The following is a 45,562-nucleotide window of genomic DNA, read 5'->3' as shown; positions in this document are numbered from 1 at the left end:
CCAAAACCGCCTGCTCCCGCGCCCGGGCCAAAACCACGTCCGCCAAAGCCGCCGCCCGCGCCTTGGAAACCGCCGCCCTGGGGTTGCCTGCCGCCAAAACCGCCTGCTCCCGCGCCCGGGCCAAAACCACGTCCGCCAAAGCCGCCGCCCGCGCCTTGGAAACCGCCGCCTTGGGGTTGCCTGCCGCCAAAACCGCCTGCCCCCACGCCCGGACCAAAACCGCGTCCGCCAAAGCCGCCGCCCGCGCCTTGGAAACCGCCGCCCTGGGGTTGCCTGCCGCCAAAACCGCCTGCGCCCGCGCCCGGGCCAAAACCACGTCCGCCAAAGCCGCCGCCCGCACCTTGGAAACCACCACCCTGGGGTTGCCTGCCGCCAAAACCGCCTGCTCCCACGCCCGGGCCGAAACCACGTCCGCCAAAGCCGCCGCCCGCGCCTTGGAAACCACCACTCTGGGGTTGCCTGCCGAAACTACCCGGCGTTGCCCCTGCGAACCGACGCGACCCTCTGGCGTTCCCCTGAGTTCCGATATTGCTGTCGAATCCGACATAGCCTTGTCCTGCCACGCCAGATCGCAGCGCTTCAGGGTCTATAGGCTGGTCTTCATCAATATCATTTTCCGCTGAATCATTGTTCATGTTTACGACCTAAAATGACTTGGAACTTCTGATAGACTAGCAAGCAGGCGGCTATTTGGCTATCCATGATCGCCAGACATGACACGCTCCGGCTTGGATTCGAGCTGCCAGTAGCCAATTATCAAATGATTTGAGGACGATTTAATGAACTCATCATTAGGTTTCTTGACCGTGGTCTCCGGCTTACCGCGCTCTGGCACTTCCATGATGATGCGCATGTTGGAAGCCGGGGGCATTCCTCCGGTCACCGACAAATTGCGCCGGCCGAACGATGACAATCCGTTGGGCTACTACGAATTCGAGCCGGTAAAAGATTTGCAGACGGACTCCAGTTGGGTCCCGGGGATGCGCGGCAAGGCGCTGAAAATCATCTACAAACTCGTCTATGACCTTCCGCACGACGTACCATATCGGATCCTGTTCATGCAGCGCGACCTGGCCGAGGTCGTACGATCTCAGGAAAAGATGCTGGAACGCGAGGGTCTGGATAGCGGTCGAGAACAGCGCCAAACGATCATTCAGCTGTTTCAGTCCGAGGTCATCAATTTCCGAAACTGGGTAGCGACCCAGCAGAACATCGAAATGTACGTGGCGGATTACGGCAACCTCCTTAAAGACCCCTTTAAGGAGGTTGCCAAAATCTCCGAATTTCTGGGGGCTGACCTCGACAAACACGCGATGGCGCAGGTTGTCGATCCCGCGCTTTACCGAAACCGGGAATAACCGGTCTGCACCTACGGGATCCACCCCCAAATCTCTATGAGGAAGAACCGCACGAGCAAACGCGAATAAGCTTCCCAAACCCGCATCTCTTCGCCGTCGATCTTGGCATATCCAGTCATGCCCGGCCGAAACAACCCATTCTCATTAGACATGAATGTTTTTATACGCACGACCTGCCCGAACTCTTCAGTCTCGGCGACAGGTGCGATGGCGGAGACCACGCCCTCACGTTCTTCGTCTGGCATTGCCCAAGCCTTCAGTCGTACCTTTTCACCAACCTCAATCAGGCTCACATCTGCCTCAGGCACCTTGATTTCGGCGCGTGCGACGGTGTGATCTTCGATTTCCATCAGCAAATCGCCGGTTTCCAGGAATTGTCCGGGCACTGGCTCTTCACTCTCAAAGACCACGCGCCCAGCGACCGGTGCAACAATTTTTGTGTAGCCGAGCTTGGTTTCATTGAAGGCCAGCTCCGACTGCAATCGGTTTACATCGGCCTGTACCATGGCTATTTCGGACGCTTCAGCTTCTGCAGCAACCCGGTTCAGATTGGCCTCGGCGGAACGCAATTCGGCCTTTGCGACATTGAAGTTGCTTATCGTGCGTTCCGCTTGAGAGGTGGGAATTGCGCCTCGTTCCAGCAGTTTCTTGGCTCGATCTGCTTCGGCCTCCAAGAACGGTAGCTCGCTTCTGATCCGCTCAATCTGCTCTATTGCAACCTGAATTTCTTCCTCGGTCGCACCCAGTTCGAGACGCTCCAGTTGCGCACGAGCTTTCGCAAGTTCGGCTCTTGTCACTGCTAGAGCATGTTCTTCACGAACACTATCCTGCAGGGCTAAGATATCGCCACTATCTACAATATCGCCTTCTTCAACCATTACGGCGGTCAGCTCGTTTGGCACGCGCGCCACAACCTTAACCCTGTCATCGGCAAGGATCACGAAGTCGCCGCCTGATTGGTAGTTGTAGGGAAGAAAGGCGACGTAAATAGCGCCCAAAACCAGCGATAGAACCACTATTCGACGCAGCCAGATTCCGCGTCGGCTGTTCTTTGCTTTGGTGCCATAAACGTCGGGTAATGGCCGGTAGAGCGTTATCCTCCGGCTCGGCACCTTTGCGGGAAGCTGGTTTTGCACTCTCTCCGGTTGCAATCCAGCGGGTATCGGCACAGGAAGGTTCTGCCCGCGCCTTGCCCTCTTGGACGCGATGGCTTGCGCCTTTTTTTCTTCAACCATTTCGGCCGTGACTTGTTGACGGATACGCTTGCTGCGGCCGCGTGTTACAACGAACCAGGCTAGGATCAATGCAATGAGGCTGAGGAATACGATGACTCCTGTGCCACCGAAACGGGCTTCTAGCATTGTTGAAACATAAGCCGCGACAAGCGTCACCAGGAACGCTGACGTAAGCAGCGAACCAATGCCGTAAAGGAGGAAAGTCCAGCGTTCGCCCGGTGTTTCCGGCCCAAAATTTTTGCGACGGACGCCAAACAGGTAAGCCATTGAACGTTCTCTCAACATCGGCTGATTGAAACATACACACATCAACCGATAACCTTCACCGTTGATGAGTGGAAAACCACTTATCAAAAAAGATAAAAGTCCAAATTGCCCGATTATCGCGGCGACTTGGGAAAGACTGCTTCCCGATTGACGAGTGAATGCCCAAATCAATGTGCAAAGAGCGAAGATCAGAAAACGTGTTCGTAAAGCAGAGGCATAGACTTGTATTTTTCCATGGCGGTCCAACTTGCTGACGCCAATCATATCGATTGCGAACCGGGGGATGAGAAAGAACAGAAAATTGATGCCAAAGCGTTTTACGTCGCTGCCGTTACGTTGCAACACAGCCCCGATCACTAGTCGCGACACAAGACTAACCGTAACCATCGAGAGCGCCAGAATGCCAACGATACCGATAACCCGACGCGACGCGTAAATGGTATCGAGCACCTCGTCCAAGCGATGAAAAATAGCAACAATGGCGAAAATTCCCAGCGGCACGGTGATACCCGCGAGGATAGAGGCCGCGAAGCCAAAAAAACGGTTCAGAAAACGCAAGAGGCCTGTTGGATCAAACAGAACAATGTCCATGTCCTTGATCTTCGGCTGCTCTTTCTTCGCCCGTTCAAAACTCTGTTGGCGCTCGGTAACAGCATCGTTGGCGATCGCGTAGCGTTTTGAACTTGTACCTTCTCTTGATATCTGCGGCTCGGTCGGAATGTCCTCGACACCGACCGAGTCTTCATCGCCGAATATTCGGTCTTCGAAACCATCGTCGTCATCCCAGTCAAAGTCAGTATCATCAGAAAAGATATTTTCGTCTGGAAAGTTATCCGGCTGAACAGTGTCTCCAAGCGCACCGTCCCCTTCATCAAGCGTCCAGTCGCTGGCCGCAAGGTCACTGTCTTCTATTGAATCTTCCGGTGCGACCTTCATTGACTGAGCCAAATGAAATGGAGGCTTCATTCCAGAATCCAATGCCGCGACCAAAATACCGTTTTGAACCATCTGTTCCGCAAACTGCGCAACTGTCGAAGCATTAACCACAATTCGAAAGTGCGAACTGAGCGCTGTCGCCAGGCCTTCGTGGGAGAACCCTTTTGCAAGCCCATTCAGCAAAAAGAACTCTTCTTCTCCCATCCGATATAGCGCGCCGGTCTCGGTGTTCTTAACGAATGCGACCACGCCGTCACTTCCGGCATCCGAAATCAAACTTACAAGCGCATTTTTTCCTAATTGATATCGCCGGGAGCCGTTGGGATGTTTGTTGACAGTAGTATCAATCGTTGTCATCTATACGCTCATACTACGTTAAAACTCGTGTTAAAGACGCCTACTTAAACGAACCAACATGCCCCACGAAGACTTGGGATATTGAATAATTTACTGGTGCATTTTGTATCAGAACACCGGTAAACTCCGAGCCTCCTGCACTTATTCATTGCAGAGTCTATCTGACTCCCCCATCAAGGCAAGCTTTTCCCCGAACCTCACCCAGTACGCTTGTTTTTTGGCCTCGAAATCCGTCATAAATACAAAGGCTTCTTTCGGTAAACCGCCGTTTTTTACGGGAGATCAAAATTTGAGACCGTTTCTTAGTGGCCGCGTCGTATTGGTGACCGGAGCCAGTCAAGGGCTTGGAGCAGCAACTGCACGGGTTATGGCGCGTGCCGGGGCAGTTGTGGTCGCCACTGCACGTGATGCCGCGGCACTTGATCTAGTTGTTCGCGGAATACGCGAAGAAGGTGCCAAAGCTTTGGCAATTGCTACGGATGTGTCCGATGAGTCAGCAACTGAATCGCTCGTCTCGGAAACACTTAATGCGACTGGTAGAATTGACAGCCTTATTAACATCGCTGGTTCGGCAGAAACCATCGGTCAAAAGCTATGGGAAACGTCACCGGAAACCTGGCAGAGGCTCTGCGCGACGAACATTACCGGTGCCTTGAACTTAATCAGACATGTGGTTCCGCCCATGCAGGCACAACATTGCGGACGGATGCTTTTTTTGTCGTCGCCGGCGACGTTTAGTCCACAACCTGGCACCGGTGCATACGCAGCGACCAAGGCGGCTGTTAACCAGATGGTTCAAACGCTAGCACTTGAATTGAATGGCACCGGCATAACAGTGAATGCTTTCAACCCCGGTCCGATCGATACGCCTTTGTTCGGGCAGGTTTCAGAAACGCTGGGGCGCAACGCGCCAAGCGCAATGATGACTTCGGTCGCACGCCCGCCCGAGTTGGCCGCACGGCTGTTAATGTGGCTGAATGCACCCGAAACAGAAGGTTTGACGGGCGAATTCGTCCAGTGGAACAATCCAAACACACTCGACGCGATGGATCATTTCCTGCGAGCCTACCATATTGGTAAAACTAGCTGACCTCAGGAACAGGTTCGGCAAGTGTCATCTCGACAAGGGCCTCGCTGACCCGCCATAAATGTGCGCATGCGGCTGGATCGGTCGTCGCAGAAGCAATCTCAACCTCTTTGTCCTGATCCATGTATATCCCTGTCTTGGCACGCAGATCCTGATCGATGATCAGGTTTGCGACGAAACTTGCCGATTTTTCTGGTGATATCATGCGATTGCGCGCACGGTTGAATACCGCAAGTTCAGGCCGGTCCTTCAAATCATTTCTATTGAGTATCTCGGTGCGAACGGCACCAGGACTAATGGTCAAAACCCTTGGTCCATTCCGTTCCAGACGCTGCGTCAATGCATTGGAAAACATCATCAACGCAAATTTTGCACGCGCATAAGCCTCCAACAGCTGGTAATTGGCCGATGAGAACAGATCGCCAAAGTCCAGCCCGGATCTTCTGTGGGCTTCCGAACAAAGATTGACGATGTGCCCTTCTTTGGAAATGACCTTAAGAATGCGCGTTGTCAGGTGAAAAGCTGCCAGATAATTCACGGCGAAAGTGGCTTCAATCCCTTCCGGTGTCATGACCCGCGAACCAAATAACGCCCCGGCATTGTTGAAAAGCGCGTGGATATCGGTATGGCGTTCAACGAGTACCTCAGCGAGCTGCTTGACTTCGGACGATCGGGACAAGTCAGCGGCGTAGAACTCTCCCGAAGTGCAGGTCGGCCGGTCGTCGAGCTCTTGCAGCAGACTGGCGCCAGCTTCGGTATTGCGGCCAACCGCGACAACATGCGCCCCGAGTCTTGAAAGCATTACGGCCAGTTCCCGCCCGATACCAGAGGTTGCTCCGGTCACGACGCAGACCTTTCCTGCCAGCGGCTTGCTTCGCGTCTCAATTGCAGCGATGACAGCAGGCAACGTTGGCGTGTTGTCTGCGACGCGACCTTCCCGGCGCAAGTCAAAGATAATCTCCTGCGCACATTCCGCTAGTGAAGACCAAGTGCTGCGCTGTGGCTTGAAATCCAGAATTCGGCTCGCCTTGTCAGTGGCGAATTTCGGTTCTTCGAAAGGATAAGACGGACGGACGCGATCTTGCGTCGCGTTCGGATCCGACAAAAGTCGGCCAAGTCGCTGCAATTCGGCGACCAACACCTCCTGAGAGATTGCCGTCGTTTCTGCAATGTTAAAAATCTGCCCGCTGGCGCTTGATACTCGCATGGCCGATACTAAGGCTGAACAAAGATCGGCCGGATGCAGTCTCTGAAAGGCACCGGGCACGCAAGCCTTTTTTCCCTCGATCATAATGGTCCGCAAATCGGAAATTGCATCGGGATCCGCCCGGTCATAAAGCACTGGAACCCGTAGAGTGACCCGTTCCAGATTATCATCTGTCGCCGCGAAAAAGGCTTTCTCAATCCGGACAGCAAAGCGTGCTGCATCGGACGCCGTCTCGTCGTCCTCATGGATCGGTGCAGTTTCCCGGATCGTACCGTCGCCCGACGCCGTATCAGAATAGACGACCGTATTGCTCAACAGAATAACCCGGCGCACACCCGCGCGCGCGGCTGCCGACATGAGTTCGGTCATCCGCGCTTCCACCTTTTCGTGCGGCAGGTTCGCACCGGGATGGAGAATGAAGATTGCATTGGCTCCGGACAGGATCTCGTCGATCCCGTCGATGGCTGGTTGACCAGCCAGCAGTTCATGCCGTTCCACTTTAAAATGCAACGGTTCCAGCGCGGCCTGCAACATAGCGCCGAGCGTCGATCCGCGATCCAATATAACGACCTTCATGCGTCCACTCCGAATTCAACGCTCCGTAATCTCAAAATCTATTCCACCTGCAGATAAGCTGGGAAATTCGCAGCCGTGGAATGATAGAACTCCAGCCTTCCGAGAACCTCCCGGATGCAGTCTTTGGCTGTCATGCGCGCAGACCAACCGGCCGCGCGTAGTCTGGCCGGATAGAACTTTGGTAAACCAACGTTGTTTTGCGAGGCTATTTCGGCATAAGGATTGTCATCACGTCCGACATTCATGATTTCCCACATCAGTGAGAGAACGTCATAGGCCGTGATTGGCTCATCGCTTGCCACAAGCATTCTTTGATTGCGCAGGTCGGGATGCTCTGCAGCCAGCAAGGCCGCGCTGCCGATGTCGACCCCATGCGTCCACTGCATTGTGTCCCACATACGGCGCAAAGATTCAGCCGCTTCGGCATTACGGATCAACTGAGTGATCAGGTTCTCGACAAATGGGCTTTTCCGACCTGAGACAATCGTTGGCCTGAGCATCGCGTAGTCAAACGCGCCAGTCTCGGCGGCCTCAAATACTATATCCTCCGCACGTATCAGACTCTCACCCAGCGCCTGCTGCGCTGGGTTACCATGTGCTTCTCTCGGTGCATCGTCAGTCAAAGGCCAAAGATTCGGCGTTCGATGCGGCACGTAGACGTTGTTGGACGACATCATTACCAGTCGGGAAACCTTGCCACGGCAGGCATTAACCAAACTGCGTGTTCCCTCGACATTCACGTGGTCCAGGATTTCCGCATCAATGGCAGGAGGCGGGCTGATCAATGCGGTATGAAAGACCAGCTCAACATCTTTCAACGCCTCGTTCAGGGCCACCGGGTCGGCGAGCTCGCCCGGCGCCATTTCGATCCTGTCACGATAATTGATGCGGTGCATCGAGTCCGGCATCGCGAAGACACGGATCTGGTGGTCTGTCCGCATCAACGCTTCGAGCACGTATTGACCCACGGCTCCTGAAGGCCCGGTAACAAGTACTTTCATCTCAACTGCCACATCTGGCTTGACGGTTAACGATACCCCAAATCATCTGTTGTCTAAGTTGGGTCGGAACCCTCCGCCGCCACTATTGCGTGCACCTCGCGCACGGGCCATAACCATCCGCTGGCGCATCGTGCGCCGCCGTTGACGCCTCTGAGCACGAGCTTCCAACTGTTCCTGGTTCGGTCCTTTCTCCGCTTGCCGTTCTGCGCGTGCTTTTCTTGCCTCCCGCAGAGCGTCGAATTCGGCGACGTATAGCGCCAGTACTTCTTTGTTATTCTGCGACACCTTTTTCAGGTCAGCCTTGGCAAGATCGACCCTTTCCAACGCAGACTGCCCATCGCGGATGTGCATCATCGCTGCTCGATAGCTGCGCTCAGCGGCATCACCTCTGTCCTCTGCGGCGAAGGCATCTCCATGAAGACGCTGCACGGCTGCCTGTAAGGCCGGGCGGTTAATCTCACTCAGAATTTCGCGCGCGGCCTCAAGTTTCTTCTGGGCAATCAGTGCCCGCGAAAGCGAGAGCCGGGCGTTGGAATTTCGGCGACGGCCCTTTTCCTTCCCCACAACCTCGGTCAGCGCTGCTTCTGCTCCCGCATAGTCCTTTTGCGAGATCTTCAGTTCTCCCAATCGTTGCAGCAGCAGCGGATCTCCCGCGTTTTTTGCAAGCGCGGTTTCCACGAGTTTGATCGCCGAGGAGTAATTGTCTTCACGCTGAAACAACCTTGCGAGTTGCAGCGTCGTTCGCGGATCAGCTGGCTTCATTTCCAGTGCGAATTGCAGATGCCCCTTGGCCTCATCATAGCGGTCCTGGCGCGCGAGCGCTGCAGCGATGCGACGGCGAACGACTGCCGATTGCGGATCAGTTTCCACGGCGCGACCAAGAACTTCGATGGCCGCATCCGGACGCTTTTGCTGCTCGTGCAGGGACGCAAGGCCGCTCAGCGCCTGTATGGAGGTTGGATTGAGGTCCAGCGCCTTGTGGAAATTCTTTTCCGAATATGACGGGTCATTGCCCTGCATGCCGACATAAGCCGCAAGCAACGGAGCCAAACGGTTCTTTGGATCTGTTTGCATCGCCTCTTCAAGGGTATTGGCCGCTTCATCCAACTGGTTTTGCCGCATATAGCTGATCGCAAGCATCACCTTCAGACGTGTATTTTGCGGTTCATGCTGTATCATCCCGATCAATTCGGACTGAGCTTCTGCGACACGGCCATCAGCCAATAGCCCGCGAATGAACCGCACTCGCTGACGATCGTTTTGGGGAACTTGGGCAACTCTTGGCTCCCATTGTCCTTGCTGGTTCATAGTGGGCATCATACTTCCTCCTTGCTTGTGCTGGCGGCTGCTGCCGACCGAGGTCTTAATGAATTCGATTTCATCATCTCTTTTGCCCTTCCCGCACATTGCCGGTATCAGGACCAAACGATGACGATAACGGGTCTCGTGCCATGGCCAGACCACCGATCCCGTATTGGGTCAGGAGCGCTGTGTGCCCCGCTTCGTATCGGGGAGTGGGAAGGTCTCCGTCCGACTGCGCGGCCTCAATTATTTCTCGCAAACCTTCGAAAGTAGGAATATTTGGATAGAACCCAAGGTCACGTTTCGCGTTAGAAATATCGTATTGCTGCACGTATCGACTCCAGGTTCGGGTCTGGTCCGGCACCAGATCTTCGCGCACCGCTGCGCCGATCGATACGCGGGTCAAACGTCCTATCGCACGATAGGTCACGACATCCGGTCCAGCGACGTTGAAGACGTTGTTTTTTGCGTTTTCTTCGAAGCAGGCCCGCAGTATCGCCTCTACAGCGTCTGTCACATGGACGAACTGGCGCTGTTGATCCCCTTGCTGTCCCTTGCCAAAAAAAGGCGCCGGAGCAGATTCACGCACCATTTTATCAAACATCGGATCGCCGACTCCATAAACCAGGGCGAACCGTAAAATAGTCCCGGCATAGCCATCATGTTTGGCGTAATGCCGGACAAGGTTTTCGCCCGCGATCTTGGACATTCCATAGTCGGCGAGGTCGTGACCACCATCTATGCGCAACGCATGAGATTCGTGGATCGGCCAGTCTTTCGGACTGAACTGGTTCTGATAGACAGCCACAGAACTGCAAAAGACAAACCGCTCCAGCACCGGTGAATCAGAGCAGGCGCGCAACAGGTCGTGCGTACCCTGCACGTTCGTCGCGCGAAGTTCCGGTACCGTGCAGGACCCGGCCAAACGCGCCGCCATATGGAGAACGATGCGCGCGCCCTTTACCAACCGTTTCAGCGCATCCACATGGGCCAAATCTCCGACGATCAATTCAATCTGATCGCTCTCCGGCAACTCCGTCTCCGTGCCTGCAAGAACCAGGCAACGCACCCGATAGCCGCGCTCCAACAACTTCGGAACGAGATGCTTGCCAATGTAGCCGGTGCAGCCAGTAATCGCGAAGTCCACCTCGGCGAAAGAAGCGGGCTGATGATCCGAGGCCTCCTCCGTGGTTTTCGCGGCGTCGGGCACAGTGTAGGATTCATGGCTGGTATTTCCGAGGAAAACCTCCGTTCCTCCGTCAGGGTTTTCATGATACTCCCATCGCGATGCAAAGCGGGCCGGGCTCAACCCCCCGAACGGGTTAGCTGTACCCACGCACAGACCCACGGGTGTCGAAACCATCGTCCGCCCCCCATAATTATAGGGGTTGTTCATCCCGTTTATTGTGACCGGGACCCACGTGATCCCATCCTTGGTCCGCCAAAGCTCAAATCCGCCCCCAATCTGAGCGAGCTGCTCGAAACCGATACCATTCACCAGTCGCCGCGATGTCGGCGATGGCCGGTGCGCATACTGCAGAAAGACGCTCCAATCGAAGGTCGAAACATATAACCATCCGTCATGCACGCACATCCGCCAGGTATAACCAGAAAACAGGTTGTCAAAGCCGGGCCCGATCCCAGAGAGCGGGTATTTAATACCGTCCGGTGTCTCACGTGGCATGCCGACCAGCAGATCCCAGCTGTCATCTGGCCAAATCCGGATAATCTCGCCCGCGCCCGGTCCCACCAGATTGGTGCGATCATAACCGCCGTTCTGGATCGAACTGCCGACATACAAGGCCCCATTGAACTCGCACATGCCCATTGCGATTTCCGACAGCGGCCCCCGGTACGCGCCACGGTCTATAACTTTGCGCCATTGCAGTGGCCCGTCACCGCAAGGTGGCGTGGTCCAAATCTGGTAGCCTTGAAAGTGATTGAAAGTGCCTGCGTAGAGTTGACCATTCGCCTGGGTCATCATGAAGACGCCGTTGTTATTGGGATCGCCAAATCCAACGTCCATAGCCACTTCCCAGTTTCCGGGCTTGGGATCTCTCGAACGCTTGATCACGCCGGTTCTGTTTGAATTGAACTGGATGCCCTCACCCGCAGGCGGGGCATAAAGGTAACCGTCAAAAGAAACCAACTCGCGAAATGTCGAAATGCTGTCGTTGCCGATCCCGGGTTCGGATGCTGGCTCAAAATTCAGCCCGTCTTCGGATCGTAAGACATGGGCCGCGCACCCGCGCAGTACTGTCGACATCGTTGAAACGTACAGAACGGGTTTCGGGTCGGAGTCCCCCTGAAAAACGGTCATGCCGCGATACCCCAGATCCCGAGGTGCAGGCTCGCCTTGCTTGCCTGGGATCATCGGTGAACGGTAAGCCATCTCCCATGTGTCTTCACCGGGTGTCCATCGCCAGATTTGTCCCTGCATATCCAAGTCCTGCACCTTTGGTGGCACGTCCACGGGCCAGGGATCCAGTGCAGGCGGATCAATCGGCGGGAAAAGTTTTAGCAATTTAAATGAGTTGCGCGTCATACCGCAGTATAGACGCCCTTCGAAAAAATCCATCCCGTGGACATAGGCATTGTCGGGATCGCCTATGCCGTTCTTGGCCAACTGGCGGAAATTTCCGCTGTTCAGCCCGTCGCCGCTTCCGGCAGTTGTGTCGAATGAGTTATCCTTAGCCACGGTCATATTCCATTGACTGATCGGCCAACTCTCTACGCGACTGAAATTGAACGCTTGACGCGGCTGTTTTCGGCGGGTTCGCGATCAGATCAGTAAGCCCGCGCGGCTGCAGAAGCGGGAAGTAGTGACCACCTGATACTTCGTGATTGGTCGCATTGGGCAGGTGTTTCAGCAATGCGTCCCGGGTTTGGTGGTAGCCAGACTTTTTGCCGTAAATTATATGGACGGGTGTCTCGAGTTTCCGAAGCGCTGCGCTCGTTAGCACGCTTGTTGCAGAGAACTCTTTCCAGGCATGTGTTGTTGCCATCAGTCGCCGCCAGCGCCGTATGGCGTTGGAATTGTGCTTTGTCGGCATCCAGCCACGCCCATACTGCCCGCGTTGCATATTTGCGAGGGTGTCGTCCGGCGCTTCCGCAATTTCTTCAAGGAAAGCCATGGCCACCATCGGCCAGTCGCCCTCTCCTTGTAAGCCCTTCAATTTCAGCTTCTCTTTAAGAGCCGACCATTTTCTGAGATTGGGAGTATAAGTCTGAGCCTGCAAGGCTGGGACCCAGGCATCTGCAAGAGTGATGCGTATGATCTTATCTCTGGCCTGAAGTGCTGCGGCCAGCGCAATGGCACCACCATAGCTATGTCCAACAACATGAATATCACGCAAGCCCAGATGGTCTGCCAAGGCAAGAATGTCTTTTGCCAGGTCATTTGCGCTGTAGCCCCGCTGGGTCATGCCCGACAGCCCATGCCCGCGCAGATCAAGAGCTGTGACGCGATGGTTCTTCGCCAATGTGAACGCCACAGGACCCCACCAGAACCCAATGCTTGAAAACAGACCGTGGACAAGCAGCAAATTGGTCCCGGATCCAATTTGCTGATAGTGGAGTTTTGTTCCGTCTATTTCTATGCGTGGCATGGTATCATCACAAATATCCAAGCGCTTTAAGGCGCGCTCTAATCTGCTCTTCGGCATCGCCGGTAAGAGTTTCGCTGCTGTCTGTTCCCGCTTCTTTGCCGGCGGTATCGGAAACCTCTGGCACGTGGGTTGCGACATATGCAGGATCAAAGAGGTCCGTACCCACCCGGCCCTCGAAGCTGCTCGGAATATCGAGGCCCAAGGAATAAAGCACCGTCGGAGCCACATCAACGATGCGCATCGGTTCGACCCGTCCAGATGATTTGATAGCGGGGCCGCTGGCAATTATGACCCCATCCGGGTGATGCGTTGCATAAGGGATCTTCCGGTCCTTGACCGGCTCATCCGCGCGCAACACAGAAAGAAAGGAATAATCCGCCATCTGCAGGGTCAGATCAGGGGCCCGCGCGCTTTCTGTTCCGGGGAACGCCATCTCGCGCGTGAACACATCGCGAACGACCGGTTTTCCAGAAGCGGTATCAACAAGGCTCTTTAGCTTGGAAATCAAATCATCGCGAAAGGCTTCGTATTGCTCGGGGGGTACTCCATCCGGATCGTTTCCCGACGCCACTCGGATGAAAATCGCATTGCTTGAGGAACTGAGCGCATAGGCTTTGGTTGGGCCCCAATCGATGAGCGTTGTAGCCTCGGTATTTTCATCAAGTGCCACACGCCCCTGATTGTCGAAAGGCACATCGGCTTTCCATTTCAACATACCCAAGCTTTCCAGCCAGCTGTTCGCATAGAAAATCCGCGCACCGGACCGCGTAAACCCATGATCCGAGGCAATGATCACGCTTGCCTGATCACCAGCTTTTGCAACCATCTGGGCAATGTAGTTGTCCACATCACGGAAATACTGCAGCGCCAAGTCGCGCGCCCTGACCGAACTCTGAGATGTATAGTCGCCACGCGTCGCCGGATCGATGAGGTGGTAACAAAGGTGCTGAATACGGTCGACACCATCAAAAAGAACGGATGTCAGTTCACTCGGCACGCGTTCCATCAACTTCAGAGTGATCTCGAACCAGCGTCGCTCGCGCGTGATATGGAACTGAACCCAATCCTGCAGGTCATTCTCTGCGAGCCCCTGCACGGCTTTTCGCTCGTGCTGCCAATCAGTCGACATCTCGCGTGCTTTGAAAACGCCTTCCTCTTTGAGCATTTTGTATGTTTCGCGGGGATAGATTGCACGGCCAAGATAGGACCACGGCACATAACCCGGGATGACCACACCATCGATCGGTTTGACCGGGAACATGGTGGGGTAGTTCAATGTCGTGACCCGCATGCCTGCTTCGGACGCGATCTGCCAGATTGTTGGCACCTTGAGGTCGGCGGATGTGGTAAGAGTGTAGGTCGGCGTGCTGTTTGTCCGGTCCACCCGGATAAAGTCGAATACGCCATGGTTGCCGGGTGATCGCCCAGTCATGAGCGTCGCCCAGGCAGGCGGTGTGAGAGGGTGCATGGTTGAACGCAGAATGCCTCGGCTACCACCTTCCATCAACCGACCGAGATTGGGCATGACGCCTTCGGACACAAGCGGGTCGAGGATATCGTAGGTCGCCCCATCTAGGCCGATGAGCAGCGTTTTGACATATCTTTCAGGCATTTCTCACCTCCTGACCGGCAGATGCCTCGACAACGCCGTTGAGAATGTCGCTGACCTGCATATCCACCAGAAGCCGCTCGGTTTCACGCAGGTGTTGGAACAACCGCTCCTCAAGATTGAAGTGCTGCTGCAGTTCCGAAATGAGATAGATCAGGCTGATCGACTCCACGCCCAGATCCACCAGTTTGGTATCGGCGGTGAATTCAACCGGCTCCTCCTCCAGGTCCTCTGCCAGATCATGGAAAATTTCGCGCATCGCAGTCTTGGCCGTTTCAATGGCAACTGGCATTGGACTCACTCCTTTTCCTTTATTCGATGTGTTTCTGCGAGAAGAGCGATGACGACGCCTGACCTTCCGTCCTCAACGAAACGGACTTTCAGCGGGTCGGTGGTGCCGGGTCTTTGCACAATGGCGTACCCCTTCGCAGTGTTGAGTTGCGTGATACGTGCGCCCTGCCCCATCGCCTGTCGCAAGGCGCGCAGGCAGGAAATCGCAGATGCGCGAAGGTTTGGCTCGGACGGCAGCAGGGCCGCGTCAGCGGCACTCAAATCCGCCATCATTCCATCTGCGGCGAGGCTGGCGCCCCCCATGTACAGATTGGTATATTCTCCGGGATCTGTCGCGACAGCGACAACCGTCTGCCCGACACACGCGCTCACGATCCGCGGAGCTGTCCCCCAATCTGCAGGCCAGCCCGCTGCCACGCGCATTTGATTGTTAGAAATATTTTCAATCTCGATGTCCGCCGGACACAGTCCCGAACTTCGCCAGGCGCGAACGGCATCCTTGGCCGCGACCCGCTGGCGCAACCAGTCGAACCTTTCGGTTTCCGAGCCGCCATGGGCGCGCAAAAGCGCCGCCTCGCTGTCCGACAGGACGAGCCCAGCCAACACGCCTGCCCAAATTCCCCCGTTGTTGGCCAGCAAACCGTCGGTGATGCATTCCGTGATCACGATTTTCAAACCGTCAAGCGGTGCGATCTCAATGACCCGCGACAGCGCATTCCCAGCAGGGTCCAACCGCGCGTGGAAGAACGGATCCGGCAGATTAAAGCGCTTGTCCCACCAACCCTTGATGCGGCATATAAGATGCCCGTCTGCCGTCACCACATCAATGTCCGACCGCATCTCATCGGTGTTCAAAAGCTTTATATCACAACGGCAAGTCGCCTCTTCGTCCGGAGCAAGCATCTGGCGGAAAATCTCAACGTGCTCTACACGGAATGGGAAAATGTGAAAGGCCGTGTCCAATTGGTCCGCTGACCAGACTCCAACCAACTGACCGACGGCATCCAGCGTGATGGCATCAATTTCAAATGCCGGGGCGCGCGTGGCGGCAAAAAGACTGTCTTGCGGCAACCCAACCAACACACCTTCAGCAGCGGTAGGTGCAGCAACATGCATAGATTTCACGGCCTGCAGGCGCGGCCCGTGAAACATGATGCGTTCATAGACATCCTTCAATGACCAGAGCGTTTCTTTCGCGCCCCCGAAGGCAGAGGCCGACGCGGTAGGCGCAGGTGCGTAATATGCGGCCAGCTCGATATCAGCTTCCGCAATCACCGGGCGCAGGACCGGACCTTGAGCATCGCGAATGCGGGTCCGGATGATCGTTTTATCGCCTTCAACGGCCAGATACTCCGCCGTGACCTCAAGTTTCCGCGACAACGGCTTTTCAACAGTGATCCATCGCGAGGCGCGCACTTCGCGAAGACCCACGACCCTCAGATCTGGTCGTAGTGCAGCAGCGGCCTCAGCCAACGCTTCCATCGTAAAGGTAAGCGGCACAATGCTCAGACCATGCCGATCTGGATCATTCACGGAAATTGCACGGCCAAACGCGTGATCGGCAAGATAAGGCGCAATCTGGTGATTAAGATGGATCAGCGCGTGCAGCGACCGGGCGTCGGCGCTCACATCCACTTCGCTCAGCATCGGGAAACGGTCGCCTGCATTGGGCGCGGCGTCCGCGGGCTGTGTGTTCCCTCCTGCGAAGAAGGCCTGCATGACGTTCTGTTCCGTCTGCATCATCTTGTGCATCGTGTCGAAATAACCATCGATCAGGGTCTCGAGCGGCGATGATGCGGCAGGGGGCCCGTCGGGGGTGATCTTTTCAGGCGCTTGCTGGGCTTGCCGTTTACGCGCAGGACGCCGGCCTGCGCCCAACGTCATCGGTTGCAAGCCCATCTTCAGCGGTTTCGCATTACTCTGCACGGTTTCCGCCGTGCCAGAGAGCGCATCCAGATCAAGAGGCATCCCCTCGGCAAATAGCTGGGCGGCCAGATGATGCAACTGGGTGAGCCCCTGCCGCCCGACTGTATCGGCAGCTACGGTCACATGCGGTTGTTTGCGCAGCACGTCCCCGACAAACGACGTCAGATTGTTCCGCGGACCGCATTCGACAAAGATACGCGCGCCGTCGTCATACATGCGCCGTATCGTGTCCTGAAAACGCACCTCGCTGGACCATTGCGTGGCCATCCAAGACTTTATGTCTTTGGAGGTATTCGGGAACGGCTTGGTGGTCAGACAGGAATAGACCGGCAGCTTCGGTGCGCAGATGTCGATTTGACTAAGAAACTCTTCGAGCCGCCCGCTAAACGGTGCGAATGCAGGACAATGATACGCGCGACCAAAGGGCAAGGTATCACAGAAGCCGCCCAGCGACTTTGCCAGTTCAGGCACCCAATCCGCAGCCTTGGCACTTGTTGCCACGACCACCTGCTGTGCTGCGCAATTGTCCATGCCAAGAAAGACGTCATCGCGCGCCTCAAGCGCAGCTCGCAACTTGGTCACATTCACCGGGCCGATCGTGAAGAGCGTGCCTTTGGCAATCGCATCATCCCGTTCGGCAGCGGCAAAAACCGCGTTCAGATCGCGAATATCCCTTTGAAGGTGCGACACATCCTCATGTTTGGTCACGCCAGCCGCCGAAAGCGCCGCATATTCTCCTGTTGAGTGGCCGAGTAACATGTCTGGCTTCAGCCCGATCTGCTGATACAGAGTGGCCATCGCCATATTGGCCGCGTAGATCGCCTCGGGTCCAACATCCATCCGCCAAAGATCAGCGTCCGGCGGCACCTCCAGCGGTGGCGGGAAAAACACATGGCTGACCCGCGTCCGGCCTGATTCATCGGGATAGGCTCCGTCTACGATATCGAACCACTCACGCATGCGCGGAAAATGCAGCATCAGCGGGGCCAACATGCTGCGATACTGGCTGCCCTCGCCCGGAAACAGGAAGGCGACCTTGCCTGTTTCCGCAAGCGGCTCAGCTGACATGTATGCACCGCGCCGGTCGCGCAGGCGTTTCCGGCCTTTCTGCAGTGCCGCCTTGATCTGATCGAGACGAGCAAGAATATCTTCCCGTGTCCCGCCTGTCACGGCCATGCGCACCCGTCCGGCACCGGTCTTCGCATTCAACGCGGCTGCGCAGGCGGTCAGGTCATCGGCTTGGTGAACCTTTCTTGCGACCGCTTCGATCAGAGACAGCGACTGCTCCTGATCTGGCGCAGCCATTGCAATTATCTCGGAGGGACGTGACACCGCTGCCTTTGGTTCCGCTGCCCCGCGATATTCCTCTAGGATTGCGTGCGAATTGATCCCCCCAAACCCAAACGCATTCACGCCTGCGCGTCTCGGAGTTTCGCGACCGTGAATCCATGGGCGCGCTTCGGTGTTGAGGTAGAACCCGGTGTCATCAAGACCCAGGTCGGGGCTGGATGTATCGATCAGAGTTGGTGGCAATACCCGGTGATGCAGCGCCAGCGCGGCTTTGATCAGCCCGGCAGACCCCGAGGCGGGCAGGCAATGCCCTATCATTGATTTGACCGACCCTATGGCACAGCCCTGTTTCATGTTCCCGAATTCAGCCTTCAGCGCGTCAATCTCGGTCGCGTCACCAACGCTGGTTGCCGTACCGTGCGCTTCGACCAGTCCGACCGTATCCGGCGTCACGTTAGCCGACACATAGGCCCGACGGATCGCAAGACGCTCGCCTTCGATGCGGGGTGCAAGGATCGACATGCCCTTGCCGTCGCTCGCCACACCAACGCTGCGCACCAGCGCGTAAATCCGATCACCGGCCAATTCGGCATCGGACAAACGCTTTATGCACAGTATGCCAACGCCCTCTGCCAGCAGCGTCCCGTCTGCTTCGGCCGAAAAAGGCCGGATTTTGCCCTTGCGCGACAATGCTCCCAATTGGCAGAAAATTTGATAGATCGGGGCTGGGGTTGACGCATGAACACCGCCAACAAGCGCCATGTCGCAAGAACCCGCGCGCAGGTCCGCAACACCGCGATCCAGCGCCACGAGGGAAGAGGCACAGGCAGCGTCGATAATGTAGTTGGCGCCTCGAAAGTTCAGCCGATTTGAAATTCGCCCTGTCACGAGGTTTGGGACCAGTGCTGCCGCCATCTCTGAATTGAAGGGGGGGAGTGATGCCTTGAGTTCCGCCTTGAGCGCGTCGGCCTCTTCATCACCGGTATCGGGATGTAAGGTGCGCAGGATGTCGATCACCCTGTCCACCATCACTCCATGCTGGACTACATTTGCAAACCCGCGATTGATATAGGTTCCGCGGCCCAAGATCACCGCCACCCGATCACCGGGTACAGGGCGCATCTCGAACTGCGCATCCTCGACCGCGTCAGCTGCAATCTCCAGTGCCAGAAACTGGTCCGGCTCGCCACCATCGACAGAGTTTGGCATTACGCCATGCCGCAAAGGATCGAACCGCGCCAGATCCCCGAGAAACCCGCCCCGATTGGTGTAGACGCGGTCATTGGCATCGCTGTTCGGGTCCAGGTATTGCGCTCCATCCCAGTCTTCAGGCGCTTCCGTGACGGCATCGACCTTGTCCACAATGTTGCGCCAAAAGGCCGCCTTGTTTCGGGCTTTGGGAAATACACATCCCATGCCCACAATCGCGATGGGTTCGCACGATGTGTCCGCAGCTTGAATATCGGGCCTATCCTCTTTCATTCGGCGGCCTTGATCGTGTCTTTTGACTGGAGGTCGTCAGTCAGATCGCTGGTCCAGGGACCAAGACCCCAGACAACTTCAGGCACACGATCGGTATCGCTAAGGATCTCGGCCTCGAGCGCGCGAATTCCAAGGTCAGGATCAAGCGCCTCAATACCCAATGCCTCAAACTGCGCTTTGACCTCGTCCGAAACCATGCCGTCACTGTCCCAGGGTCCCCAGCTGAGCGCGACAACACGACCCTGCCAAGCTTGATCCAGACGGCGGGCCAGCTTTGAAACAATCTCATTCGCGGCACCGTAATCACCCTGCCCGCGGTTGCCAAAGCGCCCCGCAACTGATGTGAAGAACGCGCAGAACTTGACGGTTTCCGGCTGCAGGGCCTGCACAAGGATAAAGGCGCTCTCGGCCTTGGTGGCCATGACCCTGCGGTAGCTGTCGAGCGTCTTGTCGATGACCAGTTGATCCTCGATCAAACCCGCACCGTGGATAACCCCGTCTATGCGTCCATAGGTTTCGTAAAGCCTTTCAATGAAACTGGTGAACGCTGCACCGTCCCGCACGTCGCACTGATGGTAGTCGACCTGCGCCCCGGCCGCTTCTAGAGCGGCGATATTGGCACGGATTTCACGCGCCTTTAGAAGAGCACGGCTGGTACGCTCGATCTCGGCAATGCTGATTTTTGCGCCTTCTGCCTTAGCCTGCTGTGCCAGATAAGCTCGCAGGGCCATCGGGTCGGTGATAGCCGCCGTTTCAGCCGATTCCTCTGCATCAGGAACCGGAGAGGATCCTGCGACGACAAGGCGGGGCTGATATTTCCTTGCCAGCCAAAGCAGACACCGCGCTGTGATCCCGCGCGCGCCACCTGTCGCCAGTACGACAGAACCTTGGCCCAGAAGTTTCTGGTCCTTCGCACCCTCGATCAATGAAATTGGACGCGGTTCGGCCAAAAGCTCCACACGCTTACCATCAACCCAACCAATCTCGACCGCGTCATCCCGGCGCCCGGCCTCGTCGTAGATGATACCAGCAATGTCTTCAGGCCCGTAAGTCTCCGCTACGTCGACTGCACGGACATGAGCCGCGGCCCATTCCTTGTCGAGGGTCTTGAGAACACCAACTGGTCCACCAGCCGTCGGGTCCAGTGTGGTGTTTTCATCGAACCCAAATGAGCCGCCCATACGCGTTGCCACGACAATGACCGCATCAGACCGGGTCGCCAGAGCCGGACCAACTACCGACAGGATGAGATACAAGCTTTCGGTCGACGAGCGCACCTGCGCTATCAGGCGCTTGGCCTCAAGAGACACTTCGTCAGCAGAGGCCAGAGGCGCGCAATGCAAAAGACCCGCAACGCTATGACCTTCAGCCGCCGACGCCACATCTTCGGGCGTCAGACCTTCAACTGGCAAAACAATCGGCACGCCACCCGCGCCCTCAATACGCGCGGCGAGAGCGGTGGCTACCCCCTGCCCGTCCTCGGTTATGACATAGGCCGCACCGGGTGAAACCCAGGGTTTGGAGTGCACCGCAGATGTGGTTGATGGCACCATGACAAAGCGGCGTGTTTGTCCGTCCGTATAGCTTGGCTCAGATATTGCGTCCTCTACCGCGGAAACACTGGTAGGCTTAGGTACATCGCCGCTTACGGCATCCACCACCTCCATAAACCGCGCCACAATCCCATCCACGCTCCGTTCGCGTGCTACCGGACCCATCAGCTCGTGTGCCGTTTCACCCGCTTCGACGAGGAAGTGCAGGCGCAGGCTGGCCAGAATCTCCACCCGCTTGATGGAGTCGATGCCCAGATCGGCCTCAAGGTTCATCTCGCGGCCCAGCATTTCCGGTGGATAACCTGTACGTTCAGATATCAATTCCAGTAGCTTTCGGGCTACCCCTTCCGGTTCAGGATTCGACGAGACTGGGTCAGCCTTCGCCTGAGCAGCTGTGGCCGCCGCAGGCGCTTCGCTGCTGACGGCATCCACCACCTCCATAAACCGCGCCACAATCCCATCCACGCTCCGTTCGCGTGCTACCGGACCCATCAGCTCGTGTGCCGTTTCACCCGCTTCGACGAGGAAGTGCAGGCGCAGGCTGGCCAGAATCTCCACCCGCTTGATGGAGTCGATGCCCAGATCGGCCTCAAGGTTCATCTCGCGGCCCAGCATTTCCGGTGGATAACCTGTACGTTCAGATATCAACTCCAGCAGCTTGTGGGTCACTTGTTGCGCGTCGCAGGGAGTCGCGTACGGCGAAGGTGCCGGGTCAGCATGCACCGCGATAGTTTCAGCCGCCCGCGGTTCTGACGGTTTCGGCTCAACAGTTGATGGCGTTGGAACTGGCGCGATCGCGATGTCGGGCCCGTTTGTGGAAGGCGCAGCAGCGCCACCCAGCAACATTTGCATGGTCGACTGGTGGTTTTCGAGCATCTGCTCCATGAGCGCAAAGTGCTTGCGCATAACGCCGACCGCAGCTTCAGAACCCTGTCCGGGGATCGAAATCATCGGCCCTGTGGCAGGCTCAGGAACTGGTGCAGGCGAAACGGAAGGAGAAGGTGGTATCATCACAGTATCGTCTTCGATCCGGGCCGCCAGTCCGATGCGCGAAACCTCTTTTCCCGCTGGCCGAACAGCGGCCAGATCAACCATCCAAAGCAATCCGTTTTCTGTTTCTTCTTCTGGCTTCCAGTTCACGACGTCGACGGACGTATTCGCACGATCCTTCCACAAGGCGCCGAGGTCGAGCTTTACCCCCGCAGCGCTCATCGCGCCTAAAGCCGCGAGGAACTGGTGTACGCCGCTCCGCCCCTCAATATCGGTCGCGACCGCCAGATGGCTCTTGTCGCCCAGAATGGGCTTTGTGAGGCGCGACAACACTGCGTTCGGCCCCACTTCAACAAACAACCGAATGCCGCTCTCGTACATTGCTTCAATACTGCCCATGAAACGAACTGGCTGCGTCAGGTGTCGGGTAAGTGTTTCGGCCACAGCCTCGGCATCTCGCGGGTACGTGGCGGCCGTCTCATTGGCAAACACCGGCAGTTTCGGCGCCGTCATGGGCGTATCGGCAATGGCCCGGGCCAACTTGTCCCGCGCAGGGGCTACGAATTCAGAGTGGAATGCGCAGGCGACCGGTAAACGGCGCGCACCAATCTTCGCTGCATGCAGCACGTTTTCAACGCGCGCCAGGTCATCTTCCGCTCCTGCCAACACCGTTTGCGTGGGAGCGTTGTAATTGGCGAATGTGACGCCAGTCAGATCAGATACGGCTTCGCGGATCTCGTTTTCAGAGGCACTCACCGCGGTCATCGTTCCGAGATCGTCGCCACCCTCGCTAATCATGGCGTCACCGCGCGCATGCGCCAAAGACCACAGTTCTCGCTCACCAAAAGCGCCCGCCGCGCTCAGCGCCGACAATTCACCAAAACTGTGACCGGCCACTGCACCCGCATCCGCTCCGAACACCCTTAAAAGTGACAGTATACCGCTTGAGATAGCTCCAATTGCCGGCTGCGCCACATCCGTACGCATCAGGCGTTTTACCTGCTCTGATTTCTCAGCCTCCGACATTGCGGGCCGCGGATAAATCTGATCGGCAAAGCTCAAATCGAGCAAATCGCGCAAATGCTCATGCGCCGCGTCGAGCGATTTGCGCATGGCCGGGAAATACATAGTCAGACCGGCTGCCATGTTGGGATATTGTGACCCCTGCCCCGGAAACAGGAACGCAATCTGATCAGTCTTCAGCGGTTTACCTTGCGCAACATAGGCGCCTAACGGATCGACCTCGCGCATATCCGTCGCACCTGTTTCTATCGCGCTCGCCGCAGCAACGATGCGCGTCGCTGCATCGGCAAGCGAGCTTGCCACCATGGCGAAGCGGGCACCGGCACCCGCGTCAAACCGCGCCGCAAGGCTGGCTGCAACGTCGCGCAAAGTCCACGCCTCTGTCTCGAAAGCGGTGGCCGCCTTTCGCAAGTCCGTCACCAGAGCCGCTGGGTCGTCTGCTGAAAACAACAGTAACTCATGGCTCCAATTTTGTCGGACCGGGGCCTGATGCCGTGGCAGGTATCCACCATCATATTCCTCGAGCACGGCGTGGAAATTCGTGCCACCAAATCCGAAAGCGCTCACGCCCGCCCGCCTTGGGCTGGCTCCGGTTTTCATCCACGGCCGGGCATCGACATTTGGATAAAACGGACTTTCCTGGAAGTTCGCGGTCGGGTTCGGCTCGACCACATGCATGGTCGGCGGCAAGATACGGTGGTGCAGCGCCAACGCCATCTTGGCCATCCCGGCACAGCCAGCCGCCGCCTTCGTATGGCCGATCATCGACTTGACAGACCCGATCGCGCAGAACTGTTTGTCAGCGCGCGTGGGTCCGAACACGCTGGTCAGGCTTTGAACTTCGGTACGGTCACCCACGATCGTCCCCGTACCGTGGGCTTCAACGAGGCCAACGCTCGACGGAGAAATACCTGCCCGCTCATAGGCTCTGCGCAACGTTTCCTGCTGCCCTTCTGGCCGCGGAGCCGTCAGCGACAGATCGCGCCCGTCCGATGCACCTGCCACACCGCGGAGAACGGCATAGATCCGGTCACTGGTTGCCTCGGCGGCTTCTAACGGGCGCAACACCATTGCCACCAGCCCTTCCGAGATTGCAATTCCATCCGCACTGGCATCAAAAGTCCGGCACCGGCCACGGGCGGACAACGCCCGTGTCTTGGAGAAAGCGACGAAATCGAATGGGCTCATGAACGCATCGACGCCCGCAACAATCACCATGTCGGATGTCCCGGTCTCAAGCTCGCGCACACCGGTCATCACTGCCGCGAGGGAAGATCCACATGCTGCGTCGACAGTGAAGTTCACACCGCCCAGATCGAACCGGTTCGCGACGCGACCCGCGATCACGTTCAGTAAAACCCCTGGAAAACTGTCCTCGGTCCATTGCGGTAGCCGCTCGGTAACCGCCTCGGGCACCTGGCCCAAAAGCGCTGGCAAGGTCGCACGCACCGCATATTGTTGACCCATGGGCGCTGCGCCGCCGCCTACGCCAATGATGACGGACGTGCGGCGCCGAAGTGCAGCATCCGGGATTACACCGTCTTCGAACCCGGCGTCCTCAAGCGCCTTGCGCACGAGTTCCAGCGTCAGCAACTGCAGCGGTTCTACACTGGCCATCGAATTCGGTGGAATACCGTAGCGGATCGGATCAAAAGGCATCTCATCCACGAACCCGCCCCAGCGGGAATAGGATTTATCTGGCGCATCCCGGTCTTCGTCAAAATACCGCCGCCAGTCCCACCTTCGGTCGGGTACTTCGGTGATCGCATCCACCTTGTCGAGAATATTTTCCCAGAACTGAAACTGATCCTGCGCTTTCGGCAAAATGGTCGAAATACCGGTAATCGCGACGCGTGACCCCGGGCCTTCGACGAATGCTTCCTGTCGCGGCGCCTCCGGCACGGCCTCTTTCAAATAAGAGACTGCCCCATCGCAGACGTCCGCGTGTAAATCGGCAATAGTCGACGCGCTGTCGCGCAGCGACGCCAATTGTCCGATCATGTACACCCCTTGCCGTTCCTGATCGGCTTCGGGTACTTCGATGTATTTTGCTGCCCCATCGACTTTTCCGAAGTTCGGATTTCGGTCGATGCCTTTGGAGGCGACGCGAGACCTGCCGACATTAAACCGCTCGAGCGCATCCTTTATATCTTCGGCCTCGACACCTTCAGCCAGCAGTCGGGCCTTTTCGCTTTGGAATTCGTCCGCGATCGCGCTTCGGACGACACGAGTCGCATGGCCGACACCGGATTCCAGCAGCACGGTTTCACGCGCACCCAGAACGAGGTCCTGGTACCGCTGCACCACCGCGCCTGCGGCGACGGCCTCCTTTGTCAGGATGTAGGCGCTCCCCATGAGAACACCGACTTCGGCGCCCTGCGCCACCGCGTCGGCCGCAATTGTGGCAACCATCGCCGAGCTGCATGCGTCATGAATGCCTCCAGCGAACAAGATCTGACAGTCCATTGGATCGCTGCCGTAGAATGCGCGCAATGTGTCCATTGCCTGCTGCCACAACACCGCACTCGACCGCGGCCCTACATGACCACCACATTCCCTTCCTTCAAAGATGAAGCGCCGCGATCCCTGCTCCAGAAAGACTTTGAGTAGCCCCGGTGATGGCACATGCAGGAACGTCGGGATTCCGGACTTTTCGAGCCTTAGTGCTTGGTCCGGCCGCCCACCCGCGATCAGGGCAAAGTCCGGCGCGTTCCGCAGAATGATCTCTAACTGCTCTTCGCGCAGAGCGTCATCTACAAAGCCCAGCACGCCTACTCCCCAAGGCTTATTGCCTAGCAATGCCTTGGTTTCAGTGACAAGTTCGTTGGCCTCTTTGCCCCGCATGAGCGCAAGTGCGATGAATGGCAACCCACCGCCATCGGCAACGCAATCAGCAAAGGCCGCGCGGTCGCTTACCCGGGTCATCGGGCCCTGAAGTATCGGAAATTCGGTACCCAGTTTCTGTGCAAAAGCGCTGTTGCGCGCCAAAGCACGCTGCGCATGCGCCGAAGCAATCTGGTCTTTGGAACGCGCCAACAGATCATTCAAAGCAGTGCCCACTCGCCCATATTTTTCAAGCATCGGCTTGGCGAAACATGCATCCTGACCCACCAACCAGACACCACCGCCAGTAGCTGGGTCCAAGAGATCTGCTACCGCTGCAGCGAGTGCGGAGGGGCTGGCATCTGCCACTTCCTTCACTGAACGTGCCGGGGCGTGATCAGGTCTCCAGAACATCCGGTACCCGATATTGTCGACACCCGCGACGTGAAGCGTTTCGCTGCCGTCGAAAACTTTCAGCGCCCGGTGCATCGGTGCAGGTGTCAGGGCCTCATCCAGCAGCGCAAGGGGCCAATCCAATGCAACCCCTGCCGCACCAGCCAAGCGAAGCGCAGCAACCGTATCCGGCCCGACGCCACCGTGTACGATGATCGGCAAATCGGTAACCTGACGCAGCGCCTGAAGAAGGATAAACGCCGTCTCGTCTCCGCTTCGCCCTCCGGCTTCATGTCCCTTGGCCAGCCAGCCGTCTGGGGCAAGATCGCCCTCCAGGGCAATTTGCGACCGCGAAACAACTTCGACCAGCACACGAGTTTCGGGTGCCTCGGACCTCAGCCGAGCGATCGTCCCGCCAGTGGCCTTCGCAAGCTCTCCGACAATTACAATCGTGTGCGGAGCCCCGTCGCAAAACAGATCCGAATCCAGCGCGGCGTCGAGACCCATCGATGTGAGCTTTAGCCCCCATAACGCTGGCGCAGCGGCACGCAGATCGGTGACTGCGGTCAAAACGTCCAATCGCGTCGGATCAGCATATTCAAGGTCAAGGCAGCCAACATGTTTCGCCTTGCACGCTGCATGCGGTACTTTTGATCCGAGGTAGTTTGGGATTGAAAACCCAATGACTTCAAAACTCTTGTCCGTCAAATAATCAAGCATCGGTCTCAACTCCTGGCCCGCGCTTACTCCGAACCACCTACTAATAAATCAGCGCAAAGCTACGCGTAGATCGCGTTTTGTCAGATTACCGCTCCAGAGAATTACTATGAGCGGACCTTGGCTCGCGTTGATGACATCCCTGAACCCCCACGGTCCGGGCCCACTCAGAAGCCCCAAAAAACTCAAACCAGCCACGCTATCGAAATAAAATTGTCGATATCAGTTTCGCAGCAACATTTTACCAATGCTCAGTTACCTTCTAACGCAACTTAATGCGTATTGTCTAGAAAGCAGCAGATGCGAAAAGACATCATGCAGAATTCAGAAACTGGGAAATCCAATCTTTTCAATTCAATACAAAAATGTACTTTGCAAATCGTCGTGGCAGTCGCCTCGATGGTCGTGTTAAAAACCGGCCCGATGATTGCACTCTTGGCGTGAATGCCTAGGTTTTGAGCACCCCGTATTAACCTAAGGTAACCCAATAACCGTTTTTCAACGAATCGATTCGCGTCTGAGACGCGTGAAATCTCAATCGACCGGACCGGTTTCAACGCGCGGAAGATACCGTCCCAGTTTAATGACTGAATTGAGTAAGCATTCTGACCTGCGCCTGTCAGCCACCAATACCACGATGACCAGTAAGGTCCCGAAAACGGTGTTTACGTCCTTTGCAACACGACGGTTAAATCACATTATCAGTGACACCAAGGCCGTCTGAAAGTTGAGTCGTTGCACGGAGTAGGAATGTCGTCGAACCCCCAAGGTCAAAAAGAATTATTTCAAAAGAACGACAAAGGGCGACCTCCGTCGGTGTTCTGGTCGCGCCTTAACCGCGATGAATGACAACAGCAGATCGAAAGCTGTTACTGACAGGCTGGGTCTACTCAGTCGCCTCGTATCCAGCGACGTAACCGTCGTGGAACGCTTCGGCGCGACGGCTTGGACGGATTTGGATCAGCGCTATGCGTCGAACGTTCAGCGGGCAGTGCGCAAGCGTCAGCGTGATCACATGGCTGGCCGGTCTTGCGCGCATGCAGCTTTGGCCCGGATCGGACGTGATGTCCCACATCTCGGGATCTTGCCTTCCGGAGCACCTGACTGGCCAGAAGGCGTACGGGGCACAATCACGCACTGCAGCGAATACGTCGCGTGTGCCGTCAGCGAAAGATCTCAAACCGAGTGGCTAGGTATCGATGCTGAACCTGCCAAACCCATACCGGCAGAGATCGCACAGATAGTTGCGCAAGGGCATGAACACGAGTGGATTTCCCGCGCACCTTTGAACGGACGTATTCTTTTTTGCGCCAAAGAGGCGGTGTTCAAAGCTTGGTACCCCGTACGCCAAACCTCTCTCGATTTTGCAGATGCGTCATTGGAGTTTAACGCTGAAGATCAAACGTTTAATGCACGCATACTCATTGACGGCAGTTTGAACCTGCGCGGGCGCTGGGATGTAAGCGACGGTATCATCGCTACAATTGTCGCTCAGGCAAGACCATCTTGAAGGTTTTATAGGACGAATTCGAACGCGTCTTTGTTTAGCCTGTAAGCCTGCCCTTTAATCCGCGCCGCGACCACGGCACTCGGTGAGAGTTGAGGCATCAGCAGACTTTGGCGCGCTTTGGGCAATAAACAAGACCGCCGACCTCGAACAAATGAAGCAGGGTTTGCCTCCAATCAAGCGGGTCCGGATGGCTCTCTGGAAACTGGTATTACTCTTGATTTCTTTCCTCGGTCCTTTAGGGTTTCTGCAAGAACTGTGCAGTGAAGAGTGAACAGAATCGGTTCCTGCGGTCTCGGGCTCCAATCGAAACGGAGACACCAATGAGCACAAGTTTCTCTCGCACATACTATTTCGGGGACAGTCTGACGGATGTTGGGAATGCGTTCCAACTACTGACCTCGGTTCTCAGCTCGTTCATACTTTCCGACTTGATCGAAAGGTTCGGAGAGGTCGTGCCGCTCGCCCAGTTGCGGGCGCTGAGTGAGAAGATTTCCGAGCAAATTATTTTGACAAACTTTCCCGAGTTCGGCAGCGAGCGCGCGATCACAAATGCCTTCACACATCCCGAATACACCGCCACGCTAGCCGGGTTTGAGGTTGAAAACTACGCTTACGCGGCCGCCAGAACCATTGGCAGGGATGTTCTGGAAAACATAATCGACCTCGAAACTCAGATCGATAACTTCGAACGGAACGCGATCGCAGGCGTTCCAAAAGGCTCTGCCGGTGTTATTCTGATTGGCGGCAATGACCTCAACTCCCTTGTCGACCAGGCCGAGGCGCAAGAAGGGTCCACCGTTGAAGAATTGTTTTCGCTTCTGGGTTCGGAAGTCGATGACATTTTGGCGGAAATCGGCCAGGCATCCGCCAGGCTTACACAGGCCGGTGTCGAGACTGTATATCTGGCCACCCTACCGCCAACGGGATTGTTTCCAGACTTCGACAGTTTATCAATGGTCACCCAGGAATTTGCTGGGTTGCTGGTCGATACCTTCAACGAGGGCCTCGCTGCGCTGGTTCAATCCCAGATCAATAGTGGAAGCGATGTTCGCGTGCTCGATTTCTTTGCAGTGACGTCCGCGCTTCTGGAAGATCCGGAGAGCTTTGGAATTATTGCCGAGAAATTCGACCTCCTGATTGACGGAAGCACATTTGACAGCGATCAGGTTCTTGCCTGGGACATGCTGCACCCGGCAGAAACGGTGCATCAGCTTTGGGGGGCATACTCCGAGTTCGTCTTTCGCGGGGGCGACACGGTACTGCTGGACGATGACGCGTCGGTTTTCAATTCAGGTTCCGGACCGGACGGGGTTTTCGGGCTGGGTGGCGATGACCGGATCAGCGTTGGACCAGGAAACGATGTGGTCTTCGGAGGTACCGGAAACGACATCATCAATGGTGGCATCGGAAACGATATCATCCAGGGCGGGCACGATAACGACACCGTGGTCGGCGGTCCCGGCGACGATATTGTGGGTGGCGGTGCTGGAAATGATGTTTTAGTCGGCGGCGATGGTCGTGATGTCATCACGGACGGTCTTGGCAGCGACATCGTCTTCGGCGGTGCGTCCGACGATATCTTTGTCTTCATCGAACCTTCTCTGATCGGTGGGAATGAAACACCTTCGAGCGATGTTTTTGTTGGAGGCAGCGGTCTGGACACCCTTTATCTCGTTCTTGATGAAGCGGCCTATTCCGAATTCGTTGCCAGTTCCGATGACCCGTCTGAACTGCTGGCGCAGTTGGGCATCACAGTGGCCGGGGTCGAGTCCATTCTTGCCATTGATGGACGTCAGTCCATTGCAACCGAACTTTCCGCATTCGATTGGTTCCTTGAAGCCGACTATTGGGGCGTGATATCTGCGCCTTCCTATGCAGATTTGGTCGCCTAGTTTCCGCCTCCTCACCGTCTGCGTTTCTATTTCTTTTCCATAGTCAGGTCTGACGCATTCGAACCAGTTTACGTTTGGACAATAATACCTCCCCGTCATTCAGCGCTGAGACCGAGCCACTCCGAGAGAGTAGTGGCGTAGTTCAGCTTGAAATTTACTATCGAAGAGAGGCAGCGCTCCGAATTGAACAGATTGTAGATTGAAGTATGGACGGCTGCGAATTTTCGATGCGAACACCGGCCCGAACCGAAGCGCGTGATGGTGCCTCCGGAGACATTACGAGGGAAGCGCGCCAGCTCACGGGATTACGGTCGTCTCTTTGACGGCTGCCATAGCCCAAGCGTCCGGAAAAACAGGGAAGGAACGGGTTTGCTGTCAGAGATGGGGTCAGTGGCGGAGAGACAGGGATTCGAACCCTGGAGACGGTTTCCCGCCTACACACTTTCCAGGCGTGCGCCTTCGACCACTCGGCCACCTCTCCGTGAGCGCGATGTTTGGACCATCGCCAACTGATTTGCAAGGGGCGATTACAGCGATTTTTTAGGCTTTTGTCGTTCCGTTACACACGTGCCTAAATCTCTTCGCCGTCTCCGTCCGACAGATCGGTCTCGCTCATGTCAATTGGCTTTGTCTTCGACTGCTCAGGCGGTGTCTTGTCTGCATCAGGCGTCGAACCTTTCGCTTGCAGCGTCTCTGGGTTGCGCAACCAGACATCACGTTGGGCGAACGGAATCTCGATCCCTTCCTCGACGAACCGTCTGTTGATTTCGTGGTTCATGTCGGACTTTACAGACAGTACCCAATTCACATCACGTAGAATGGCCCGGATTTCAAAATCCAGCGAATCTGCGCCGAACCCCTGAAACACTACGGTTGGGGCTGGGTTGGCCACCACCATGGGATGCGAATTGGCTACGTCGCCCAGAATTTTCTCAACCAGTCTTGTGTCGGTCCCATAGGCCACACCCACAGGCACGATGACCCGACCAATCGTATTGCCACGTGTATAGTTCGTGACCACACCACTGATCAGGTCCGAGTTGGGGACAATCAGATCTGTCCGGTCAAACGTTTCAATCCGTGTGGACCGGACCGAGATATCGCGCACATACCCCATCATGCCATTCACATCGATCCAGTCACCCTTTGAAATTGGGCGTTCAACCAACAGGATAATGCCCGAGACAAAGTTTGAAACAATGGTTTGCAGGCCAAAACCGATACCAACCGACAGCGCACCAGCCACAATCGCCAGAGACGACAGATCGAACCCAGCCACCATGATCGCCACCAGCGCTGCAAGGAAGACCCCTACATATCCAGTACCCGCTGCAATCGCGTTCTGTCCGCCCGGATCAATTTTGGTCTTCGGCAGCAGCGAATTCCGCAGTCCGCTCTGCAACATTCGGGTAAGGCCGTAGCCGATTAGAAAGACGATCAGGAAAGTGAAAAAGTTACTTGGCGAGATCGTGACGCCGCCGACGTCGAAGCCCCTCAAAAGTCTTGTCCAGGCTTCAAGCAAGTCCGTTTCGCGCGCGCCCCAATAAAGCGCAAGAATAGGCAATGCCATTATCGCAAGCGCAAAACCCACAAGAACCGAGAACAGAGAATCCCAAACAGCGTCGCCCTGCCCTGTGACCCAGCCGTAAACTTGGGTGATAAACCGCTGAAAAATTACCAGGGCAGCGATCAAAACAAGCGTTTTTACCGCAGGGAAAACGATGACCTCAGCCGCGTTCGTGTAGCCAAAAACCGCAAGAACGGGTGTTGTGATGCCCAGAATAAACAAAGCGCGACGCAGGAATTCCACCGATTGGCTAAAGCCCGCCGCCCGAGACAGGCTAGTCGCATCAGAGTCCTCGTGCTGGGCGTCAGTCGTTCTGATATGACGCACCCTTAGCAATACCAATGCCGTAACCACCACAACGGGGAAGCTTACGACGGCGCGTGTGGCATCGGACACGTTTTCGATCTGCTGGAACAAGAGTGTCAATTCGTGCAGAATCAACATCAAGGCAAGCAGATCAATGTAAACGCGCAACTCTTTGATTTTAGACGCTGAAAGCTGCTTGAAACCGCGCGCCTCACCCATAAGGTAAATCTGACGTCCAATCCAATCGTAGAACAGGATAATCGCAGCCCAATATGGAATGTTTTCCAGCAGTAACGCGCCGCGAACCCCCAATACCTCGGTCAGGCTGACGGCCACAACTAATGCCACAACGCCAAGCCATGGAAGAGCGATGCGCAGAAGAGAAATCACGAACGTCCAGACCCCAGAACCTGATCCGCCTAAACGTCGAAGGTAATCTCCACCTGTTTCCGACCATCTACGGCCAAACATCAGCAACACAGCGGCAATGGCAACAAGAATGAAGATCACCAGCCCGCGTTCACGAATTTGTTCGTGTACCGAAGCAGTACGCAGGTTTTCGATCGTCTCGTTCACTAAACTACGAAGAGCTTCCTTTACATCTGACCATGCCGGACCCCAAGAAGCCGGATTTATCGGGGATGGCCCACGCTCTAGCATTTCCTTTGTTTGGCGATGCCGAATGATCTGGTCGATCTCGCTGATGAGCCCGTTTGCACGGCTGAACGCCTCTTCCGAGATTATACGAGGGACACGCAGGCTATTGAGTTGCTGCTCAAGATGCGCTCGGATATTGGCAATGTCTTCAGGCTCAGTCGCATCGCCTTCGGGTTTTGGGCCCAAAGCGTCAAGTTGGCTCTGAAGCGTTTGAATTCGCTCTGCATTTTTGCCTCGGGCCTTGTTGAAATCTTCCCGGTAACCGTTGATTTCAGAACGCAGGTTTTCCAAGGCCGCGTTTGAGGCACGGTTTGCTTCTATCACCGCTTCGGCGCGGTTCGCCGTGCTTAACCAACCCTGATAATATTCGCTTTGCCTATCAGTTAACTGCGCGGCCACCGGGCCGCCCAGCATGGCAAAACACACCAGGAAGAGCGCAAAAAACAGGCGAACCCGCCGTAGCATCATACGTCCTCGAACACGCCGGGAATGCTGCGCGGGGCTTCGGTCATCCAATCAGGAACCGGCAGTTCTTTTTCGCGCAGAAACTCGGGATTAAACAGCTTGGACTGATACCGCGTTCCATAGTCACACAGGATCGTCACAATGGTGTGGCCTGGCCCCAGATCTTTAGCCAATCGCACCGCGCCCGCCATGTTGATCGCGGTCGACCCGCCCATAACCAGGCCTTCTTCGCGCAGGAGGGTGAAAACCAACGGCAGCGCCTCGTTATCGGTGGCTTGATATACGTAGTCCGGCTTAAAGCCTTCAAGGTTTTTGGTAATGCGAACCTGTCCGATGCCCTCGGCGATCGAGCTGCCCTCCATCGCGATTTCACCGGTGGTGTAGTACGAGTACAAACCAGCCCCCATCGGATCGACCAGACCGATCTTTACGCCCTTGGGCTGCAAAGCATCGGCCACACCGGCCAATGTACCGCCAGAGCCCACGGCGCAGACAAAGCCGTCAACCTTTCCACCTGTTTGCTCCCAAATCTCAGGGCCCGTGGTTTCCACGTGGGCCTGACGGTTGGCCACGTTGTCGAACTGGTTGGCCCAAATCGCACCATTCGGTTCGGTCTGCGCAAGTTCTTCGGCCAGACGCCGCGAATAATGAACGAAGTTGTTCGGGTTTCGGTAAGGCGCGGCTGGAACCTGCACAAGTTGCGCGCCCGCCAAGCGCAGCATGTCCTTTTTTTCTTCGGACTGCGTTTCCGGGATCACAATCACGGTTTTGAACCCCATTGACGCCCCAACAAGCGCAAGTCCAATACCAGTGTTGCCTGCTGTCCCTTCGACAATTGTGCCACCGGGCTTCAACTCGCCTCGGGCAACTGCATCGCGGATAATGTAAAGCGCCGCGCGATCTTTTACGGATTGGCCCGGATTCATGAACTCGGCTTTGCCAAAAATCTCGCAACCGGTCTCTTCACTGATGCGCTTCAACCGGATCAGGGGTGTTTTCCCGACTGCGTCGGCAAGGTCTCGTGCAATGCGCATGGCGCCCTCATTTTCTTTACGTTTCATTGAAGATTTACAGTTGCCGTTCGGCAACCACAAGCAGCGATCCTTACCTGCGCAAACGGTCGCGGTTCCGGGCCAGCCAATTGGCCAAAGCCAGCAGGGGCAAATCCTTGAATTCGTTAAGATCCACCTTTTTCATGAAGGTGTCATACGGCAGGATTTGCGTTCGGATATCCTCGCCCTCAGACACCAGCCCACCATTGTCGATGGTCTGGTTCAAATTACCCAAGCCGACATAAAGATAGATGTATTCAGTTGATGACCCACTTGAGGAATACGCCCCGCCCGCATATTCCAACGAGCTCAGCGTCACTTGTGCCTCTTCCAGTGCCTCGCGGTGCGCGGCCTCTTCCGGAGTTTCGCCGGGGTCGATCATGCCAGCCACCGGTTCCCACATCCACGGTTCAGGGTCTTCGATCAGAAACACGGGTGTGCGGAATTGTTCCACCAGTAGAACGGCGTCGCGCACCGGGTCATAAGGCAGAACAACCACCGCAGCCCCCTGCATCAATGCGCTCCGATGCAAAAGCGAGCCCATAGCCCCGTCATGCTGGCGGTGGCGAAGCTGCATCTCTTCCATGCCAAAGTAACTCAGGTAAGCGCGCCGATGTTCCTTTACGATGACGTCCTTCATCGTGTCGCGAGGATCACCAGCCCGTCGCTTGCGCGCAGCCAGCTTGGCCCAGGCGCGGGTACGGATCGGTGCAAAGTTGCGGGATACGGTGGTCGCATCAAGTCGGCCGTAGTAAGCGAGTTCCTCTTGCGCGGCCAGCAACGTAACCTCGGCCCATTCATTCAACCAATCCTGTAACGACCACAAGGCACCCGGCTGCCATAGACCAGGTTTAGGAAAAAATACGCTGGCTTCGGCCCGTGAGCCGTCTGCAAGACAAACATCCCGAACGCTGAGATCGAAATCAAACCCGCCTTCGTAATACGCCAAACGGTTCAAGTCTTCCTGACCAAACCCACGCACCAGCAGACCGCTAGCCTTACTGTCTTTTTCCTGAACAATCATCGGAAACGCCTGCTGCTGCACGCCGTATACAGCGTGATCCGGCAAGCTGACCTCGGCGATATTCAATTGCGAGGCAGAACGACCAAGCACAGTTTCCAGCAATGGCAAATACCGGAGCGTACCGTAAAAGAATAAATCGGACACCAGAGTTTAGACTCGATTTTCAGCGTGTGAGTTTACCGCCAACGACGGCCAGCTTCTTCGGTTGCAAGACCCGCGATAAGAGCTCCAATCGCCAAAGTCCACAGGATTTCCGGTGCAACAAGCTGTTTGCTGTATTCGACACCAATCTGAAAGATAGCAATCAGCGCTTCAAATGGTCCGTCGAAGCGGTGGCGCATGGCAAGGCGGAACATCTCATAGCAGCCCTGCACAAACAGGGCCCAGAATACCGTGGACAAAACGCCTGCGATTCCGTTGTTTAGCGCAGCGGTCCAGCCGCGGCCAATACGCTTGCCCATGATTTTCCAGCCGCAAACCACACCGATCAGCATGTTGACGTAAGTGAACCAGCCATAGTCTTTGCCCTCTTCCCCGTTATTGATGATCATTGTGGAAACAATGAAAGCCACCACCAACAGGCACACAGCAGCAACAAGACGCGGAGCACTGGGCATTGGGTTTTTCCCTTTGTTAACTGGGTTTTGCTATAGTGATCTGTGTCACATCGCAGTTGCCAGTGTCAAAGGCCGCGCCACATGCTGTTAAATAATAGTTCCACATGCGGCGAAATCGCTCATCAAAGCCCATGTCGGAAATTTCGTCCCATTTGTCGTTGAACGTCTCATACCAGCGGCGCAGCGTCAGATCATAGCTTTTACCGAATTCGCGGGATTTCACGACGTTCAATCCCGCGTCCGCTACTTGTTGTTTCAGGACTGATGGTGCTGGCAGCATGCCACCGGGAAATATATATTTCTGAATAAAATCAACACCGTTTTTGTAAATATCCCAGCGATGATCTGCAACGGTGATAATCTGCAGCGTTGCCTGCGCGCCTGGTTTCAGACGTTCGCGAACCGTTTCAAAATACACCGGCCAATATTTCTGTCCGACGGCTTCGAACATCTCGATCGACGCGATACCGTCATACTGACCCCGCTCATCCCGATAGTCCTGCAGTTTGAATTGTACCAGATCAGAAAGACCTGCGTTTTCAATACGCTGCTGTGCATACTTAAGCTGTTCCTGACTGATTGTCAGACCTGTGACCCGAAGGCCACGCTCTTTTGCGGCATATTCGGCGAAACCGCCCCAACCGCACCCGATTTCCAGAATGTGATCCCCGGCTTTGGCACCCATTTCATCTACAAGGCTGGCGTATTTCGCGGTTTGGGCCTTTTCCAGACTCTCCTGTCCCGTTTCAAAAATTGCACTGGAGTAAGTCATCGTTTCATCCAGCCATACGCTGTAGAAATCATTCCCCAAGTCATAATGATACGAGATGTTCTTCTTCGCTTGGCGACGACTGTTGCGGTGCAGCCAAAAGCGAAGGCGCTCATACGCTTGCACCAGGAATTTACCGGTGAAATCATCATAGACCGTCTCGGTGCCCAAATGCACCAGATCCATGAACGCACGCAAATCAGGGGTGCTCCAGTCGCCTTCCAGATAGGCGTCCGAAAACCCCAGTTCGCCCTCACGGACCAGTCGGGCGAAAACGTCAGGGTTATGGATGTCGACGCGTGCCACCGGTCCGGGCTTTGCCGCTTCGGATCGGAAAACCCGCCCGTCGGGCAGAGCGATATCCAGCCGCCCCGAGTCCATCCCGTTCAGCATCTTAAAGACTTGTGCAAAGTATCTGGGCAGGTCTTTCTGCCCATCGGTAGTTGTAAGGATCATCCGCGCTCCCCTGTGCGACCGCTTATTCAGGCTAGGCCGAGATTGTGTTTCTGGCAAGTTTTCAGTTTGTTACCCGGTTTTTCTGCCTTCATAGGCCTCCAAGGCCCGCGCACGTCCAGCGGCAAGGTCTACCAGTGGTTTCGGATAGGATGCGATTGGATCCAACTCCCAGGAACGCGGAGCGGCCTTAAAGTAGGCCAACGCAGTTTCCGAGGGCTCGGCCTGACCTTCGGCAATCCATCGACGGACATATGCCCCTTTGGGGTCAAATTTTTCCTGCTGCGTCAATGGGTTGAAAATGCGAAAGAACGGCGACGCATCCGGGCCGGACCCTGCAACCCACTGCCACCCCATCGCGTTCGAGGCAGGGTCCCAGTCAATCAGACAGTCGGCGAACCACTCCATGCCGACTTTCCAGTGGGTCATCAGATGTTTGGTAAGAAAACTCGCGACGATCATCCGCGCGCGATTATGCATGCGGCCGGTCACGTACATTTCCCGAAGCCCAGCATCCACGACCGGGATGCCCGTACGCGCTTGCATCCACGCCACAACCTCGGGGTGGCTTGTGTCCGTATTCCACGGAAACGCGTCCCATTCGGGCTTCCAGTTTTCACTGACCAACTGCGGGGTATGATACATCAGGTGATAAGCAAACTCGCGCCAGATCAATTGACGCAGAAACGCATCTGTTCCTTGCACACCGTTCATCGCAGCTCGTTGGACAATATGCCAAACACTGCGAGGCCCGATTTCACCCAAAGACAGGTATTCCGACAAGTCCGAAGTTCCATCCCTATCTAGCCGGTCCCGGTTGTCGCCGTAGTCTGAAATTCGATCCAGAAACCCGTGCAGTGCATCAAAGGCTGCATCTTCACCGGGGCGCACATAGGGGGCCACTACGCCCGCTCCTCTGTTCATAGCCGCGCCCAGTTGCCACTTTTTCAGATCCTCTGATTTTGGCCATTCCGTGGGCGCAGAAATCTTCGGTGCAGCATCGGGTGAAGCGATGTCCCGCCCCTGGACAGACCGCCACATAGGCGTAAACACGCGATACGGTTCACCGGACTTTGTTTCCACGGTCCAGGGCTCAAACAGCAAGTGTCCGGCAAATGACTTCGCTTCGACACCCTGCTGAGTCAGAGCGGACTTAATGCGCGTGTCTCTGTTGATGCTGTCAGGATCATAGGCGCGCGACCAATAAACGCTTTTAGCGCCCGTTTCCTCAATCAGGTCCTGCAATACGCTCAGGGCATCCCCGCTGCGCAAAACCAGTGCGCTACCGTTTTTTTTCAGCGACTGCGCGAAAACCTCAAGCCCCAGACCCAGCCGCCATTTCGGTGCCGCGCCGAGCGTTTGCACCACGTCATCCAAGATATAGATCGGCAGAATAGGACGGCCGGTTTCAGTCGCCGCAGCCAAAGCAGGATGGTCAGACAGGCGTAAGTCCCGTCTAAACCACATGATGATCGGTGATTGATTGTTTTCCATGTCCGCCCGGTCTTTTTCAACACTACGCAAGGCAAGGGAAAACGGATCACAAAACTGCGTAAAGATCTCTACGTAAATGAATAATTTTTGATTATCGGGCGTACAAAGCGTATGCTACTTTGCCCTAGCATGGTCAGGTGAAGAGGCAACCTTATATGCCCGGCCGCAATGAAAAAAGCCCCGGCAAATGACCGGGGCTTTCTTACCTGGTTGGCGTTATCAGCGGCGACGCTTTTCGTTCGCCAAGCCGATAAAGATAGAAACGCACATCAACATCAGGACGATCGCAAATGGAAAGCCTGTTGCGATGGCCGCAGCCTGCAACGCGCCCAGACCACCTCCAAGCAACAGAACGATGGCAATTGCGCCTTCCAGAATGCACCAGAACACACGCTGGGCCGTTGGGGCGTCGGTTTTGCCTCCGGCCGTGATCGTGTCAATCACCAACGATCCGGAATCCGAGCTGGTGACGAAGAACACGACAACGAGCACAACACCAATAAAGGACAGCAGGCCGGTCATCGGGAAAGCTTCGAACATCTTGAACATCTTCAGTTCAAGCGCGGCATCCGAAAGCTCTTGTCCGGAGCCGGACAACACCTGATCAAGGGCGGCACCACCAAACACGCTCATCCACAATGCGCCAACAACCGTCGGGATCACCAGGACGCAGATTACGAATTCGCGCACGGTGCGGCCGCGTGAAATGCGCGCAATGAACATGCCGACAAACGGTGACCAAGAAATCCACCATGCCCAATAGAAGGTGGTCCAACCCTGCATAAAGTTGGTGTCTTCGCGGCCGACCCAGCTCGAAAGCGCCGGCAACGCAACAACGTACTCAATCAGGTTGTCAAAGAAACCGGTCAGGATTGCAACGGTCGGGCCGACGATCAGCACCAGTAAAAGCAATGCAGCGGCAAGGATCATGTTGGCTTCGGACAGCCGCTTGACACCTTTATCCAATCCAGCAACGACCGAGATCAGGGCAAAAGCCGTGATCAGACCGATCAACAGCACTTTCATCCCGTCCGTGATCGGAACATCGAACAAGTAGTTCAGACCTGCCAACGCTTGCGTTGCGCCCAGTCCGAGGGATGTCGCAAGACCGAAGATCGTCGCAAACACTGCCAGAACGTCGATAACGTGACCCAGCGGCCCCCAGGTCGCCTCACCGAACAACGGATAGAACACCGACCGCATGGTCAGAGGCAGGCCGCGGTTGAAACTAAAGAATGCCAGCGCCAGCGCGACAACCGCGTAAACAGCCCACGGGTGCAAACCCCAGTGGAAAATGGTTGCGGCCATCGCCAGATTTTTCGAAGCCTCTGGATCATCGAGACCCGCGCCAAGTGGTGCCCAATCAGTGCGGACCCCATCTTCGCCGACGGCAACACCGCCCAGGGACGCACCGTAGTGCGAAATGGGCTCGGCGACGCCCCAGAACACCAATCCGATCCCCATACCCGCAGCAAACAGCATCGAGAACCAACCTATATAGCTGTAGTCCGGCTTGGCATCATCACCACCTAAACGGATCGAGCCATATGGGGTTACGATCAGCAGCAGCGAAAACACGACGAAAATGTTCGCTGCAATCATGAAAACCCAGTCGAAATTGCTGGTCAGGGCCGGTCGAAGCCACCCAAAGAATTCGCTCGCCTGCTCGCGGAAAACCAACGAGAAGAAAACAAATGCAATGATGGTCAGTCCTGAAACAGCAAAGACGGGGTTGTGTATGTCCAGACCCATGATCTGAACGTTGTCCTGGCCGACTTCATAATCGGTCTCTGTATTGTCGGACAATTGTCCCTCCTTCCACTACTTAGTTCGCAGGACATCCGACATTCCACGCCACGAAGATGTAATTGGGAAGACCACATATTACTTGAAACCGACACATCCCGCAGATTGCGAGATGTCTGGTCGGTGGAATGTCGTGTCCTGAAAATGGTGTAATTTCACGTCAAAACAGACCGGGTCCAAGACCCGGCCTGCACATCCAGCGTTTCTGAGATGTTTTACCCCTGAACCTTGGTATATGTTCCTTCACCCGCCAGGATGCCGCGGAATCCACCCGGCTCATCAAGTCCAAAAACGATAAGCGGTAGATTATTGTCGCGCGCCAGGGCGATCGCTGATGCGTCCATCACGCGCAACCGTTTGGTCAGAACATCGTCATATGTTACGGCATCATATCGAACCGCATCCTCGTGGATTTTGGGGTCCTTGTCATAAACCCCGTCAACGCCGTTTTTACCCATGAAGATTGCCTCACACGCCATCTCGTTGGCGCGCAGGGTCGCTGCCGTGTCCGTCGTGAAGTAAGGGTTGCCAGTTCCGGCGGCAAAGATACAAACCCGTTTCTTTTCAAGATGTCGCACAGCCCGGCGGCGGATGTAGGGTTCACACACCTCATCCATGCGAATGGCCGAGATGACACGCGTAAAGACCCCTATTTCTTCTAGCGCGGATTGCATGCCCAATGCGTTCATCACAGTGGCCAGCATGCCCATGTAATCGGCGGTCGTCCGTTCCATCCCCTGCGCCGAGCCGCTGAGCCCACGGAAGATGTTGCCGCCGCCGATAACCATGCAGATTTCAACGCCAAGATCGTGAACCGACTTAACCTCTTGCGCGATCCGCTGGACGGTCGGTGGATGCAAGCCAAATCCCTGGTCACCCATCAGCGCCTCTCCCGAGATTTTCAACATCACGCGGTTGTATTTTGTCTTAGGCGTCTCGGCGGTTTCGACGGTTTGGGAAAGGCTCATGTTGCGCTCCGGGCTGGCACGGGTTTATTTTCCGGCGCAAAATGAAGCAAAAGCTTCGCAGGTTCAATGCGATTACTGAGGATAAAGGGCGGCCCGGATGATCAATGACGACAGATCGCGGATTTGGGACCGACTTCCACCTATTCCCGACGAAAAACCTGTGTTGATCGCAGGGCCGACAGCCTCGGGCAAGTCGGCGCTGGCCTTGCAGATTGCCGAGGAGCTTGGTGGGGTAATCGTAAATGCGGATGCGAGCCAGGTTTATAACTGCTGGCGGGTGATCTCAGCCCGGCCATCGGCTGAAGAAGAGGCCCGCGCTCCGCATCTTCTTTATGGTCACGTCGCTTATAACCAGACCTACTCGACCGGCCACTGGCTTCGCGAGGTTCAGACTGTACTGAAAGGAGATCGACGCCCCATCATCGTTGGTGGCACTGGGCTGTATTTCTCGGCACTGACGGAAGGCATGGCTGACATCCCGCCCACCCCGCCCGAAATCCGGGCCGAAGCTGACCAACTTAAACTAAGTGAGTTAATCTCCGGCGTTGATACACACACGCTGAACCGGATCGATACACAGAACCGCGCCCGCGTACAGCGCGCATGGGAGGTGCAGCACGCCACCGGACGAAGTCTGAGCAACTGGCAATCCGAAACGCCGCCCCCGGTTCTTGATCTCGCAGATACGGTGCCAATTCTCTTTGACGTTGACAAACACTGGCTTCTTGATCGCATAGCACGACGATTTGATCAGATGATTGACAATGGTGCCTTGCAAGAGGTCGCGGCGATGCGTGATCTCTATGATCCGTCAATGCCCGTATTCAAAGCCATCGGCGTCCCAGAGTTGATGGCGCATTTAAACGGTGATGTGACACTTGAGGCCGCCCGAGAGCGGGCGACAATCGCCACCCGCCAATTCGCCAAACGGCAACGCACATGGTTCCGGTCACGAATGCGAAATTGGAATCAGTTATATTTATCAAAATGATACGCCATGATGTTAATATTTTTTCTGTACCCTCCTTGCATCGATTCCCAATCGGACCAATACTGTCGGTTTACAACAGTGTACAAAATAGGAATCTGACGAAATAAGCGAAAAGGTGACCTAAACACTCTTGATCATGTCGTTTTTGTGTCTTGAATGACGAATTCGAACGTTGACCTTATCGGAAATCTAGGGCGCAATAGTCGTATGGGGATGTTGAGTATCCAAAAAGAATTCCAGGAACCCGCTAACCGGTGCGCTCCGGTCTGATAGGTTCCGAACTTCTTCAATAAAAATACGTGTCACAGGGAGAGACCTTAATGCAAAAACAAACCTTCACCGGAGCACCGGTTCACTGGGCAGCAGAAATGCATGCTCAGGAATATCGGGATGGCAAACTAAGCCGGCGTGAGTTTCTAACCCGGGCCACCGGTCTGGGTGTTACGGCTGCGGCGGCATATGGAATGATCGGCATGGCTGCGCCAGCGCATGCTGAAGGCGAGGACGCCAAAAAAGAAGGCGGCACACTGCGCGTGCAGATGGAAGTTCGTGCGCTGAAAGACCCGCGCACTTACGACTGGTCGCAGATTGCCAACGTATCACGCGGCACACTGGAGTATCTGGTCGAGTATAACTCGGACGGTACGTTCCGCGGCATGCTGCTGGAAGGCTGGGAAGTCAACGAAGACGCGACCGAATACACTTTGAAAGTGCGTCCGGGCGTCAAGTGGAACAACGGCGATGACTTCACTGCGGACGATGTAGCCCGCAACATCGCCCGCTGGTGCGACAAGAGTTCCGAGACAAACTCGATGGCTGGTCGTTTCGCAACCTTGATCGATGCTGATAGCGGTCAGGCCATTGAAGGCGCAATCGAAGTTGTTGACGCAACTACGGTCAAGCTGAACCTGCCAGCATCGGATATTTCTCTTATCGCAGGCATGGCCGACTATCCCGCCGCGATCGTTCACAGCTCGTTCAGCGAAACAGACCTGTTGAATAACGTTGGCACAGGGCCGTACCTGATGAGCGAACTTGAGGTCGGGGTAAAAGCCGTTCTGGTTCGCAACGGAGACCACACGTGGTGGGGCGAAGAGGTATTTGGCCGTCCCGCGTTGGATTCGATCGAATATACCGACTACGGCACCGACCCGTCTGCATGGCTGGCCGCGCTTGAGTCTGACGAAGTGGACATGCTGTACGAGTCAGTTGGCGAATTCATCGACGTGATGGACGGCTTGGGCTATGTCAAATCCGAAGTTGTCACGATGAACACGATCGTGATCCGCCCGAACCAGTTGGCGGAAATCGACGGTAAGCAGCCTTATGCAGACAAGCGCGTGCGTCAGGCTTTGCAAATGGCAGTCGATAACGCGGTTTGCCTAGAACTCGGTTATGGTGGCCGCGGCGCGCCTGCTGAAAATCACCATGTCGGTCCGATCCACCCGGATTACTTCGAACTGCCCCCGCAGAAAGTAGACCCGGAAGGGGCGCGAAAGCTTATGGAAGAAGCCGGTATGGCCGATTTCGAGCACGAACTGATCTCAATCGACGACGATTGGCGTCGCAACACCACCGATGCCGTCGCCGCACAGCTGCGCGACGCGGGCATTAACGTGAAGCGAACCGTTCTGCCGGGGAACACCTTCTGGAATGATTGGGCGAAGTATCCCTACAGCTCGACCAACTGGAACCATCGACCACTGGGTGTGCAGATCTGGGCCCTGGCCTATCGTTCGGGTGAAGCTTGGAACGAATTCGGCTGGGCAAACGCAGATTTCGACGCATTGCTAACCGAAGCACTGGCTATCGCCGATGCCGACAAGCGTCGCGAGGTTGTTGCCAAGGGCGAAGCGATGATCCAGGAAGAAGGCGTAACGGTACAGCCGTACTGGCGTTCGCTTTATCGTCACATGAAAGACGGTCTTGTGGGCACTGACATGCATGTGTCGTTCGAACACCACCACTACAAGTGGGGTTGGGCAGCCTAAAATCTGCCAATCAATCGACGGGGCGCCTGACTTGGGCGCCCCTTTCCAGCCGCAGACAAGCCGACACGGGATCGGATGTCCGAGGCCATGCAATGGTCCAATGATCTGCGGAGCACCCGAACAACAGGGGCCAACATGGGACTATTTATCCTCCGACGGTTCGGCGTCATGCTGCTGACAGCATTGTGCCTGACTTTCGTGGTCTTCTTTTTGACCAACCTCTATCCGAACCTTGAAAAGCTGGCAAAAACCCAAGGGAACCAGCGGATGTCCGACGAACAGGTCGAAGCCTGGTTGGGAAATCGGGGCTACTTGCAACCAACGCTGGTCAAATACGGTCAGTGGTTGGGCGTGGTTCCGGGGTTCACAAAGACGCTGGACGACGGCACGTTTGTAGGGACCTGTACGCGACCCGGATCGACCGAGGACGACACGCCTAAGTATTGCGGTGTTCTGCAAGGCAACTGGGGGTACTCCAGCGTATTCAAGGATGAAGTCGGAACAATCGTCGGAAAACGACTTGGAAATACCGGATATCTGATGTTCTGGGTCCTTGTCTTGATGGTGCCGTCTGCCCTTATCGTCGGCGTGTTGGCGGGAATGCGCGAAGGCTCGGCTCTGGACCGATCCTTGTCTACATTCTCGATTATAACCACGGCGACGCCGGAATATGTGTCGGGCGTGATCTTCATCGCGATCTTCACATCGTCCACCGTGGGCTTGAAATGGTTCAAAGGCACCGCAACGCAGGCAATGGACAATCCAACCTTTGAGAATTTCTTTCTCCCGGTGCTTACCATAGCCCTTTACGGCATGGGCTACATTGCCCGAATGACCCGCGCGTCGATGACCGAGGTGATGACTGCGCAATACATTCGGACAGCGCGGCTTAAAGGCGTGTCCTTTCCGAACATCGTTATGAAACATGCGCTGCGCAATGCGCTCATCGCGCCATTTACCGTCATCATG

At 55.9% G+C, this 45,562-nt stretch carries 26 protein-coding genes and 1 tRNA gene (1 of these 27 running past the window's edge); 7 read left to right on the top strand and 20 right to left on the bottom strand.

The annotated features are described in order from the left end of the window. The coding region (locus tag AC2FIT_RS09355) for a hypothetical protein (RefSeq protein WP_496828809.1) at positions 1–547 on the bottom strand (547 nt) is incomplete at its 3' end. Between the two features lie 232 nt (positions 548–779). Between AC2FIT_RS09355 and AC2FIT_RS09350 the strand changes: the two genes are divergently transcribed. Then, entirely contained in the window at positions 780–1,358 is a 579-nt protein-coding gene (locus AC2FIT_RS09350) for a sulfotransferase family protein (protein ID WP_496828807.1), read from the top strand. An 11-nt stretch (positions 1,359–1,369) separates the two neighbouring features. Here the strand turns inward: AC2FIT_RS09350 and AC2FIT_RS09345 are convergent, their stop codons facing one another. Further along, the gene (locus tag AC2FIT_RS09345) at positions 1,370–4,153 is read right to left on the bottom strand and encodes a hypothetical protein (protein WP_496828805.1); all 2,784 of its coding nucleotides are present in this window, start codon (positions 4,151–4,153) and stop codon (positions 1,370–1,372) included. Positions 4,154–4,256: 103 nt separating this feature from the next. Here AC2FIT_RS09345 and AC2FIT_RS09340 point away from each other — a divergent pair, with 103 nt between their 5' ends. Next, positions 4,257–5,243: an SDR family NAD(P)-dependent oxidoreductase gene (locus tag AC2FIT_RS09340; RefSeq protein ID WP_496828803.1), complete on the top strand. Its 987-nt coding sequence runs from the start codon at positions 4,257–4,259 to the stop codon at positions 5,241–5,243. Here AC2FIT_RS09340 and AC2FIT_RS09335 read toward each other — a convergent pair. The 9 genes from AC2FIT_RS09335 to AC2FIT_RS09295 all read right to left on the bottom strand — a co-directional run bounded on the left by AC2FIT_RS09335 (position 5,236) and on the right by AC2FIT_RS09295 (position 27,034). Continuing rightward, positions 5,236–7,023, bottom strand: a complete 1,788-nt coding sequence (locus AC2FIT_RS09335; protein ID WP_496828802.1) for an NAD-dependent epimerase/dehydratase family protein — start codon at positions 7,021–7,023, stop codon at positions 5,236–5,238. The genes AC2FIT_RS09340 and AC2FIT_RS09335 overlap by 8 nt on opposite strands. A 38-nt stretch (positions 7,024–7,061) precedes the next feature. After that, positions 7,062–8,024 (bottom strand): NAD-dependent epimerase/dehydratase family protein, encoded by a 963-nt coding sequence (locus AC2FIT_RS09330; protein WP_496828800.1) that lies wholly within the window; start codon positions 8,022–8,024, stop codon positions 7,062–7,064. A gap of 42 nt (positions 8,025–8,066) precedes the next feature. After that, positions 8,067–9,344, bottom strand: a complete 1,278-nt coding sequence (locus AC2FIT_RS09325; protein ID WP_496828798.1) for a tetratricopeptide repeat protein — start codon at positions 9,342–9,344, stop codon at positions 8,067–8,069. Positions 9,345–9,405: 61 nt separating this feature from the next. Further along, a complete protein-coding gene (locus AC2FIT_RS09320; protein WP_496828796.1) occupies positions 9,406–12,024 on the bottom strand; it encodes an NAD-dependent epimerase/dehydratase family protein in 2,619 nt (872 codons plus the stop codon). Next, positions 12,017–12,991 carry an alpha/beta fold hydrolase gene (locus AC2FIT_RS09315; protein ID WP_496828794.1) on the bottom strand — a complete coding sequence of 325 codons (975 nt, stop codon included), beginning with the start codon at positions 12,989–12,991 and terminating at the stop codon, positions 12,017–12,019. Before AC2FIT_RS09315 ends, AC2FIT_RS09320 begins: the two co-directional genes overlap by 8 nt. Further along, positions 12,942–14,546, bottom strand: a complete 1,605-nt coding sequence (locus tag AC2FIT_RS09310; RefSeq protein WP_496828792.1) for an alkaline phosphatase family protein — start codon at positions 14,544–14,546, stop codon at positions 12,942–12,944. Before AC2FIT_RS09310 ends, AC2FIT_RS09315 begins: the two co-directional genes overlap by 50 nt. Next, complete coding sequence (locus AC2FIT_RS09305) at positions 14,539–14,835, bottom strand: acyl carrier protein (RefSeq protein WP_496828790.1); 297 nt, start codon at positions 14,833–14,835, stop codon at positions 14,539–14,541. Before AC2FIT_RS09305 ends, AC2FIT_RS09310 begins: the two co-directional genes overlap by 8 nt. A gap of 5 nt (positions 14,836–14,840) precedes the next feature. Continuing rightward, positions 14,841–19,532: a type I polyketide synthase gene (locus tag AC2FIT_RS09300; protein ID WP_496828788.1), complete on the bottom strand. Its 4,692-nt coding sequence runs from the start codon at positions 19,530–19,532 to the stop codon at positions 14,841–14,843. After that, positions 19,529–27,034, bottom strand: a complete 7,506-nt coding sequence (locus AC2FIT_RS09295) for an SDR family oxidoreductase (protein ID WP_496828786.1) — start codon at positions 27,032–27,034, stop codon at positions 19,529–19,531. The genes AC2FIT_RS09300 and AC2FIT_RS09295 overlap by 4 nt, the downstream gene beginning before the upstream one ends. 838 nt (positions 27,035–27,872) lie before the next feature. Here AC2FIT_RS09295 and AC2FIT_RS09290 point away from each other — a divergent pair. Both AC2FIT_RS09290 and AC2FIT_RS09285 read left to right on the top strand, forming a co-directional pair. Beyond that, entirely contained in the window at positions 27,873–28,541 is a 669-nt protein-coding gene (locus AC2FIT_RS09290; protein ID WP_496828784.1) for a 4'-phosphopantetheinyl transferase family protein, read from the top strand. 320 nt (positions 28,542–28,861) lie between these two features. Next, positions 28,862–30,433 carry an SGNH/GDSL hydrolase family protein gene (locus AC2FIT_RS09285; protein ID WP_496828782.1) on the top strand — a complete coding sequence of 524 codons (1,572 nt, stop codon included), beginning with the start codon at positions 28,862–28,864 and terminating at the stop codon, positions 30,431–30,433. Positions 30,434–30,824: 391 nt separating this feature from the next. Here AC2FIT_RS09285 and AC2FIT_RS09280 read toward each other — a convergent pair. The 9 genes from AC2FIT_RS09280 to pyrH all read right to left on the bottom strand — a co-directional run bounded on the left by AC2FIT_RS09280 (position 30,825) and on the right by pyrH (position 41,611). Next, a tRNA-Ser gene (locus tag AC2FIT_RS09280) sits at positions 30,825–30,914 on the bottom strand. Positions 30,915–31,004: 90 nt separating this feature from the next. Next, the gene (locus tag AC2FIT_RS09275) at positions 31,005–33,428 is read right to left on the bottom strand and encodes a DUF3772 domain-containing protein (RefSeq protein WP_496828780.1); all 2,424 of its coding nucleotides are present in this window, start codon (positions 33,426–33,428) and stop codon (positions 31,005–31,007) included. Continuing rightward, on the bottom strand, positions 33,428–34,462 hold the full coding sequence (locus AC2FIT_RS09270; RefSeq protein ID WP_068335311.1) for a cysteine synthase A: 1,035 nt from the start codon (positions 34,460–34,462) through the stop codon (positions 33,428–33,430). The genes AC2FIT_RS09275 and AC2FIT_RS09270 overlap by 1 nt, the downstream gene beginning before the upstream one ends. Before the next feature lie 70 nt (positions 34,463–34,532). Next, positions 34,533–35,648, bottom strand: coding sequence for an NUDIX domain-containing protein (locus tag AC2FIT_RS09265; RefSeq protein WP_496828778.1), 1,116 nt, complete (start codon positions 35,646–35,648; stop codon positions 34,533–34,535). 32 nt (positions 35,649–35,680) lie between these two features. Then, entirely contained in the window at positions 35,681–36,121 is a 441-nt protein-coding gene (locus AC2FIT_RS09260) for a TrgA family protein (protein WP_496828775.1), read from the bottom strand. Between the two features lie 16 nt (positions 36,122–36,137). Then, positions 36,138–37,346 carry a class I SAM-dependent methyltransferase gene (locus AC2FIT_RS09255; protein ID WP_496828773.1) on the bottom strand — a complete coding sequence of 403 codons (1,209 nt, stop codon included), beginning with the start codon at positions 37,344–37,346 and terminating at the stop codon, positions 36,138–36,140. A gap of 69 nt (positions 37,347–37,415) precedes the next feature. Continuing rightward, a complete protein-coding gene (locus AC2FIT_RS09250; protein WP_496828771.1) occupies positions 37,416–38,837 on the bottom strand; it encodes a cryptochrome/photolyase family protein in 1,422 nt (473 codons plus the stop codon). 219 nt (positions 38,838–39,056) lie between these two features. Further along, complete coding sequence (locus AC2FIT_RS09245; protein ID WP_496828821.1) at positions 39,057–40,589, bottom strand: BCCT family transporter; 1,533 nt, start codon at positions 40,587–40,589, stop codon at positions 39,057–39,059. 269 nt (positions 40,590–40,858) lie between these two features. Then, the gene (pyrH, locus tag AC2FIT_RS09240; RefSeq protein WP_068334929.1) at positions 40,859–41,611 is read right to left on the bottom strand and encodes a UMP kinase; all 753 of its coding nucleotides are present in this window, start codon (positions 41,609–41,611) and stop codon (positions 40,859–40,861) included. Positions 41,612–41,708: 97 nt separating this feature from the next. Between pyrH and miaA the strand changes: the two genes are divergently transcribed. The 3 genes from miaA to AC2FIT_RS09225 all read left to right on the top strand — a co-directional run. Then, positions 41,709–42,602: a tRNA (adenosine(37)-N6)-dimethylallyltransferase MiaA gene (gene miaA, locus AC2FIT_RS09235; RefSeq protein ID WP_496828769.1), complete on the top strand. Its 894-nt coding sequence runs from the start codon at positions 41,709–41,711 to the stop codon at positions 42,600–42,602. A 320-nt stretch (positions 42,603–42,922) separates the two neighbouring features. Beyond that, complete coding sequence (locus tag AC2FIT_RS09230; RefSeq protein ID WP_496828767.1) at positions 42,923–44,593, top strand: ABC transporter substrate-binding protein; 1,671 nt, start codon at positions 42,923–42,925, stop codon at positions 44,591–44,593. 135 nt (positions 44,594–44,728) lie between these two features. After that, a protein-coding gene (locus AC2FIT_RS09225; protein ID WP_496828765.1) for an ABC transporter permease crosses the window boundary here: on the top strand, positions 44,729–45,562 show its 5' portion. Its footprint extends 213 nt past the window's final position; 834 of the gene's 1,047 nt are visible here — the first part of the coding sequence; its start codon is at positions 44,729–44,731; its stop codon lies off the right edge, out of view.

It is taken from the genome of Ruegeria sp. YTSA135 (assembly GCF_059610165.1).
This window is presented reverse-complemented; position numbering and strand designations above follow the sequence as displayed.

Bases quoted from the DNA above. Each gene is read 5' to 3' on its own strand.
- AC2FIT_RS09245 (WP_496828821.1), bottom strand. From the start codon at position 40,589: ATGGGTCTGGACATACACAACCCCGTCTTTGCTGTTTCAGGACTGACC.
- AC2FIT_RS09310 (WP_496828792.1), bottom strand. From the start codon at position 14,546: ATGCCTGAAAGATATGTCAAAACGCTGCTCATCGGCCTAGATGGGGCG.
- AC2FIT_RS09335 (WP_496828802.1), bottom strand. From the start codon at position 7,023: ATGAAGGTCGTTATATTGGATCGCGGATCGACGCTCGGCGCTATGTTG.
- AC2FIT_RS09300 (WP_496828788.1), bottom strand. From the start codon at position 19,532: ATGAAAGAGGATAGGCCCGATATTCAAGCTGCGGACACATCGTGCGAA.
- AC2FIT_RS09285 (WP_496828782.1), top strand. From the start codon at position 28,862: ATGAGCACAAGTTTCTCTCGCACATACTATTTCGGGGACAGTCTGACG.
- AC2FIT_RS09305 (WP_496828790.1), bottom strand. From the start codon at position 14,835: ATGCCAGTTGCCATTGAAACGGCCAAGACTGCGATGCGCGAAATTTTC.
- AC2FIT_RS09270 (WP_068335311.1), bottom strand. From the start codon at position 34,462: ATGCGCATTGCACGAGACCTTGCCGACGCAGTCGGGAAAACACCCCTG.
- AC2FIT_RS09325 (WP_496828798.1), bottom strand. From the start codon at position 9,344: ATGATGCCCACTATGAACCAGCAAGGACAATGGGAGCCAAGAGTTGCC.
- AC2FIT_RS09260 (WP_496828775.1), bottom strand. From the start codon at position 36,121: ATGCCCAGTGCTCCGCGTCTTGTTGCTGCTGTGTGCCTGTTGGTGGTG.
- AC2FIT_RS09315 (WP_496828794.1), bottom strand. From the start codon at position 12,991: ATGCCGAAGAGCAGATTAGAGCGCGCCTTAAAGCGCTTGGATATTTGT.
- AC2FIT_RS09295 (WP_496828786.1), bottom strand. From the start codon at position 27,034: ATGCTTGATTATTTGACGGACAAGAGTTTTGAAGTCATTGGGTTTTCA.
- AC2FIT_RS09350 (WP_496828807.1), top strand. From the start codon at position 780: ATGAACTCATCATTAGGTTTCTTGACCGTGGTCTCCGGCTTACCGCGC.
- AC2FIT_RS09255 (WP_496828773.1), bottom strand. From the start codon at position 37,346: ATGATCCTTACAACTACCGATGGGCAGAAAGACCTGCCCAGATACTTT.
- pyrH (WP_068334929.1), bottom strand. From the start codon at position 41,611: ATGAGCCTTTCCCAAACCGTCGAAACCGCCGAGACGCCTAAGACAAAA.
- AC2FIT_RS09230 (WP_496828767.1), top strand. From the start codon at position 42,923: ATGCAAAAACAAACCTTCACCGGAGCACCGGTTCACTGGGCAGCAGAA.
- AC2FIT_RS09290 (WP_496828784.1), top strand. From the start codon at position 27,873: ATGAATGACAACAGCAGATCGAAAGCTGTTACTGACAGGCTGGGTCTA.
- AC2FIT_RS09250 (WP_496828771.1), bottom strand. From the start codon at position 38,837: ATGGAAAACAATCAATCACCGATCATCATGTGGTTTAGACGGGACTTA.
- AC2FIT_RS09345 (WP_496828805.1), bottom strand. From the start codon at position 4,153: ATGACAACGATTGATACTACTGTCAACAAACATCCCAACGGCTCCCGG.
- AC2FIT_RS09330 (WP_496828800.1), bottom strand. From the start codon at position 8,024: ATGAAAGTACTTGTTACCGGGCCTTCAGGAGCCGTGGGTCAATACGTG.
- miaA (WP_496828769.1), top strand. From the start codon at position 41,709: ATGATCAATGACGACAGATCGCGGATTTGGGACCGACTTCCACCTATT.
- AC2FIT_RS09275 (WP_496828780.1), bottom strand. From the start codon at position 33,428: ATGCTACGGCGGGTTCGCCTGTTTTTTGCGCTCTTCCTGGTGTGTTTT.